51 protein-coding genes (1 of these 51 cut by a window edge) are annotated in these 57,045 nt (G+C 55.7%); 20 read left to right on the top strand and 31 right to left on the bottom strand.

Annotation, left to right across the window (positions count from 1 at the left end; all coding sequences use genetic code 11):
- Positions 1-220 precede the first annotated feature (220 nt).
- On the bottom strand, positions 221-1,462 hold the full coding sequence (locus tag ACMGGP_RS00495; RefSeq protein ID WP_010252060.1) for an MFS transporter: 1,242 nt from the start codon (positions 1,460-1,462) through the stop codon (positions 221-223).
- A 400-nt stretch (positions 1,463-1,862) separates the two neighbouring features.
- On the opposite strand from ACMGGP_RS00495, the gene ACMGGP_RS00490 reads away from it, so the two are divergent.
- Positions 1,863-2,462 (top strand): hypothetical protein, encoded by a 600-nt coding sequence (locus ACMGGP_RS00490; RefSeq protein WP_029519503.1) that lies wholly within the window; start codon positions 1,863-1,865, stop codon positions 2,460-2,462.
- Positions 2,463-2,737: 275 nt separating this feature from the next.
- A complete protein-coding gene (locus ACMGGP_RS00485; protein ID WP_010252065.1) occupies positions 2,738-5,128 on the top strand; it encodes a glucose/quinate/shikimate family membrane-bound PQQ-dependent dehydrogenase in 2,391 nt (796 codons plus the stop codon).
- 55 nt (positions 5,129-5,183) lie between these two features.
- On the opposite strand, the gene ACMGGP_RS00480 is transcribed toward ACMGGP_RS00485, so the two are convergent.
- The 5 genes from ACMGGP_RS00480 to ACMGGP_RS00460 form a co-directional block, all read right to left on the bottom strand.
- Positions 5,184-6,389, bottom strand: coding sequence for an MFS transporter (locus ACMGGP_RS00480; protein ID WP_498798034.1), 1,206 nt, complete (start codon positions 6,387-6,389; stop codon positions 5,184-5,186).
- Positions 6,390-6,499: 110 nt separating this feature from the next.
- Positions 6,500-7,396 (bottom strand): LysR family transcriptional regulator, encoded by an 897-nt coding sequence (locus ACMGGP_RS00475; RefSeq protein ID WP_122889195.1) that lies wholly within the window; start codon positions 7,394-7,396, stop codon positions 6,500-6,502.
- A 170-nt stretch (positions 7,397-7,566) separates the two neighbouring features.
- Positions 7,567-7,935 carry a helix-turn-helix domain-containing protein gene (locus ACMGGP_RS00470; protein WP_009092546.1) on the bottom strand — a complete coding sequence of 123 codons (369 nt, stop codon included), beginning with the start codon at positions 7,933-7,935 and terminating at the stop codon, positions 7,567-7,569.
- A gap of 434 nt (positions 7,936-8,369) precedes the next feature.
- Positions 8,370-8,588, bottom strand: coding sequence for a hypothetical protein (locus ACMGGP_RS00465; protein ID WP_144340872.1), 219 nt, complete (start codon positions 8,586-8,588; stop codon positions 8,370-8,372).
- Positions 8,589-8,624: 36 nt separating this feature from the next.
- A complete protein-coding gene (locus ACMGGP_RS00460) occupies positions 8,625-8,966 on the bottom strand; it encodes a hypothetical protein (protein WP_156311584.1) in 342 nt (113 codons plus the stop codon).
- Between the two features lie 715 nt (positions 8,967-9,681).
- Here ACMGGP_RS00460 and ACMGGP_RS00455 point away from each other — a divergent pair.
- From ACMGGP_RS00455 to ACMGGP_RS00445, 3 genes are all read left to right on the top strand, one after another.
- The gene (locus ACMGGP_RS00455) at positions 9,682-10,341 is read left to right on the top strand and encodes a response regulator (RefSeq protein ID WP_498798033.1); all 660 of its coding nucleotides are present in this window, start codon (positions 9,682-9,684) and stop codon (positions 10,339-10,341) included.
- A complete protein-coding gene (locus tag ACMGGP_RS00450) occupies positions 10,338-11,693 on the top strand; it encodes a sensor histidine kinase (RefSeq protein ID WP_010252088.1) in 1,356 nt (451 codons plus the stop codon). Before ACMGGP_RS00455 ends, ACMGGP_RS00450 begins: the two co-directional genes overlap by 4 nt.
- A gap of 279 nt (positions 11,694-11,972) precedes the next feature.
- Positions 11,973-12,839: a nucleoside-specific channel-forming protein Tsx gene (locus tag ACMGGP_RS00445; protein WP_052271192.1), complete on the top strand. Its 867-nt coding sequence runs from the start codon at positions 11,973-11,975 to the stop codon at positions 12,837-12,839.
- Between the two features lie 96 nt (positions 12,840-12,935).
- On the opposite strand, the gene yjdN is transcribed toward ACMGGP_RS00445, so the two are convergent.
- Both yjdN and ACMGGP_RS00435 read right to left on the bottom strand, forming a co-directional pair.
- Entirely contained in the window at positions 12,936-13,373 is a 438-nt protein-coding gene (gene yjdN / locus ACMGGP_RS00440; protein WP_498798032.1) for a VOC family metalloprotein YjdN, read from the bottom strand.
- Positions 13,374-13,448: 75 nt separating this feature from the next.
- On the bottom strand, positions 13,449-14,345 hold the full coding sequence (locus tag ACMGGP_RS00435) for a LysR family transcriptional regulator (protein WP_031594163.1): 897 nt from the start codon (positions 14,343-14,345) through the stop codon (positions 13,449-13,451).
- A 114-nt stretch (positions 14,346-14,459) separates the two neighbouring features.
- Here ACMGGP_RS00435 and ACMGGP_RS00430 point away from each other — a divergent pair, with 114 nt between their 5' ends.
- The 4 genes from ACMGGP_RS00430 to ACMGGP_RS00415 all read left to right on the top strand — a co-directional run bounded on the left by ACMGGP_RS00430 (position 14,460) and on the right by ACMGGP_RS00415 (position 20,483).
- Complete coding sequence (locus ACMGGP_RS00430; RefSeq protein WP_498798031.1) at positions 14,460-15,773, top strand: M20 family metallo-hydrolase; 1,314 nt, start codon at positions 14,460-14,462, stop codon at positions 15,771-15,773.
- Positions 15,770-17,212 (top strand): M20 family metallopeptidase, encoded by a 1,443-nt coding sequence (locus tag ACMGGP_RS00425; protein ID WP_498798030.1) that lies wholly within the window; start codon positions 15,770-15,772, stop codon positions 17,210-17,212. Before ACMGGP_RS00430 ends, ACMGGP_RS00425 begins: the two co-directional genes overlap by 4 nt.
- A 161-nt stretch (positions 17,213-17,373) precedes the next feature.
- A complete protein-coding gene (abgT, locus tag ACMGGP_RS00420; protein ID WP_010252101.1) occupies positions 17,374-18,891 on the top strand; it encodes a p-aminobenzoyl-glutamate transporter in 1,518 nt (505 codons plus the stop codon).
- A 182-nt stretch (positions 18,892-19,073) separates the two neighbouring features.
- Positions 19,074-20,483 carry an MFS transporter gene (locus ACMGGP_RS00415; RefSeq protein ID WP_045140861.1) on the top strand — a complete coding sequence of 470 codons (1,410 nt, stop codon included), beginning with the start codon at positions 19,074-19,076 and terminating at the stop codon, positions 20,481-20,483.
- 46 nt (positions 20,484-20,529) lie between these two features.
- Here the strand turns inward: ACMGGP_RS00415 and ACMGGP_RS00410 are convergent, their stop codons facing one another.
- The 3 genes from ACMGGP_RS00410 to ACMGGP_RS00400 are packed head-to-tail and all read right to left on the bottom strand — an operon-like array spanning position 20,530 to position 24,333.
- Positions 20,530-21,840, bottom strand: a complete 1,311-nt coding sequence (locus tag ACMGGP_RS00410; protein ID WP_050679843.1) for a c-type cytochrome — start codon at positions 21,838-21,840, stop codon at positions 20,530-20,532.
- A gap of 10 nt (positions 21,841-21,850) precedes the next feature.
- A complete protein-coding gene (locus ACMGGP_RS00405) occupies positions 21,851-23,635 on the bottom strand; it encodes a GMC family oxidoreductase (RefSeq protein WP_010252112.1) in 1,785 nt (594 codons plus the stop codon).
- 2 nt (positions 23,636-23,637) lie between these two features.
- Positions 23,638-24,333 carry a gluconate 2-dehydrogenase subunit 3 family protein gene (locus ACMGGP_RS00400; RefSeq protein WP_498798029.1) on the bottom strand — a complete coding sequence of 232 codons (696 nt, stop codon included), beginning with the start codon at positions 24,331-24,333 and terminating at the stop codon, positions 23,638-23,640.
- A gap of 315 nt (positions 24,334-24,648) precedes the next feature.
- Here ACMGGP_RS00400 and sbmA point away from each other — a divergent pair, with 315 nt between their 5' ends.
- The 3 genes from sbmA (at position 24,649) to ACMGGP_RS00385 (ending at position 26,777) form a co-directional block, all read left to right on the top strand.
- Positions 24,649-25,890 carry a peptide antibiotic transporter SbmA gene (sbmA, locus tag ACMGGP_RS00395; RefSeq protein ID WP_010672044.1) on the top strand — a complete coding sequence of 414 codons (1,242 nt, stop codon included), beginning with the start codon at positions 24,649-24,651 and terminating at the stop codon, positions 25,888-25,890.
- Positions 25,891-26,124: 234 nt separating this feature from the next.
- A complete protein-coding gene (locus tag ACMGGP_RS00390) occupies positions 26,125-26,478 on the top strand; it encodes a type II toxin-antitoxin system RelE/ParE family toxin (protein ID WP_010672045.1) in 354 nt (117 codons plus the stop codon).
- Entirely contained in the window at positions 26,478-26,777 is a 300-nt protein-coding gene (locus tag ACMGGP_RS00385; protein WP_010252120.1) for a helix-turn-helix domain-containing protein, read from the top strand. The genes ACMGGP_RS00390 and ACMGGP_RS00385 overlap by 1 nt, the downstream gene beginning before the upstream one ends.
- 122 nt (positions 26,778-26,899) lie before the next feature.
- Here ACMGGP_RS00385 and yncE read toward each other — a convergent pair whose 3' ends face one another.
- From yncE to ACMGGP_RS00370, 3 genes are all read right to left on the bottom strand, one after another.
- Positions 26,900-27,952, bottom strand: coding sequence for a 7-bladed beta-propeller protein YncE (gene yncE, locus ACMGGP_RS00380; RefSeq protein ID WP_498798028.1), 1,053 nt, complete (start codon positions 27,950-27,952; stop codon positions 26,900-26,902).
- Between the two features lie 202 nt (positions 27,953-28,154).
- Entirely contained in the window at positions 28,155-28,364 is a 210-nt protein-coding gene (locus ACMGGP_RS00375; RefSeq protein WP_009092571.1) for a YdgH/BhsA/McbA family protein, read from the bottom strand.
- Between the two features lie 212 nt (positions 28,365-28,576).
- Positions 28,577-29,764: an MFS transporter gene (locus ACMGGP_RS00370; protein ID WP_187500261.1), complete on the bottom strand. Its 1,188-nt coding sequence runs from the start codon at positions 29,762-29,764 to the stop codon at positions 28,577-28,579.
- Between the two features lie 105 nt (positions 29,765-29,869).
- Between ACMGGP_RS00370 and ACMGGP_RS00365 the strand changes: the two genes are divergently transcribed.
- A complete protein-coding gene (locus tag ACMGGP_RS00365) occupies positions 29,870-30,835 on the top strand; it encodes an AraC family transcriptional regulator (protein ID WP_033770846.1) in 966 nt (321 codons plus the stop codon).
- A gap of 22 nt (positions 30,836-30,857) precedes the next feature.
- Here ACMGGP_RS00365 and ACMGGP_RS00360 read toward each other — a convergent pair whose 3' ends face one another.
- The 6 genes from ACMGGP_RS00360 to gltP form a co-directional block, all read right to left on the bottom strand.
- Positions 30,858-32,402, bottom strand: coding sequence for a methyl-accepting chemotaxis protein (locus ACMGGP_RS00360; protein ID WP_010252127.1), 1,545 nt, complete (start codon positions 32,400-32,402; stop codon positions 30,858-30,860).
- Positions 32,403-32,630: 228 nt separating this feature from the next.
- Positions 32,631-34,085: a PTS N-acetylmuramic acid transporter subunit IIBC gene (murP, locus tag ACMGGP_RS00355; RefSeq protein ID WP_045140864.1), complete on the bottom strand. Its 1,455-nt coding sequence runs from the start codon at positions 34,083-34,085 to the stop codon at positions 32,631-32,633.
- Complete coding sequence (gene murQ / locus ACMGGP_RS00350) at positions 34,085-34,996, bottom strand: N-acetylmuramic acid 6-phosphate etherase (protein ID WP_010252133.1); 912 nt, start codon at positions 34,994-34,996, stop codon at positions 34,085-34,087. The genes murP and murQ overlap by 1 nt, the downstream gene beginning before the upstream one ends.
- Before the next feature lie 802 nt (positions 34,997-35,798).
- Positions 35,799-36,173 (bottom strand): helix-turn-helix domain-containing protein, encoded by a 375-nt coding sequence (locus ACMGGP_RS00345; RefSeq protein WP_022625226.1) that lies wholly within the window; start codon positions 36,171-36,173, stop codon positions 35,799-35,801.
- 148 nt (positions 36,174-36,321) lie between these two features.
- Complete coding sequence (locus ACMGGP_RS00340) at positions 36,322-36,597, bottom strand: type II toxin-antitoxin system RelE family toxin (protein ID WP_010252139.1); 276 nt, start codon at positions 36,595-36,597, stop codon at positions 36,322-36,324.
- Between the two features lie 217 nt (positions 36,598-36,814).
- Positions 36,815-38,116, bottom strand: coding sequence for a glutamate/aspartate:proton symporter GltP (gene gltP / locus ACMGGP_RS00335; RefSeq protein WP_010252141.1), 1,302 nt, complete (start codon positions 38,114-38,116; stop codon positions 36,815-36,817).
- A gap of 583 nt (positions 38,117-38,699) precedes the next feature.
- Between gltP and acs the strand changes: the two genes are divergently transcribed.
- The 3 genes from acs to ACMGGP_RS00320 all read left to right on the top strand — a co-directional run bounded on the left by acs (position 38,700) and on the right by ACMGGP_RS00320 (position 42,777).
- Positions 38,700-40,655, top strand: coding sequence for an acetate--CoA ligase (gene acs / locus ACMGGP_RS00330; RefSeq protein ID WP_010252142.1), 1,956 nt, complete (start codon positions 38,700-38,702; stop codon positions 40,653-40,655).
- Between the two features lie 140 nt (positions 40,656-40,795).
- Positions 40,796-41,125, top strand: coding sequence for a DUF485 domain-containing protein (locus ACMGGP_RS00325; protein WP_089414663.1), 330 nt, complete (start codon positions 40,796-40,798; stop codon positions 41,123-41,125).
- Positions 41,122-42,777 (top strand): cation acetate symporter, encoded by a 1,656-nt coding sequence (locus ACMGGP_RS00320; protein WP_033769450.1) that lies wholly within the window; start codon positions 41,122-41,124, stop codon positions 42,775-42,777. Before ACMGGP_RS00325 ends, ACMGGP_RS00320 begins: the two co-directional genes overlap by 4 nt.
- A gap of 82 nt (positions 42,778-42,859) precedes the next feature.
- Here ACMGGP_RS00320 and ACMGGP_RS00315 read toward each other — a convergent pair whose 3' ends face one another.
- The 3 genes from ACMGGP_RS00315 to ACMGGP_RS00305 form a co-directional block, all read right to left on the bottom strand.
- Positions 42,860-43,405: a YfaZ family outer membrane protein gene (locus ACMGGP_RS00315; RefSeq protein WP_010252147.1), complete on the bottom strand. Its 546-nt coding sequence runs from the start codon at positions 43,403-43,405 to the stop codon at positions 42,860-42,862.
- A 136-nt stretch (positions 43,406-43,541) separates the two neighbouring features.
- On the bottom strand, positions 43,542-44,237 hold the full coding sequence (locus tag ACMGGP_RS00310; protein ID WP_010252149.1) for an LrgB family protein: 696 nt from the start codon (positions 44,235-44,237) through the stop codon (positions 43,542-43,544).
- Complete coding sequence (locus ACMGGP_RS00305) at positions 44,230-44,655, bottom strand: CidA/LrgA family protein (protein ID WP_061901852.1); 426 nt, start codon at positions 44,653-44,655, stop codon at positions 44,230-44,232. Before ACMGGP_RS00305 ends, ACMGGP_RS00310 begins: the two co-directional genes overlap by 8 nt.
- Positions 44,656-44,758: 103 nt before the next feature.
- Between ACMGGP_RS00305 and ACMGGP_RS00300 the strand changes: the two genes are divergently transcribed.
- On the top strand, positions 44,759-45,661 hold the full coding sequence (locus ACMGGP_RS00300; RefSeq protein WP_010252153.1) for a LysR family transcriptional regulator: 903 nt from the start codon (positions 44,759-44,761) through the stop codon (positions 45,659-45,661).
- A gap of 44 nt (positions 45,662-45,705) precedes the next feature.
- Here the strand turns inward: ACMGGP_RS00300 and ACMGGP_RS00295 are convergent, their stop codons facing one another.
- The 4 genes from ACMGGP_RS00295 to soxR form a co-directional block, all read right to left on the bottom strand.
- Positions 45,706-47,355, bottom strand: a complete 1,650-nt coding sequence (locus tag ACMGGP_RS00295) for a Na+/H+ antiporter (RefSeq protein WP_010252155.1) — start codon at positions 47,353-47,355, stop codon at positions 45,706-45,708.
- A 145-nt stretch (positions 47,356-47,500) separates the two neighbouring features.
- On the bottom strand, positions 47,501-48,850 hold the full coding sequence (locus ACMGGP_RS00290; protein ID WP_022625223.1) for an NCS2 family permease: 1,350 nt from the start codon (positions 48,848-48,850) through the stop codon (positions 47,501-47,503).
- A 358-nt stretch (positions 48,851-49,208) separates the two neighbouring features.
- Positions 49,209-49,877: a glutathione S-transferase family protein gene (locus ACMGGP_RS00285; protein WP_498798027.1), complete on the bottom strand. Its 669-nt coding sequence runs from the start codon at positions 49,875-49,877 to the stop codon at positions 49,209-49,211.
- 36 nt (positions 49,878-49,913) lie between these two features.
- Positions 49,914-50,399 carry a redox-sensitive transcriptional activator SoxR gene (soxR, locus tag ACMGGP_RS00280; protein ID WP_010252161.1) on the bottom strand — a complete coding sequence of 162 codons (486 nt, stop codon included), beginning with the start codon at positions 50,397-50,399 and terminating at the stop codon, positions 49,914-49,916.
- 100 nt (positions 50,400-50,499) lie between these two features.
- Here soxR and soxS point away from each other — a divergent pair, with 100 nt between their 5' ends.
- Positions 50,500-50,925, top strand: coding sequence for a superoxide response transcriptional regulator SoxS (soxS, locus tag ACMGGP_RS00275; RefSeq protein WP_010252163.1), 426 nt, complete (start codon positions 50,500-50,502; stop codon positions 50,923-50,925).
- A 254-nt stretch (positions 50,926-51,179) separates the two neighbouring features.
- Positions 51,180-51,461 (top strand): YjcB family protein, encoded by a 282-nt coding sequence (locus ACMGGP_RS00270; RefSeq protein ID WP_010252166.1) that lies wholly within the window; start codon positions 51,180-51,182, stop codon positions 51,459-51,461.
- Positions 51,462-51,515: 54 nt separating this feature from the next.
- On the opposite strand, the gene ACMGGP_RS00265 is transcribed toward ACMGGP_RS00270, so the two are convergent.
- The gene (locus tag ACMGGP_RS00265; protein ID WP_010252168.1) at positions 51,516-52,466 is read right to left on the bottom strand and encodes an ATP-grasp fold amidoligase family protein; all 951 of its coding nucleotides are present in this window, start codon (positions 52,464-52,466) and stop codon (positions 51,516-51,518) included.
- An 8-nt stretch (positions 52,467-52,474) separates the two neighbouring features.
- Entirely contained in the window at positions 52,475-53,731 is a 1,257-nt protein-coding gene (locus tag ACMGGP_RS00260) for an oligosaccharide flippase family protein (protein ID WP_010252170.1), read from the bottom strand.
- A gap of 525 nt (positions 53,732-54,256) precedes the next feature.
- On the opposite strand from ACMGGP_RS00260, the gene ACMGGP_RS00255 reads away from it, so the two are divergent.
- Positions 54,257-54,652, top strand: coding sequence for a transposase (locus tag ACMGGP_RS00255; RefSeq protein WP_003855733.1), 396 nt, complete (start codon positions 54,257-54,259; stop codon positions 54,650-54,652).
- A gap of 924 nt (positions 54,653-55,576) precedes the next feature.
- Here the strand turns inward: ACMGGP_RS00255 and ACMGGP_RS00250 are convergent.
- Complete coding sequence (locus ACMGGP_RS00250; protein ID WP_033770841.1) at positions 55,577-56,536, bottom strand: DMT family transporter; 960 nt, start codon at positions 56,534-56,536, stop codon at positions 55,577-55,579.
- A gap of 77 nt (positions 56,537-56,613) precedes the next feature.
- Positions 56,614-57,045 carry the 3' portion of an AraC family transcriptional regulator gene (locus ACMGGP_RS00245; RefSeq protein WP_010252176.1) on the bottom strand. The gene runs 396 nt beyond the window's last position, so only the last 432 of its 828 coding nucleotides appear in the window; the start codon falls outside the window, past its right edge; it ends in the stop codon at positions 56,614-56,616.

The following is a 57,045-nucleotide window of genomic DNA, read 5'->3' as shown; positions in this document are numbered from 1 at the left end:
GATGAGAGATAAGTTATAGCAAGGAACGTGTTTTCGTGTAAATCAGGAACGTTTTGAAAGGCGTCCCGGAGCTTTGCGTTCGTCCGGTTTGCGTCTCAGTCAGAGGCAACTTACATACTCACAGCGAATGGATGGCGCTTTTGCGTTTTTGCGCAAGGCTCATGCTCCCTGAACCTGCACACAATTCTACAACCGCATCTGCCTTACCAGCATCGGTTGTTCAAACCGGATCCACCTCATTCTCCAGCTTCTGACGCCGTCGCAGATGCGGAAACAACTTCATCCACAGCGCCACCACCACCAGCGTACCAATGCCGCCAATCGCCGCCGCCGGTGCCGCACCCATCCAGGCCGCCAGCAACCCCGACTCAAACTCGCCCAGCTGATTCGACGTATTAATGAAAATCGCGTTAACCGCATTCACCCGACCGCGCATGGTATCCGGCGTATCCAGCTGCACCAGCGCACCCCGGATCACCATACTCACCATATCAAAGCCACCCAATGCACAGAGCGCCACCAGCGACAGCCATAACTGCGTGGAAAGCGCGAACACCAGCGTCGCAACGCCAAAGCCCGCCACCGAGCCAAACATAATCATCCCGACATGCTTCTCCAGCTTGTGACGGCTCAGCCAGATGCCCACCAGCAATGCTCCCACCGACGGTGCGCCGCGCAACATCCCCAACCCCCAGGGCCCGGTATGCAGAATATCTTTGGCAAAAATCGGCAGCAGCGCCGTTGCACCGCCCAAAAGCACCGCAAACAGATCGAGCGAAATTACCCCAAGCACATCTTTGCGCTCACGGATAAAGTGAATCCCGGCAAACAGATTCTTCATATTCATCGGCAGACGAGCCTGCACCGGGCGTTCATAACGCAGCAGACTCACCAGCGTCAGCGAAACCAGATAAAATAGCCCGGAAACGCCATACACCACATGCGGCCCGGCGACATAAAGCAGCCCGCCAATCGTCGGCCCGACGATAACCGCTGCCTGACCGCCCACGGAGTTCATCGCCATCGCACGCGCCAGAATCGAAGGCGGCACCAGCGACGGCAGCATCGAAGACATCGCAGGCCACTCCAGCGCTTTCGCCACTGCAATCATAAACACCAGCCCCCACAACGCGGTCTTATCGGGGGTATGGAATAAGGTAAGCACCACTAATGCCAGCAGTGCGGCAAATTCCACCAGCTGACCCAACAGCACGATCCGCCGCCGGTCATATTGATCCGCCAGATGGCCCGCTGGCAGCGCCAGCAACACCGACGGCAGAAACTGCATTAAGCCAATCATCCCTAACGCCATCGCGCTGTTGGTCAGCGCATAGATCTGCCAGCTGATTGCGACCGAGAACATCTGAAAACCAAATGATGAGCAGGTACGCGCCACCCAGAAGGCGACAAATGTCCGATGTCGCCACAGCGACTCTTCCGCTGCCGATGCCATAAATCCCATGTCTTATCCCAAATCAGGTGAGGAAACCCGCGTCGTTGCGCGGTGTTATTGGTGTGGTGATTGTCGGCTTCACGATAGCAGACCGGATGCGAGCAGAAGGCCTGCGGCTCCAGCGCAGCCTCCCTGCGCGATAAGCAGCGTCCCTGTCCGGCCGAGGCGCGTCAGACCCCTCATGATTATTACCAGCCTATTGGTCCCGACTATTGAATATATTCCAGCACATCATCAGACGCCAAAGGAATTATCGTTTCTTTGCTAACAGGTTTATTTACTTTCTCCGGCAACAAAAGGATGATTTGGATTAAGCATGTGATCTATATTTATTCACGCGTTTAGAAAAATGCGACTTTTTATATGCTTAATTAACAACAAATCCTTTCTATTGAATTTCATAGAGATAATGAAAAACAGTTTATATAACCCCTATGTTACTGAACCAATCCATCACGTTAAGCGTAATGTCACTGGCATTTGCTATAGCGTGCCTTATCTTCAGCAAAACCAGGATAGCGGAAATATACTTAATACAAACAACATTATTTCATTACACAATCAAATTGCTACTGAAGCAGCATTAATGGTTGTGCCGGTGGAAGATATTCGATTACGGGGAATGATCGCGGTTCCGGATGCCTATACGCATTTACAAAATGCGCGTGTCCGGATTGGAATTAATTATTCCAGTCTGGCAGCACACAGTACGTCACTGCTTGAATTAACAAAGAAATTTGATTTCTGGCTTTATGATTTTGCGCCGCCGGGTGCAGACTGGCGACTGCTGGAATCTTTTCCTTTTTCAGGAATTGTTTTAACCGAATCTTTCTTTAATGATAATTATGAGAAGTTTACCTTTCCCTTTTTTATGGCGACGTTTCGTGAAAAAGGGGCAGAGGTAATCGTACGAAGTCATACGCCGCCCTTAACCGCTGAGCAGTTTGCTGAGATAAATATCAGCGGCTGGCAACAGCAACGCTCGGACGGCGATCTTATTAGCTGCTGATTCTCAAATCCTGCCTTCCGGCGTTAAGGGCACACGGCGGTGCGCTTAACGTCCTTTAATCCCCCATAAAATGTCGTTTTATTCCAGTTGTTAAGCGGTTTAAGCCAAAAAAATCAAACCTCGATCTGATTTTGCTATAACATTTAACACAAAGGGATCGTCTGTCTTAACGGAAGAGATACTTCAGAACACCCTAATCATTTGTACTTGATAACTGGAAACAGCCTATCTGGTTGTTTTCGTGTGTTTTATGGCAACGAAACGAGGTCGATATTATGGGGAAAAACTCCTCATCTTTTGGCGTAATTCGTTTCCTGACGGTGCTGTTCGCAGTGCTGACGGGCGCGTTTATGCTGATTGGCGGTGGCTGGTTAGCCGCCATTGGTGGTTCCTGGTATTACGTTTTTGGCGGTGTGGTGATGCTTATCACCGCTTATCTGCTTTCCCGTCGTAAAAGCACTGCGCTGGTTCTCTATGCGTTGCTGCTGATCGGCACCCTGATCTGGGGTGTATGGGAAGTGGGCACCGACTTCTGGGCACTGGCACCACGCACCGATGTGCTGGTGATCTTCGGTGTCTGGCTGATCCTGCCGTTTGTCTATCGCAGCTTCAATGCGGGCAGCAAAGCCGCGCTGGGTACCATGGCTGTGGCGCTGATTGCCAGTGCCATTGTGCTGGCCTATGCGGTATTCAACGATCCGCAGGTCATCAACGGGTCAGTACCAGAAACCGCTGACAACGCCCCGCAGGCTGCGCCGCTGAGCAACATCCCGGACGCTGACTGGCCCGCTTATGCGCGTGATCAGCAGGGAACCCGTTTCTCTCCGCTGAAGCAGATTAATCATCAGAACGTGAAAGAGTTGCAGGTTGCCTGGCAGTTCCAGACTGGCGACATGAAAACCCCTAACGATCCGGGTGAAATTACCGACGAAGTCACGCCGATTAAAATCCGCGACACGCTTTATCTCTGTTCGCCACACCAGATCCTGTTTGCACTGGATGCGGCCACCGGTAAGCAGAAGTGGAAGTTTGATCCGGGCATGAAGGTCAACCCGACCTTCCAGCACGTGACCTGTCGCGGTGTTTCTTACCACGAAGTGCCGGCAGCCGCCGATGCAGCGAACACTCAGCCTGCGCTGTGTTCACGTCGTATCTATCTGCCGGTCAACGATGGTCGTCTGTTTGCACTGGACGCAGAGACCGGCGAACGCTGCCCGGCATTTGGCGTCAACGGCGAGCTGGATCTGCAACACAAACAGCCTGTCACCACTGCGGGTCAGTATGAGCCGACCTCACCGCCGGTGATTACTAACACCACCATCGTGATGGCGGGTGCGGTTACCGATAACTACTCAACCCGCGAGCCGTCAGGCGTGATTCGTGGCTTTGATGTGAATACCGGCAAACTGCTGTGGGTGTTTGATCCAGGCGCAAAAGATCCTAATGCCATACCGGCTGATGAACACACCTTCACCATGAACTCTCCGAACTCATGGGCACCGGCAGTTTACGATCCGAAACTGGATACCGTTTACCTGCCGATGGGCGTGAGCACACCGGATATCTGGGGCGGTAACCGCACACCAGAGCAGGAGCGTTATGCGAGCAGCGTGCTGGCCCTGAACGCCACCACCGGTAAGCTGGTCTGGTCTTATCAGACTGTGCATCACGATCTGTGGGATATGGACCTGCCGTCGCAGCCGACGCTGGCTGACATCACCGACAAAGATGGCAACACCGTACCGGTTGTCTACGCGCCAGCGAAAACCGGCAACATCTTTGTACTGGATCGCCGTACCGGCAAGCCAGTCGTGCCTGCGCCGGAAACGCCAGTGCCACAGGGTGCTGCTAAAGGCGATCACGTTGCCGCCACTCAGCCCTACTCTGAGCTGACCTTCCGTCCGAAACAGAATCTCACGGACAAGGATATGTGGGGCGCGACGATGTTTGACCAGCTGGTGTGCCGCGTGATCTTCAAGCGCCTGCGCTATGAAGGTCCGTTCACTCCGCCATCTGAGCAGGGTACGCTGGTGTTCCCGGGTAACCTCGGTATGTTCGAATGGGGCGGCATCGCAGTCGATCCTCATCGTCAGATCGCGATTGCTAACCCAATGGCGCTGCCGTTTGTCTCTAAGCTGATTCCACGTGGCCCAGGCAACCCGATTGAGCCGCCGAAAGGCGCTGAAGGTGGTTCAGGTACCGAAACCGGTATTCAGCCTCAGTATGGCGTGCCGTATGGCGTCGAGCTGAACCCGTTCCTGTCACCGTTTGGTCTGCCATGCAAACAGCCTGCCTGGGGTTACATCTCCGCGGTGGATCTGAAGACCAACAACGTGGTGTGGAAACAGCGTATCGGTACCGTTCGCGATAGCGCACCGGTTCCGCTGCCGTTCAAAATGGGTATGCCGATGCTGGGTGGTCCTATCACCACCGCAGGTAAGGTGTTCTTCATTGGTGCGACTGCAGATAACTACCTGCGTGCTTTCAGCACTGATACCGGCGAACTGTTATGGCAGGCACGTCTGCCAGCAGGCGGCCAGGCGACACCAATGACCTATGAAGTGGATGGCAAGCAGTACGTTGTCATCGCGGCAGGGGGTCACGGCTCGTTTGGTACCAGGCTGGGCGATTATGTGATTGCCTACGCGCTGCCAGACCAGAAGTAATTCACGCAGCTGTGAATAAACTAAGGCGGACTCCGGTCCGCCTTTTTTGATCGCACTACTTTTTCATGCCACGCCAGTTAAGCCAGGCGCAAAACAGCATCACCACGCAGGTTGCCAGAAACACCGGCCGCATCCCGAATGCACCGCCCACCAGCCCACCGAACAGCGGCCCGCTGACCTGGCCGATATATTGTGCCGATGTCGAATATCCCAGCATCCGCCCAACCTGTGAGCCCGGCACGTTATGACGAATAATCGCCGTGATGCACGGCATCAACCCGCCCAGCGCCATCCCCATCAGAAAACGCAGCAGCACCAGTTGCCAGGCCGCCGTGATAAATGCCTGGGGTATCAGCAGCAGCCCGCTAACGACTAAACCGCCGGTCAGCACCCGCCAGTGCCCTAACCGATCGGCCAGCCGACCCAGTCGTGGTGCCGCCAGGACCGTGCCCAGCGCCGCCGCGGACATCACCAGTCCGGCTATCAGGATGATCTGGTGGTCGCCCTGCACAAACTCGCCCACGTAAAGCGTAATAATCGGCTCAATCGACATGCTGGCGAAGATCAGCAACATGCCAGAGAGCCACATCAGCCGTATCAGGCTGTGATTAACCGGCCCGGCTTCAGGATGCGGTTGCTGGCTGGCGCGCGATGTAGCGGGAGCACGTGGCTGCTCTTTGAGTAAAAAGGTAGTGGCGAGGAAGGCGAGAAAAATCACGGCGCCGGTCAGCCAGAAAGTCTGACGAATCCCGATCAGTGGCGGTAGCACACCGCCCAGCAGCGGTCCGACCACGTTGCCGGCCATAATGCCGGAAGACAACACCCCCAGCGCCCAGCCGGTCTGTGCTTTCGGCGTTTGCGCCGCCACCAGAATGGTCGATCCCGACGCGTAGCCGCCCAGCAGCCCCGCCAGCAGGCGCAGCGCCACCAGTTGCCACGGCGCGGTCGCCATGCCAATCAGCGACATCGCAATCGCCATCCCGAGACTGGCCCGAATCAGCATCAGCTTACGACCATAGCGGTCAGCCAGCCTGCCCCACAACGGCGCCGTCAGTGCGGCGCTGAAAAAGGTCGCGCCGTAGGCAAGGCCGGACCAGCGGGCGATAGCGGCAGGCTGCTCAACGCCGAGTTGCTGCACATAGAGCGGCAGGAACGGCAGCAGCAGCGTCATCGCCACGATAGTGGTAAAAGAGCCGACGACGCAGACCCCTAAGTTACGTCGCCAGTGCTGAAACTCTGCAGTTTCGGGTGACTGTTGCATGATGATATCCGGTGAGTAATCAGGGATACAGGCTAACCGGCGTAGCGGAGTAACAACAGTCGCGGCGGGATAGTTACTCTGTGACGATGATTGTTGTCAGCAGGCAACAATCAGCCTGTATTCAGCGCCGCAACCAGGGCATCGCACAGCAGCGTCACGGGCGAGGCCGGTTCAGGCGTGTCGTGCAGCAGCAGATAACTTTGCAGACGATCCATCTGCCACTCCGGCAGCAGTTGCTGAATATCCCCGCGCGCCATCGCCTCCTGGGCCATGTAGGAGGGCAGATAGGCGATGCCGCTCCCTGCCAGTGCCGCATTGAGCAGCGCCATGCTGTTATTGGCGCGAAAACGGCTACGTACATCCAGTGCCAGCCGCTGTTTATCACGGCGGAACGGCAGTGCGGCGGTGTGCGCCGGACCATGAAACATCAGCAGGTCGTGGCGTGGCAGCATCTCAGGATGCGTGATGGCGGGTCGCTGCGCCAGGTAGGCGGGCGCGGCATAGAGCCCCCACTCGATTTCGCTCAGTACCCGAAAATTGCCCTGCTGTGGCGATCGGGATCGGATCACAATCGCCAGATCCGCCTGATCATCCAGCCGATCGTGACTGCGATCGGTCAGATCAAGATCGACATTGATATGCAGATGCCGACGCAGAAAGCGGTTAAGGACAGGGACTACGCACTGGCAGCCAAACGTAACGGGTGCCTGCAGCCTGACATGGCCGGCGGGCTGCTGATGCACCTGCTGCACAAAGGCTTCGGCGCGCTGCACTTCGGCCAGCATCCGCACACAGTAGGGATAGTACGCCTGGCCCAGCTCGGTCAGCGCCAGCCGCCGGGTGGTGCGTTGCAGCAGCCGGATACCGAGCCGCAGCTCCAGACGGGCGATCTCCCGGCTGACATGGGATTTGGACAAGCCGAGTGCGCGTGCCGCCTCACTGAAACTCTGTAATTCCACAACCCGTGCAAATACCAACATGGCGGTTAAATTCGCGCCGTTTTCCATGTTTCCCGACTCCGACAGTAAAGGGATGCTGGCAACAAACTAACACGTCCGGGCGGGGTCACTGTGGCTGATGGGCAAAAAAAGGCGAGGCGAAGAACAAGTGGAGAGAAGCGCAAAGCGCGGGCCGACCTTCCCGTCCGCAGGCTGTGACGGGAAGGTCTTATCAGGCATCAGCTGGCCATCGCCAGAGGGAATAGCAGCCGATCCGGCTCGACGCGACGCTGACGGCGCAACTGGCCAGGCGTCACCATAAAGTAGTTTTTAAACGTGCGGGTATAGGCCTGCTGGGTATCAAAGCCATAGTTCATCGCCACCTGCAGTATCGCTTCGTTGCTGCTCAGCAACGTGAGCGCAGACTCGGTTAAACGGCGCTGACGGATATATTCTGCCAGTGAAAAGCCGGTATGCTGGCGAAACAGCCGTTGCAGATGCCAGCGCGAATAGCCCGAGCGGCGCGCCACCTCATCCAGATGCAGATCGTGTCCTAAGTTGTTCTCAATCCAGTCCAGCAAACTCCGAATAAACTCGCGCTGATTCATGGTTCCTCCTGTTGATGCTGATGTGCAGTGGAGCCACTCTACCTGCTAAAATTTATCCCTTAATTAGCAGAAAATTAGCGCAGAATTAGCAACGGCGGAAACGGAGGCGGAATCGCGCGGCCAGCGGGGCTTTGGAGGGAAATTCTAAAGTGAGATTGCTGTTGAAAAGAAGTGGGATTTTTAAAAAACTTAGTCAGCCGGGAGCATCTTTTGTGTGGGAAGTGATGTGGTGATTAGTTCCTGGTCGCATCTAAACGTTTACGTTATCAATAAATCTTTGCCCCACACACAAATCCTCCATTTCTGAGCAAACCCTGTCAAAGCATCGCTGTTTAACCATTTATAGTTCCAGGTGACATGTATTAGCCTCCTGTTTTACTGATTTTATTAAATAAAAATAGGGGCCGAAGCCCCTGCAGATTTAATATCCACGCTTAACTTTTTTTACCGCTGCCAGATGCACTGAAAAACCGTGAACACAAAGAAATAGCAGCTTTAACAAACGTAGCCAATGTAGCGATTGTAACCACCATTTTTGATGCGTTTTCTGGCATAGCATACCAGCCTACATAGGAGACGCCTGCGCCACTCAAAAACATTGCGCCTACTAATATGCTGATTAATATAGATAGATAGCAGACTATTTTTTGCATAAGACCCTCAGCTGTCATTAGTCATGGAGACTAACTTCACCAGGTACATTGACCACCAAAATTATTCCCAGCATTGCTGTTTCCAGAATTATTAAAACATGAACCAATACCACCACCAATGGCACTTGCCACAGCTGAGCCCGGACCACCTGCTGAACCACCAATCATCCCGCCGAGAATACCATTGAGGCAGCCCGCAATTTCAGGATGAGCTGCCACGACCTGTACTACGCCATTACTCGGCCCAAATAGATTACTGGAACCACCCGACTTATTACCATGCTGGCTAGCATGAGAAGACGCTCCGGCATAAGCAGGATCATATGCACCGCTTGCACCAGTGACTAAAAGCAATTGATTATGTTCTAAGATCTTCATTTAACAAACTCCTTCTGTTCTTTATCTATTGATAGCAACCTCTGTTGCCAGCACGTTTATATCAATTGAATTTTCCATGAGCAAATAGTTATCATCCCTGTTGTGATTTAGAAAAAAACAATTCATATCAAATAGATTAATGGAAACAACAGGCTGTTATGCGATATTTTTTGTCTGGTCACATTGAAATAATCTTAATATTTACGTAATTTTGTGACATCAAACACAATTTATTCTTAGAGTTAATTTTCATTGCATAGTTTTAACATTTATCTACAAATGGTTGAATAACCGAAACTGAAACGTGTATCGAATAACAATTATTTTTAACGTGGATTATTAATATAAGGGTGAAATGGCATCCTTCACGTTTGTTCAGGATTGTGTTTATTTAATCATGAAAGCGTCAAAATTTTACACTGAGGCCAGTAGTTTTACTCTCGTTTAATATGAAAAATGCGGATAGAGTTCTGATAGAGGACTGTTGATACAGCCAACGCCGTCACAGCGCGAAGTATGACGGCAGTAGTCCGCCAAAATAATCCGTGCTGTGGCAAGGCGGCAAATGCGCGAGTCCCCGGGAGCTGACATAAGTCAGTGACTGGGGTGAGCAAAAGCAGCCAACGCCGCCACAGTGCGAAGTATGACGGCGGATAATTCTGGCCTAACAATTGGTGAGTAAACTCTCTCCCTATCTTTATGAAGGAGATCAGCCATGCGCGTGTTACTGGTTGAAGATGATGAAATGATCGGCGCGAACCTGCAGCAGGCACTGGAGGGCGCGGGCTGGTCGGTGGACTGGGTGCGTGATGGCATCTATGCCCAGAATGCCTGGAGCGAAGGCGGCTACAGCTGCGTGCTGCTCGATCTCGGCTTACCGCGCGATGATGGCCTGCAGGTACTGCGCCGGGCGCGCGGGCGCGGCGACGCCACGCCGGTGCTGATTCTTACCGCACGCGACTCGGTGGCGCAGCGGATTCAGGGACTTGACAGCGGCGCTGACGACTACCTGCTTAAACCGTTCGATTTACAGGAAGTTATGGCCCGGATGCGCGCGATTACCCGACGTAGTCACGGCGCAGCAGACTCGGTGCTGGGCAGCGGCGATGTGCAGCTGGATATGATGACCCGCGAAGTGCTCTACAAAGGACAGCGCGAGCAGCTTACGGCGCGCGAATATGCCCTGCTCTACGCCCTGCTGGAGCGGCCAGGCGCTATTCTGTCGCGCGAGCAGCTGGAAAATCGCATCTATGGCTGGGGCGATGAAGTCAGCAGCAACGCGGTGGATGTCCTGATCCACGGGATGCGCCGCAAGCTGGATAACGACGTGATCCGCAATGTGCGCGGGCTGGGCTGGCGGGTACCGGCAATATGAAACCCTTCACCTTTATGCGTTCATTACGCAACAAATTACTCTCTACGCTGCTGATTATTCATCTGCTGATGATCGGTGGCGTCACCTGGTATTTCTTCAGCTGCTATGGCGATATGGTTGGCACCATGAAGGACGATCAGCTGGCAAAAATCGCTGATGCCTGGTCCACTAATAAACAGATGCCCGCCCTGATGCCGATGCTTATTGCGCCTGACAAGGCGAAGAGCGCCTTTGTGGTGCAACTGTGGGACGATCGGGGCCAGTTACGGGCCAGCTCATGGCCGGAGCTGCAGGCTCCGCTGCAAAATCAACGCGGCTATCGCGACGTGCATGTGGGTCAGTGCGACGACTGCGAATGGCGCATCTATACCCGGCCCGGCTTACCTGGCAGCGAGATCAAAACCATCCAGGTGATGCACAACCTCAGCTACATGAAGGCATTGATGGTCAAACGGGCGCTGTCAGCGATCATTCCATTGATCCTGATGATGCCGCTGTCACTGCTGGTGATCTGGCTGGTGGTGCGCAAGATCACCCGGGATCTGCAGGTCGCTTCGCGTCAGATTGCCGCGCAGGAGACGCACCATCCGCACAATGTCTCACCCGAAGGCTTGCCGGATGAGATCCTGCCGCTGGTGGCCGCCTATAACTCGCTGCTGAGTAAGCTGCGTGAGGCCTGGTCGTCGCAGCGTCAGTTCCTGGAAGATGCGGCGCATGAGCTACGCACGCCGGTAACAGCGGTGACCTTGCAGCTGGAAAACCTGCGTCAGCATATCCAGCCAGGCGAAGCGAGCCGGCAGTTCAGCCAGCTGGAAGCGGGCGTCACACGCACCCGTCATCTGGTCACGCAGTTACTTAATGTCTCGCGTCAGGATGACCAGAGCGTGGTCGCCAGCGTCGAGCATATCGAACTGGACGATCTGCTGAAAGAGAGCATTGAGCAGCTGATGGTGGTGGCAGATAAACGCGGCATCGATATCGGCTTTAATGGCTCCACGCAGTATCGTCTGCAGGCCAGCCGTTCCGAGCTGCGCAGCCTGTTCGATAACCTGATTGGTAACGCCATGTTGCACACGCCGGAGGGCAGCCTGGTCGATGTGCTGCTGCATCGGGTCGCAGGTAAAACAGTGGTCGATATTGTCGATAACGGGCCAGGCATGCCGGAATCCTTTATCGAACGCGCGTTTGACCGTTTTACCCGTTCGCCTGACGTTAAAGCCCAGGGCAGCGGACTGGGATTATCCATTGTGCGCAACGTCGCACAGAAGCATCAGATTCACGTCGCCCTTTCCAATTGCCTGACGCCACAGGGTGCCATTTGTGGTTTGCAGGTTCGCGTCACCCTTCCCTGATCCCGCCCGTTTGATCACGAACCAGACAACGTAAACGGTTGCCTGGTTCCGTTCGATCCTGGTCATTATTGTGAAGCGCATCACATTTTAGCTGAATTGTAATGCAACACTTTTTGACAAACGTGAGCAAAATCTATTTTCTATCGATCTGTTACAGGCACGCTACGCGGGCTGAAGAACTGGCTGTTATTTGCTGTGAAACCCTCATTCCCATCAAGGGACCGATTTCTCTCTGACTGCGTCTGCTGTGCGGCGGTCAAAAGCATGTGGCTGATAATAATGAAATTTAAAACGTTGATAGCAGGTGCCGTGCTGGCATGTTCATTGAGTGGCGCTGCGCAGGCCGCTGAAAGCGATCCGCAGTATGTCTCCGACTGGTGGCATCAGAGCGTTAACGTGGTAGGCAGCTACCACACCCGTTTCGGACCGCAGTTTAACAACGACGTTTATCTGGAATATGAAGCGTTTGCGAAGAAGGACTGGTTCGATTTTTATGGCTACCTCGACCTGACCAACTTCTTCGGCGCAGGCAACAGCAACGCCAACGGCATTTTTGATCACGGTTCACCGATGTTTATGGAGATTGAGCCGCGCTTCTCTATCGACAAACTGACCGGCACCAGCCTGGCCTTTGGTCCGTTCAAAGAGTGGTATTTCGCTAACAACTACATCTACGACATGGGCCGCAACAGCGATAGCCGCCAGAACACCTGGTATATGGGTCTGGGCACCGATATCGATACGCACAGCGATGTCGGCCTGTCGCTGAACGTCTACGCCAAATATCAGTGGGAAAACTACGGTGCGGCGAATGAAAACAGCTGGGATGGCTATCGCTTCAAGGTGAAATACTTCGTGCCAATCACCACGCTGTGGGGCGGCAATCTGGGCTATGTGGGCTTCACCAACTTCGACTGGGGTTCCGATCTCCGCGATAAAGGCGGTTCATCACGCACCAGCAACTCCATCGCCTCCAGCCACATTCTGTCACTGGGTTACGATCACTGGCACTTCTCTGCGGTGGCGCGTTACTTCCACAACGGCGGACAGTGGGCGGATGGACAGGAACAGAATTTCGGCAACGGGCCGTTTGAAGTGAAATCGACTGGCTGGGGTTACTACCTGGTGGCGGGTTATAACTTCTGATTACGTGCGGCGGCCTGAATAGCGCCGCCGCGCTTTAATCCGGGCAGTTGCCATTAATTAATACGGCGCCGCAAATTGCGACGCCGACTGGCCCGATTATTCCTGCGGCTTCTCGACATTGATGCGCCACGGAATGTTGAACTTATCAATGAACATCGCGAATCCGTTCGACCAGAACGTCTCCTGCCACTCAGTTGTCACCTTGCCGCCTGCCGACAGTTTCTCAAACCAGACTTTACCCTTTTCGACATCGGTAGTTGAGAGACTGACCGCGTAACCGGCATGCTCAGACGCTGGCGGCTGATCGGTGTTGCCATCGCTCAGCATCAGCTCACCGTCACCAATACGCAGCTGGGCATGCATGATCTTTTCTGGCGGCTGCGGCGCGGCAGACTGATCGCCGACCTGCTCACCCTGATCCGGCATATCACCGAATTTCATTTTAGAGAGCAACTCTCCCCCGGTCGCCTGCAGGTAAAAGTCGATAGCCTCTTCGCAACGGCCATAGAGAAACAGATAAGGACTGACTTGCATCGTAACCTCTATATTTGTCGGGTGGATTTTTTTCAGTACCTTAACAGTGTAGACGATCGACTTTACTCGCTGATTTTACTGGCAATAACGGCGAAAGAGTTGTGCCATATAACTGCTCATTGGGGTCAGCGTCGTGTCTTTGCGCTGGATCAGATAGAAAATCGCTTTCGGCAGGGGTTCGTCGAGCATCAGCGCCACCAGCGACCGACCCAGAATCGGGTCGTCAATGACGTCGACCGACAGAATACTGATGAAATCGCTTTGCGCCACCAGGCTGGTGCAGGCCATAAAGGTTTCACAGGTCACCACGATTTTCGGGGCCATGCCGCGCTCGCCAAACAGATCGTGCAACAAGCGGTAGTAACTGCCTTTAGGCGTTGGCATCGTCCAGTCCGCCTGCTGTAACTCCGCCAGAGAACGCGCCTTTTCCAGCGGATGGCCTTTGCGCACCACCACCTTGTACTCGCGCTCCATCATCCGCTCATACATCAGCTCCTGATCGAGATGGCTCTGATCGTAGGTATTAATGGTGAAATCGAGCGCGCCCTGGCGCAGTTCATGCACCATCGACACCAGCTGGCCTTCGACGATGCGCACCTTTACCAGCGGGTATTCGCGATGAAACTGGTTAATCACCTGCGGCATAATGGTGCGCGCCACGCTGCCACCGACGCCGATATTCACCTGACCGCCACCCAGTCCCAGCCGCTGCTGGATATCCTCTTCGGCGACCCGCAGCTCTGCCAGCACCAGGCTGGCATGCCGAAAAAAGTTATCACCGATATCGGTTAACACTACGCCCTGCTGACGGCGGATAAACAGCTTTGCCCCCAGCTCGCGCTCCAGTTCCTGAATCGCTTTGGTTAACGCCGGTTGTGACAGCCCGGAAAGACGGCTTGCCGCCCGGATACTGCCCTGTCGCGCCACGTCAACGAAGGCGCGCAGCTGATGGAGCTTGAGATTGGCAGACATAATTTTGCGATAACCGTTGTTTATCAGTCACAAGATATTCGCATCTTATGCCGGTCAATACCATTGTGTAGATTCGGAACAGTGCATAAAAAATCAACACCGAGGAGAGAGCCGATGAACCCCCTTTCAGACCACGTCAGCGCCCGGCTGCCACAGCTGCAACAGTGGCGTCGCGACTTCCATCACTATGCCGAATCGGGCTGGCTGGAGTTCCGCACCGCCACCTTAGTCGCTGAAGAGCTGCATAAGCTCGGTTATCAACTGAAGCTGGGCCGTGAGGTCATCGACGCCGAAGCGCGGATGGGCTTGCCCGACGAGGCGGTGCTGAAGCAGCAGGAAGCGCGCGCGCTGCAACAGGGCGCGCTGCCGCAGTGGATCAGCCACTTCTCCGGCGGATTCTGCGGCATCGTGGCAACGCTTGAGACCGGCCGTCCTGGCCCGGTGATGGGCTTCCGCGTCGATATGGATGCCCTGGATCTCAACGAGAGCCAGGCTGACGATCATCTGCCGCAGCGTGAAGGGTTCGCCTCCTGCAACGCAGGCATGATGCACGCCTGCGGACATGACGGCCACACCACCATCGGGCTGGGTCTCGCCTCGGTGCTGATGGCGATGAAAGATCAGCTCAGCGGCACGATTAAACTGATCTTCCAGCCCGCCGAAGAGGGTGTGCGCGGCGCAAAAGCGATGGTGGCGGCGGGCGTGGTCGATGACGTTGATCGCTTCACCGCCATTCATATCGGCACCGGCGTGCCGGCAGGCGAAGTGGTGTGCGGCAGCGACAGCTTCCTCGCCACTACCAAGCTGGATGTTCACTTTACCGGCGTCGGTGCCCATGCGGGCGGTCGTCCTGAAGAGGGGCGCAATGCCCTGCTGGCCGCCGCACAGGCAACGCTGGCGCTGCATGGTTTAACCCAGCACAGCGGCGGCGTGGCACGGGTCAACGTGGGCGTGCTGCAGGCGGGAACCGGCCGCAACGTGGTAGCCGACTGCGCCCTGCTGAAAGTCGAAACCCGTGGCGTGACCAATCAGGTTAATGACGATATTTATCAGCAGGCGCTGCGGGTGATTGCCGGTGCGGCGGCGATGTATGGCGTTGAGCAGCGGGTCTCGCTGATGGGGGCCGCGCGCAGCTGTACCCCGACGCAGCCATGGGTTGATTTCATCCATCAGCAGGCGGACGCGCTCGGTATCTTCAACTCCGTGGTCGATCGTAAAGCGCAGGCGGCGGGTTCAGAAGATGCGACCTACATGATGGAACGGGTAAAGCAGCGCGGCGGTCAGGCCTCTTACGTCATTTTTGGCTGTGAGCTGGCGGCAGGTCACCACAATGCGAAATTCGACTTTGATGAGCGGGTGATGCCGGACGCCATCACGCTGCTGGCGACGCTGGCGCTGAACCAGGCGCAGTATGGGGGCTCTCGATGATGGAAGACTTTATTGCCGACTATATCGCTCGTCATCAGCTTCGTTTCAGCACGCTCAGTGACGCCATCTGGGACACACCGGAGACCCGCTTTGCCGAAACCCGCTCGTCAGCCCTGCTTTCTGATGCGCTGGCAGAAGAGGGATTCAGAGTGGAACGCGGCGTGGGTGGCATCGATACGGCGTTTATCGCCAGTGCGGGCAGCGGCAAGCCGGTGATTGCCATCCTTGGCGAATTCGATGCGCTGGCGGGCCTGAGTCAGCAGGCGGGCTGCGCCCGGCCACAACCGCTGGAAGCCAACGGCAACGGACACGGCTGCGGTCACAACCTGCTCGGCACGGCAGGTGTTGCGGCGGCCTGCGCCGTGAAAGCCTGGATGGAACAGCATCACACGGGTGGCACGGTTCGCTTTTACGGCTGCCCTGGCGAAGAAGGCGGTTCGGGCAAGACTTTTATGGTGCGCGAAGGGCTGTTTGACGACGTTGATGCCGCCGTGACCTGGCATCCGGAGGGGTTCAGCGGCATGTTCAATCTGCGCACCCTCGCCAATATTCAGGCGGCGTTCAGCTTCAAAGGCGTTGCGGCGCACGCGGCCAATTCTCCCCATCTGGGTCGAAGCGCCCTGGATGCCGTCACGCTGATGAATACCGGGGCCAACTTTCTGCGCGAGCATATCGTCCAGGAGGCGCGTCTGCACTACGCCATCACCAACAGCGGCGGTGTATCGCCGAACGTGGTGCAGGCCGATGCGGAGGTGCTCTACCTGATCCGCGCCCCGGAACTGCCACAGGCGCAGGCGATTTATGAACGGGTGATCAATATCGCCAGGGGGGCAGCGCTGATGACCGACACCACGCTGACCGTACGTTTTGACAAAGCCTGCTCGGATTATGTGCCGAATCGCGCGCTGGAAGCGGTCATGGAGCGTTATTTGCATCAGTTTGGTTTGCCCGACTACAGCGACGAAGAACGCGCGTTTGCGGCTGAACTGCGTACCACGCTCACTGATGACGATCTGCGCAATGCCCGGCTCAATGCCGCCCGAACCGGTGGTGAAGCCGGTCACGCCTGGGTTGAACAACTGGGTGACAAGCTGTTTATGGATGAGGTCGCGCCCTATGCGGTCACACGTGATCTGCTTTATGGCTCCACCGACGTCGGCGATGTCAGCTGGGTGACGCCGACAGCACAGTGTTTTGCGCCCTGCTTTACCTTCGGCACGCCGTTGCACACCTGGCAACTGGTGGCGCAGGGCCGCACCAGTATCGGGCATAAGGGGATGTTTCTGGCGGGCAAAGTGATGGCGGCCACGGTGTTAACGCTGTTAACGGATCGGCAGGCGCTGGCTGGCTGCCGGGCCGAGTTTGATCGGGTACGCGCCGCGCAGCCCTATCACTGCCCGATCCCGGCGGGGATCACACCAACAAAACTGGCCGAATGAGCCAACGGCCGTGTCTCTGACGCGGACCACTATAAAAAAATATTGCAAACACTTCCCCGATTCAGCGGTGCCGGAACTGAACTCACCGCCTGTCGCACAACGCGACCGGCGTCAGGCCTTGCTACCGCCGATAAAAGGGACACAAGACGAGAACCAATACCATGGAAGCAACATCAGAGAACCGCAGTCCTGGCCGGCTCTTCAGCTGGATCGAGCGCGTGGGGAATAAAGTCCCCAACCCGTTTTTACTGTTTGTCTATCTGATCGTGGTGCTGATGGTGGCGACCGCCATTATCAGCGCGCTGGATCTGGCGGTGAAGAATCCGAGCAACGGCGAAATCGTGCGGGTGAATAACCTGCTGAGCGTCGCAGGCATTCAGTGGATCCTGCCAAATATCATCAAAAATTTCAGCAGCTTTACCCCGCTGGGATCGATTCTGGCGCTGGTGATTGGTGCCGGACTGGCGGAAAAGGTCGGCCTGCTCCAGTCGCTGATGGTGAAGATGGCGTCACGCGTCAGCCGCCGTTATGCCAGCTACATGGTGCTGTTTATCGCCTTTTTCAGCCATATCTCCTCGGATGCCGCGCTGGTAGTGATGCCGCCGCTGGGCGCACTAATCTTTCTGGCGGTGGGCCGTCATCCGGTGGCGGGCCTGCTGGCCGCCATTGCCGGTGTGGCCTCCGGCTTTACCGCCAACCTGCTGATTGTCACCACCGATGTGCTGCTCTCGGGCATCAGCACTGAAGCGGCTAAAGCGGTCAGCGACACGGTGCATGTCAGCGTCATCGATAACTGGTTCTTTATGGCCACGTCGGTGATTGTGCTGACAATTGTGGGCGCGCTGCTGACCGATAAATTTGTCGAGCCGCGACTGCCAAAGTGGCAGGGCAACGGCGAGAAGCTGGCGGCGCTGACGCCGCTTGAGAACCGCGGTCTGCGGGCTGCCGGGATCGCCGCGCTGCTGTTTATCGCCCTGATGGCGCTGCTGGTGGTGCCGGAAAATGCACCGCTGCGCAATCCCGCCACCGGCGCCATTATTCCCTCGCCTTTTATTCAGGGCATTGTGCCGATCATCATTCTGTTCTTCTTTGTGGTGGCGATTGCTTATGGCGTGGTCACCCGACAGATCCGCCGTCCGGATGATATCCCGCAGTTGCTGGTCGATCCGATGAAGGGCATGGCGGGTTTTATCGTGATGGTGTTTCCGCTGTCGCAGTTCGTGGCGTTCTTCAACTGGAGCAACATGGGCAAATTCATGGCGATCGGGCTGACTGATGTGCTGGAGAGCGCAGGCGTCAGCGGCGCGCCCGCTTTTCTTGGCCTGATGTTCCTGTCGGCGTTTCTCTGCATGTTTATCGCCAGCGGCTCAGCCATCTGGTCGATTCTGGCGCCGGTCTTTGTGCCGATGTTTATGCTGCTCGGCTTCCATCCCGCCTTTGCCCAGATGATTTTCCGCATCGCCGACTCCGCCGTGCTGCCGCTGGCACCGATGTCGCCGTTTCTGCCGCTGTTTCTCGCCTTTTTGCAGCGTTACCAGAAAGATGCGCAGCTCGGCACCTATTACGTGCTGATCTTCCCCTATCCGCTGGTGTTCTTTATCAGCTGGATAGCGCTGCTGCTGGTGTGGTATCTGCTGGGTCTGCCGATCGGGCCAGGCGTCTGGCCGAAACTGCCGTAAAGCTGAGTGCCACGGATGGCAAAACCTGCAACGTACGTTGCTAAATAGTCAGCAACGACCCTCTCGGCAACGGCGGATGAATTGACTATTCTGCTATTTCTTCGCTTGCTAACGGTTAACTATTTTAATAAGCCTCCGACCGGCTGCGAGTCGTCTCCACACTGCCAGAGGTTCACGCTGACATGACCACCTCCTCCACCAGCCTGCCACCGATGCACGCTTCATCGGCGGCCCGTAACAGCTTAGCCGCTCGTGTTGATGCGCTGCCCTCCTCCGCCGGATTGTGGCGCTTTATTACGCTGCTGGCGCTAGGCGGCTTTTTTGAGCTTTATGACCTGTTTGAAACCGGCTATATCAGTACCGGCCTGCTGTCGGCGGGCGTATTTCACACGGGTGCGGCAGGCGTGCTGGGCTTCTCCGATCAGGCGGCCTTCGCCTCAGCCACTTTTCTCGGTCTGTTTTTTGGTGCCAGCCTGCTGGCACCCTACGCTGACCGCTTTGGTCGCCGTCTCACCTTTATGTGTGCGCTGCTGTGGTACGGGCTGTTTTCGCTGCTGATGGCGTTCCAGCAGAGCGCAGAGATGATTATTCTGTTCCGCTTTCTGGTAGGGATCGGGCTGGGCGTCGAGCTGGTGACCATCGACACCTATCTGTCGGAATGGGTGCCGACCCATCTGCGCAGCCGCGCCTTTGCCTTCTCCTTTTTCGTGCAGTTTTTATCGGTGCCGGCCGTGGCGCTGATGTCGTGGTGGCTGATTCCGCAAACGCTGTTCAGCCTTGAAGGCTGGCGCTGGGTGGTCATTGCGGGCGCGGTCTGTTCGCTGGTGATCTGGCTGGTGCGCAGGAACCTGCCGGAGTCGGCGCGCTGGCTGGCGCAGCAGGGTCGTCATCACGAGGCGCATCAGGTGCTGTCCACGATGGAGCAACGCTGCGGCATCCCGGCAGGACCCGCTTTTTCAGCCGATGACGCCGCGGTGCAGCTGCCAAAACGGGGGCGCTTCAGCGAGATCTGGTCACCCGCTTACCGCAAGCGCACCCTGATGCTGGTGGTGATGAATTTTTTCCAGGCGATCGGCTTTTTCGGCTTTGGTAACTGGCTGCCTGCGCTGCTGTCAGGCCGCGGTGCCACGGTGACGCACAGTTTGCTTTATGCCTTCTTCATCACGCTGGCCTATCCGCTGGGATCGCTGATCTGTAGCCGCTACGCCGATAAGCTGGAGAATAAGTGGCAGATTGTCCTGTCGTCGCTGATGACGGTGGTGTTCGGCACGCTGTTCGCCTTCCAGACGCAGCCGGTATTGCTGATTCTCTGCGGCTTCCTGATCACCTGGTCCAACGCCTGGCTGACCTTCAGCTTCCACGCCTATCAGACCGAGATTTTCCCGACCCATATTCGGGCGCGGGCGGTCGGCTTCTGCTACTCCTTCAGCCGTCTCTCTACGGTATTCAGCAGTATTTTGATTGGGGTGATCCTGCAGTATGCCGGTACGCCAGGCGTGATTACCTTTATCGTGCTGAGCATGGTGATGGTGATGCTGTCGGTAGGGATTTATGGGCCGAAAACGCGCGGTATCGATCTGGAGAATATCTAAAAGAAAAGGCCGTCATCCTGATGATGACGGCCTTTTTTACTGCCGATTATTTGCCTTCCAGTACCCGGATATCTGCACTGCCCAGCCGATCTTTCTCATCTTTACGCAGCTCAGCGACCTGTTTCGCGCTGACTGGCTCCGACGCCTTGTTGCCCCAGCTGTTACGCACGAAGTTTACCACGTCCGCCACCTGCTGATCGTCAAGACGCCAGCCAAATGCTGGCATAGTAATGGTCGACGGCGCGCCATTTACGCCAGGCAACTGTCCGCCCACCAGCACGATATGGATCAGTGAGGTCGGATCGTCCGCCAGCACCACCGGATTACCGCGCAGCGCCGGATAGAAACGTTTATAGCCGCTGCCATCGGTTTTATGGCACGCCGCACAGCTGTCGACGTAGGTGGCTGCACCCCTCGCACTGTCGTCACCTTTCCACAACGCTTTGGCGGTAGCGTCATCGACGCTGAAGGCTGCCTGATGCGAATCTTTCGCGCCCAGCGACTTCAGATAGCGCGCAATCGCCGTGATATCGGACTCGCTCAGGTGCTGCAGGCTGTGTTCCACCACGTCGGTCATGCCACCAAAAGCAGCGGTCTGATCGTTGCGGCCATAACGCAGGAACTGACGCAGGTCCTCTTCGCTCCAGCGACCCAGTCCATCGCGGTTGTCACCACGCAGATTGCTGGCGGTCCAGCCATCAATCGGTGCGCTGCTACCCGCCAGATAGTCGCTGCCCTCATTGTTGGTCAGCGCCTTCTCCTGCATCGTGATGCTGCGCGGCGTGTGACAGGCCCCGCAGTGACCCAGTCCTTCTACCAGATAGCGACCACGTGCCAGCACCGGATCTTCCTGGGCTGCAGGCTGGAACGCTTTCACGTCGGGCGCAAAAATCCCGCGCCAGATCGCCAGCGGCCAGCGCATCGACAGCGGCCAGGGAATGTCGCTCTCCCGGTTTGGCTGCCCGACCGGCGCGACGCCATGCATGAAGTAGGCGTAAAGCGCCTTCATGTCTTCATCGCTGACCACTGCATAAGAGGGATATGGCATCGCCGGATAGAGCGTATCGCCATTTTTCGCCACGCCCTGACGCACCGCTTTCTGGAAGTCGTCGTAGCTGTATTCGCCAATGCCAGTCGCGGGATCGGGCGTAATGTTGGTGGAGTAGATGGTGCCAATCGGTGTTGCCATCGGCAGCCCACCGGCAAAGGCCGCGCCGCCTTTGCTGGTGTGGCAGGCCACACAGTCACCGGCTCGCGCCAGATACTCACCCCGTTTAACCAGATCGTCCTGGCTGCTCTCCGCCAGGGCGGCGAACGTCAGGGAGCCAAGAATCAGAGCCAGAATGCCATTTTTCATCGCCATGTCCTTATGCCTGCACCAGTGGGCCTGGGTTTTTCAGGTAGTGTTCGCGAATCGCTTTAGCTGACCAGTAGGTCAGCGCCGCCACCATGCCGGTCGGGTTGTAGCCCAGTCCCTGCGGGAAAGCCGATGCGCCCGGTACAAACACATTCGGCACATCCCAGCTTTGCAGATAACGGTTAACCGCACTGGTTTTTGGATCGTCGCCCATGATCGCCCCGCCACTGATGTGGGTAGTCTGATAAACCGTGGAGTCGAAATGGGTGCCAGGCTTTTTCGCGCCGCCGATGATCATCTTCGGATTCATCGCTTCCGCGATATTGCGCATCTTGCCGACCATGAACTGCGCCATTTTGATGTCGTTCTCCTGCCAGTCAAAGGTCATGCGCAGCAGCGGCTGTCCATAGGCATCTTTGTAGTTGGGATCGAGATCAAGGTAGTTGGCGCGATAAGACTGGTGGGCGCCGTGCGCATCCATCGACAGATGATGGGTGTAGGTATCCGCCACCGCCGCTTTCCATTTGCTGCCCCAGTTGGGCGTACCCGCCGGCACCGGCAGGCCGGAGATCGGTTTGGTGCCCGCCTGGTTAACCCAGAATGGTGAACCACCAACAAAGCCCAGCGGCCCGTGGTCGAAGTTATCCGCGTTGAAATCATCAACCGCAACGCCTGCGCCACCCGCACCGATAAACGGATTAGTGGTGGTGTTCTTATCAAACAGCGCCTTCAGCGTAGAGAGGTTCTGATAGGCGAAGTTGCGACCTACGGTCCCTTCGTTGGTAATCGGGTTGTAGGGTTTGCCGATGCCCGACAGCAGCATCAGGTGAACATTGTGGAACTGGAAGGCGGAGAGGATCACCAGGTCAGCGGGCTGAATCTGCTCGCGGCCCTGCCCATCCACATAGGTCACGCCGGTCGCACGCGTTTTGTCATCGCTGAGATTGACCCGCAGCACATAAGAGTTATTGCGCAGCTCAAACTTCGGCTCCTGACGCAGCGCAGGCAGGATATTGACGTTAGGCGACGCCTTGGAATACATGTAGCAGGCGTAGCCGCTGCAGTAACCGCAGAAGTTGCACGGCCCCATCTGTGCGCCGTAGGTGTTGGTATACGGACCCGAGGTATTGGCGGACGGCAGATCGTAAGGGTGATAGCCGACCGACTCTGCCGCCTGAGCAAACAGCTGCGCCGAGTAAGTGCGCTTCTGCGCGGGCAGCGGGAAGTTATCTGAGCGATCGGGTGCAAACGGGTTGCCGCCTGTATCTTTGCCGACCACTTTGCCTTTGATACTCCAGGCGCTGCCTGAGGTGCCAAAAACCTTTTCCGCTTTGTCGAAGAACGGCTCCAGCTCATCGTAGCTGACGCCAAAATCCTGAATCGTCATGCCTTCCGGAATGAAGTTCTTGCCGTAGCGCTCTTCGTAATGGCTGCGCATCCGCAACTCAACCGGATCGACACGGAAATGGACGCCGGACCAGTGAAGACCCGCGCCACCGGTGCCGGTGCCGGGCAGAAACGCCGCCAGCTGACGATAGGGCACTGCGGTCTGCGACGCATCATGACGAATGGTCACGGTGCTTTTGGAGAGATCCTGGAAAAGCTTTTTGCGGACGTTATAAGTCAGCTCATCAATGGACTGCGGATAGGAGCCATCGGGATAGGTATCACGATGCGGTCCGCGCTCCAGCGCCAGCACGTTCAGGCCCGCTTCGGTCAGCTCTTTCGCCATAATGGCACCCGCCCAGCCGAAGCCGACAATCACCGCATCCACTTTTTTCATTTCGTTTGCCATGCTTAGCTTCTCTCCCCGCGAATCGACACTGACGGGAACGGATAACGTTCGCCGCGCTCTACCCAGTCCATAAAGTCGGCGCGTGCGCCAGGGAAGTTAATCAGCTTCCAGCCGACCATGCCCTGATTCCCGCCGTGTATAGGATCGCTGAAGAAGCCTTCACGGGTATTCTGCAACAGGAAACTAAAGAAGACTTTTGCCGGCAGCTGGCTGAATTCAGCACTGCCATTTTCCATCGCCTGCAGTAAGGCATCCTGCTGCTCGCCACTGAGCTGGGCGAACACCTTGCCGTGCTGCTTTTTGCTGTAATTATCGGCATCGGCCAGACCGAGGCGGTAGATCTGCTGTGGCACCAGCGGCAGCTGATAGCCCAGCTCTTTCGGCAGGTCTGGGTTAAACGGCCCCTGCATATACCAGTTCGACCCCGTGGCATACGGCGTATTCATCTGACGATCGATAAACTCAGGCACGCCCGCTTCCAGCGCACCAGGCCCGCGTTCATCGCTGGGGATAAGCCGTGCCACGGCGGCGGTAATAAAAGCAAACTCTTCGGCGGTGAACCAGTTCGGCTGGTAGTCGCGCGCCTGCTGTGGCGTGGCCGGGGTTTCAGCCGCCTGTGTGGCCAGCGGCAGGGAGAGTGCACCCATCGCTGTGGAACCTACCGCCATTGCAGGCGCCAGGGTGATTGTCTTCAGCAAAAAATCCCTGCGTGAATGACCCTTTTTTTGTTCTGACATGACATTGCCTCATTCCCGCGCTGACCGGCGGTATGAAAAAAATAGGTGGTTGCGTTGTAATGGTTTTTATCAGCAGATACAGGCCAGGAGCCTGTTTGTTACCGGTAACAAACAACCTATTGTAACACTGCCATTCACAAAGATTTAGTTCCAGGAAACAAAACCGCACAATTTCATTAACATCTATCCCCCTCCTGTCATTAGCAGAAACAACAGACTACAGACAGCGACCCGTCAAAAACGTTATAACAGGCAACACACAACAGCGGAGTGCCTATGTTTAAGTCTTTTTTTCCGCGGCCAGCGCTGTTTTTCAGCTCTGCGGCTGTCTGGAGCTTAGTAGCGATTTTTGCCTGGTTCGGCTTTGCCGCGCATCTGCCCGGCATCTGGCCCACCTTTGAAACAGCAATGAAACAGCCCCTGCCGACGACGGCAGCGCGTTTTATCGCCGTGAGTCAGCTCTGGTTCTACCTCTATTACTGGATCATGGTAGCCATTTTTGCCGGGGCCTGGCGGTTGATTGATGCGCATCCATGGCAACGCTGGTCAGTCTGGGGCTCCGCGCTGATCATCTTTGTTACCTGGTTTGGCGTGCAGGTCGGAGTGGCCATTAACGCCTGGTATGGACCGTTTTATGATCTGATTCAGAAAGCGTTAACCAAAGCGGGATCGGTGCAGATTGCGGAGTTTTACCATGAGGTTTTCTCTTTTCTCGGCATCGCATTAATCGCAGTGGTGATTGGCGTACTCAACTCCTTCTTTATCAGCCACTGGGTTTTCCGCTGGCGTAGCGCCATGAATAACTACTACATGCACAACTGGCAGCGTCTGCGTCATGTCGAAGGTGCTGCACAGCGTGTGCAGGAAGACACCATGCGGTTTGCGACCACGCTGGAAAACTGGGGTGTCAGTTTTATTCAGGCGATTATGACGCTGGTGGCGTTTTTACCGGTGCTGGTCGCGCTCTCCCATCACGTGAAAGATATTCCCATCCTCGGCAATATTCCTTACGCACTGGTGATTGCCGCTGTGCTCTGGTCAGTGTTTGGTACTGGCTTGCTGGCGCTGGTAGGGATTAAGCTGCCGGGGCTGGAGTTCCGCAATCAGCGGGTTGAAGCCGCCTACCGTAAAGAACTGGTCTACGGCGAAGACAATGCCGATCGTGCCACACCGCAGACGGTTCAGGAGTTGTTCAGTCGGGTGCGGGTTAACTACTTCCGTCTCTACTTTCACTATCTCTACTTCAACATCACCCGCATTCTCTATCTGCAGGTTGATAACGTGTTTGGTCTGTTCCTGCTGTTTCCATCCATTGTGGCGGGCACCATCACGCTGGGCTTACTCAACCAGATCACCAACGTGTTTGATCAGGTGCGCGGCTCGTTCCAGTATCTGATCGCCTCCTGGTCGACGCTGATCGAACTGATGTCGATCTATAAGCGTCTGCGCAGCTTTGAGCAGATTCTGGATGATGTTCCGCACGATGAGATGATGCGCGAAGCGTCGGAAGAGGTGTAACTACTTAAGGATGGCGGCACGGGTCGATTTCCACCCCACTCTCCTCAGCCACGGATCATCCCGCAAAGAACCTGCAGGACTCCTGTAACAGCAGAGATGTGCTGCTCCTGGCCCGCGAAAGCGGGCTTTTTTAATGCTTAAATCAGCCGTCATGCGTGTTCTCTGGCTTGAATTTATAAGCTGTAGCTTATAATCTGTACCCTGTATGACGGAATATATACAAGGAAGTATGTCATGTGGACCGTACTCCTGAGCCCGCGCTTTGAAAGCTGGCTAAGTGAGCAGGAAGAAGCCCTGCAGGAAAAAATGTTAGCGGATCTGGGAAAGTTAAAAGTATACGGCCCTGATTTGCCTCGCCCTTATGCTGATACTCTCAAGGGCTCGCAGTACAGGAATATGAAAGAACTCCGCGTACAGTTTTCAGGAAAGCCAATCCGGGCATTTTATGCATTTGACCCTGTCCGCCAGGCTATTGTGTTATGTGCCGGAGATAAGAGTCATGACAAACGTTTTTATATCCGAATGATACGCATCGCTGACGATGAATTTTCAGCCTGGCTGGCTGAACAGGAGAAGGGAAATAATTAATGAGAACCCTGGATGATGTTATCGCCGACTTCTCCCCTGAGAGTCAGGCGCGAATCAAAAAAATGTCTGATGAAATGATTCTGGAAGTCGGGCTTCAGATGATTCGCGAAGAGCTTCAGTTATCACAAAAGACGCTCGCCGAGGCCATGGGCGTGCGTCAGCCTGCCGTTGCTCAGATTGAGCAACGCGGAAATGAGATTAAGGTTGCCACGCTGAAACGCTATGTCGAAGCAATGGGCGGAAAACTCAGTCTTGATGTGGAACTTCCGACCGGAAAAAGAGTGGCCTTTCGCATCTGAACCCTCAAAACGGCGAAAGCGATTCTGTTTAAATAAAAAAGCCACTCGTCAGAGTGGCTTTCTCGTTTACAAAGACCGGATGTAAAACAGCTTCAACACAGCAGTGCCCGGGACGTCACGCCTTACAGTGCAATACGCATCACGCTGTCAGGATTTTTTGGCGGCGCCTTACGCGAGCCAGGCTGTTTCACGCTGACATAAAGCACCTTGCCGTCTGCCGAGAGCGCCAGACTGTTAGGCAGCGCCGGGGTTTTTACCGTGCGCTTCACCTTATAGCTGCTGGCGTCGATGATGCTGACTTCACCCGCTTTGCGATGGGTGACATAAAGCTCATCGCGATCACCATTAAACAGCACCGCCAGCGATTCCGGCACATCAATCCGCTGAATCACCTGCTGATTACGCAGATCAACCACCAGCACCTGCGCCTGCTTTGAATCTGTCAGGAAGGCGCGCTGACCGCGCGTATCCAGCGCGATGTTCAGGAAGAAGTGCTCTTTATCTCCGTCAATATTCTGCTTTTTCTCAATGGCATTGGTGCGCGCATTGATCGTCACCAGTTCGCCATCACCGTTGGTGACGTAGACCTTCTGCGCGTCTGAATCTACCGCCAGGCCGGTGCCCATTTTACCGGTATTCGGGATGGTACTGACAAGCTTCAGCGTGCTGCCATCCACCACCCAGACCACGCTTTGCGGTCCCAGCCCGGTGATATAAACCCGGTTAGTTTTAGCATCAACCGCCACCTGACGCGGCTGCAATGGGCGCACTGTCTCACTGCGCTTACGGCTATCCAGCACCAGCGTGTTGAGCACTTTGCCGCTGCTGGCGTCAATGGCCGTAACCGAGCCGTTTACGGTGTTGCCGATGTAGAGCACGTTGGTTTGCGGGTTGATCGCCGCGCCGAAAGATTTCAGATCCGTGTTGATCGACTGCTGTACCGCCAGCTTAGCCGGGTCGAGACGGAAAACTGTGCCGCCGTCACCGCTGCTGTTCTGCGCTGTCGCCACGAACAGCGCGTTATCTTTCGGGCTGACTGCCAGTTCATAGACGCCTTTACCCACGGCCTGATTAAGATCTTCAGCCTGCACCGCCAGCCATCCTGAGGCAGAGAATAGGGCCGTAGCCAGTAACAGCGGACGCAGGGTCCGGCACGTATTGGTAATCGCTTTCATAACTTCTCCATAGTTAATCCACTGCAAACGCAGTGAAAAGAAAGCCCGACATTGCAACCAGAAACAGCTGACCAGCAGTCAGATGCAGAATTGTTTTTGAGAATAATAATTATTTCGGGGGGAAAGGGACAGGATTATTAGCGGATAAACGCCGCCAGGACGCCCAAAGGCGTCCTGTCAGCACAAGAGGGTAAAACTTAATTTATTTCAGCAGCTCAGCGGTCATGTGAACGCCGTTGTTGGTGTAAGCTTCAGTGATTTTATATGAAGCACCAGCTTCCTGAGCCTGCGCAGCGATTTTCGCTTCAGCACCATCCAGCGTAGAGTCGATGGCGGTCACAGATTGGGCGAAGCTAGCGAATGGCAGAACAGAAAGCGCGATAACAGCTGCAAAAGTTTTGATAGATTTCATGGTCAATTCCTCGGTTAATTTTTATCAGGTAAGGCGTTCTGCCTTGTTGATAGATATATTAGTCCGGAAGTTGATCAGTAAAAAGCGGAGGGTTTTGCTTAACTCGTTCAGTAAAATTGATGATAAAAAGCACATTTCGCACAGTTATCACTCAAAAGGTTAATAATCTACTCCCATTAAAAAAGGCAGCATATATTGCTGCCCTTGAGAATTTAACCGTGATGTCGTACCCGGGTGAAGATGGTCAGCGCGGCCAGCAGCATCAGCACTCCGCTGGCAACGAACACACCGCCTGCGCCGCGCAGGTCAAACATCCAGCCACCCGCAGCTGCACCGACAGTAATCGCCAGCTGGATGGTGGCAACCAGTAAACCGCCGCCCGACTCCGCATCATCCGGCACCGCGCGCGAAATCCAGGTTGACCAGCCGGTTGGCATCGAACCAAACGCCATACCCCAGATCGCCACGCCTGCGCCTACCATCCAGCTGACATCGCCAAAGCTTACCAGCAGCAGCGCGATGACACTCATCAACAGCGCCATGCCACTCAGGGTCAGTGATACGCTGCGGGTGACCAGGAAACCGGCCAGCGAGGTGCCAAAGAAGTTCGCCACACCAAAGGCCAGCAGCACCAGCGACAGCTGATTGAGGTTGAGCTGCGCAACGCTTTCCAGAAATGGACGCAGATAGGTAAAGAAGGCAAAGTGACCGGTAAACATCATGATTACCGCCAGCATTCCCCAGCGCATCACACCAATACGCAGCAGCGCCAGCACCCCGCCGTTGCGGGCTTTGTTCTCTGCCGGCATGGCGGGCAGGGTAAAGAACTGCCACAGCAGCGCCACCGCACCCAGTCCGGCAGTCAGCATAAAGATGTTGCGCCAGCCCACCAGTCCGCCGAGATAGCTGCCCAGTGGCGTAGCGATAATCGTCGCCAGCGAGATACCGCTGAAGACGATAGAGAGCGCACGCGGCACCTGATCGGTGGGAACCAGCCGCATGGTGATGGCGGTTGAGAGTGTCCAGAAGCCGCCAATGGCCATACCCAGCAGCACCCGCGCCAGCAGGATCACCGTCAGGTCAGCCGCAAACGCCACCATCAGTGCCGACGCGATCAGCAACAACGAAAACACCAGCATGACGATGCGGCGGTCGATGCGCCGCGTGACGCTGCCGGTGACCAGACTGGTAAACAGCGCCACCAGCGCGGTGATGGTGACGGTCTGTCCCGCCTGGCCTTCGGATACGCCGAGGCTGTGGGCCATCGGCGTCAGCAGACTCACGGGTAAAAATTCGGCGGTGATGAGGCTGAACACCCCAAATGCCATAGCAAATACCGCGCCCCACGCGGGACGGGTCGGCGAGGAAACCTCATCAGCCACTTCGGTTGTCAGACTCATGCTGCTTCTCCGGAAGATAAAAAAAGTGAGTGTGAGCATAGAGCGACGCGTCAGGACGATCTATGATGCTTACACCTTCATTTTTGATAATTCGTCTGGAATCACATGAGCCACTATGGAGATCTGACCAGTGAGCTGCTGATGGGGATGCGCCTCTATGGCGTGAACTATCAGCGTATCGCAGTGAGCGCGCCGTTTGGGCTGCGTTATGATCACGCGCCGGGCCGGGCGCAGTTCCACTTTGTCGGACGCGGCTCACTGATGGTGCGCAGTGCCTCCGGCGAGGTGTTTCAGCTCAACAGCGGCGATGCGCTGCTGGTGCCGCACGGCAAACCCCACAGCCTGATCTCCAGTGAGGAGGCGAGCTGCCAGTGTATTAAGAACATGGCGAGCAAGCCGCTCTGCGACAGCGTCTGCGCCATTGCAGCCCCGGAAGATGCCTGTGATGACGAGCACAGCGTGCTGTTATTCAGCGCCTGCATGGCGTTTGAGCTCGGCGGCATGCAGCCGCTGATCAATACCATGCCCGATGTGATGCTGGTGAGTACTCTGCTGTCGCAATACCCGGAGATTCAGCCGATTCTGGCGGCGATGGAGCGGGAGTCGCTCACCCGCCAGGCGGGATTCGCCGGTATTCTGTCGCGTCTGGCAGACGTGGTTGCCGCGCTGATTGTGCGCGGCTGGGTAGAGAACGGCTGCGGCGAGCGCAGTGGGCTGGTGCAGGCGATGCGCGATCCACGTCTGAGTCAGGCGATTGCTGCGATGCATCGGGAGCCAGGAGAAAACTGGACGGTGGCGCGGCTGGCCAGCGTGGCAGGCTGTTCGCGCTCAGTGTTTGCCGGACGGTTTCTCAATGCCACCGGCATGACACCGCTGCGCTATCTGACGGAGTTGCGGATGCGGCTGGCGGTGCAGCGGATTGTGAACAACGGTGAAGCGGTGGAAGCCGTGGCTTATCATCTCGGCTACGGCTCGATTGCGGCATTCAGTCGCGCCTTTAAACGGATTGTCGGTCAGTCACCAGGCGCACTGCGTGCCGGACGCGACGGCACGCAGGCGCTGGCCTCTTAACCGGGCCGCTGAATCTCTTCTCTTAACGAAAGACGCTGATCGCTTCGACCAGACGGTTAGCCTGATGGGTCATGCGACCTGAAGCCTCGGCGCTTTCTGTCACGCGGGCGGCGTTCTGGTGGGTGATATCATCAAGATCTTCCACCGCTGAACTGACTTCGCTGAGCGCGGTCGCCTGTTCGGCCGTGGCGGCGCTGATCTGGGCGATCAGTGCGGTGACATTCTGCACCTGCGACACGATATCCTGCATCGTGCGGCCTGCCGCGCTGGCGTGCTCATTGCCCGAGTTGACCCGGCTGGCGCTGGTTTCAACCAGCATTTTGATTTCGCTCGCGGCTTTGGCGCTGCGCTGCGCCAGGCTGCGCACTTCTCCGGCGACCACCGCAAAGCCTTTGCCCTGCTCACCGGCCCGCGCCGCTTCCACGGCGGCGTTCAGTGCCAGGATATTGGTCTGGAACGCAATCCCGTCGATAACGCTGGTAATATTGGCAATCCGCTTTGAACTGTCAGCAATTTCGCCCATCATGCCCATCATTTCGGTCATCACCTCGCCGCCTTTGCTGGCAGCGTGGCTGGTGCCGGCTGAGAGGGTATTCGCCTCATGCGCAGTTTCAGTGTTGCTCTTCACCGTGGCGGTCATTTCGTTCATGGTGGCCGCAGTCTGCTGCACGTTGGCAGCCGCCTGTTCGGTACGGCGGCTGAGTTCGTTGTTGCTGCGGGCGATGGCGTCGCTGGCGCTCAGCACGTTGATCGCCTGGCCGCTGACGTCATCCACCAGCCAGCGGAACATCAATCCGAGCTGACCGATGGCGCGCAGCGTCACACCCACCTCATCAACGCGGTCCATCTGCTCCACTTTATGGCTGGCACCGGTTGCCACGCTCAGCGCCTGTTTGCACATCCGCTCAATAGGGCGTGAAATCTGCTGCTCCAGCCACAGGCTGCAGAGCAGAAGCAGCGCAGCCATTCCCGCGGTAAAGCCTGCCAGTGCCGCGGGCGTCATGCCCAGCGCCCAGACGCCCGCCACCGAGAGGGGCAGTAACGTCAGCAGCGTTGTGCGGATCCGCCAGCGAAGGGGCAGCGTCTTCAGGATTGAGGCGGGACGACGCCAGCCGCTGCGAACCAGCAGGCCTTTGTGAAAACGTCGCCCTCTGGCGCGCCCTTCACGAAAATCCTGATAGAGCACCTCAGTCTGACGCACTTCCTCTGCCGTGGGTTTGGTGCGCACCGACATGTAGCCCTGCACTTTACCGTCGCGTACTACCGGAATGGCGTTGGCCCGCACCCAGTAGTGATCGCCATTTTTACGGCGGTTCTTGACCAGTGCCGTCCAGGGCTCACCCTGTTTCAGCGTCGCCCACATGTCGGCAAACGCTTCTGATGGCATATCGGGATGACGCACCATGTTATGCGGCTGGCCGTTGATCTCGTCGGCGGTGAAGCCGCTCGCCTCAATAAACGCGTCGTTAGCGTAGGTGATGTGGCTGTTAAGATCGGTGGTCGACATCAGTGTCGCATTATCGTCGAACAGATATTCACGCTGAGAGACAGGCTGGTTGTTACGCATCAAAAGTCCTTGGAGACCCGACGTCCTGCACGCGACGGTCTGAGTGTCGGCATGAAAACTGTGGGCTGAGAGATAACGATTACCTTTTTTTATGTTTTCGGCATGCTTCTGCCTACTCTTTAGCGTTTAAGTTAAATTAGTGGCAATAATAAAGCCGCTTTGTAGCGGCTTTCACATTTTTGGTTGATTATCCATCCGTTAGCCGGACTGGAGAATTCCGGCAGCGGGTCAGCTGAGGTCGACATTACGGGTGCCAAACCACCAGGTGAGCAGGAATCCGCCGATCCAGGCCACCATCAGCCCGGCCAGATAGACCGCCATGCCAGCGAAGATCCCCTGGCTGGAGGTCATCAGTGGCAGCGTGACCAGGCCTGAGGGTCCGAATACCGTGTTCATCCCGACCGGCAAACCCAGCCACGCCACCAGCCCGATAAAGAACCCGCCCAGCGCACCACCGCCGCAGGCGGTGATAAAGGGCTTGAGGCGCGGCAAAGTGACGCCGTAGATCAGCGGTTCACCGACGCCAAGCAGCCCCGGCACGATAGCGCCTTTGATCTGCGCCCGCAGCAGCGCCCCTTTTTCTGCTTTGCACCACAACGCCAGTGATGCGCCGACCTGGCCTGCTCCCGCCATCGCCAGAATCGGGAAGAGCGAGTTAAAACCCTGGGTTTCCATCAGCGCAAAGTAAACCGGAATAAAGCCCTGATGGATGCCGAACATCACCGCGATCAGGAACAGCCCGGCCAGCAGCGCACAGCCAAAGGGATTGTTATTGAGATGGATAAACAGCCACGACATCCCTTTAAACAGTTCGCCGCCCAGCGGCATGATCAACAGATAGGTGATGGCGCCGGTGATCAACAGCGTAAACAGCGAGGTGAGGATCATATCGAGATTGTCGGGAATGATTTTGCGCAGCTGTTTTTCAATCCACGCCCCGATAATCGCCGCCATCAGCACACCAATAATGTTGCCGCGCGGGTCGATCGTCAGGCCAAAGAAGTTTTCCATGCCGCTGTAGTAGCCGGTGGTGGCCGTGGCCACATAGCCGAGCACAAACAGCGAGGCGATAATTGCGCCATTGACGCCGCTGCCGCCAAACGCTTTTTGCGCGTTGTAGCCAATCAGGATGCTGAGAAAGGTGAACAGCCCTTTACCGAAGACTTTCATGTACGCCACGGTATGCAGCAGCCAGGGCGAGTGGTCACCGGGTGCGTTGAGGTGGAGACTCTGTTCAATCAGCGTGGCAAATCCCAGCAGCAGCCCCGCGCCGATAAAGCCCGGAATCAGCGGAGTGAAGATGGTGGCGAAGCGCGACAGGAACTGATGCACCCCGCTGGTCTGTTTCGCCTTTAGCTGCTGCTTCTGCTGCTGTGCCAGCAGGCTTAGTTCCGCTGTTTCGCCCTGCGGTGCCAGCGCGGTATCACCCTGAGCCAGCAGGTTCTGCATCCCCTCGGCGGCGGTTTGCGCCTTGCCAGGCCCCAGCACAATCTGCAACTGTGCCTCGCTGTCGATAACGCCTAAGACACCCGGCAGGCTTTTTAACCGTGCCAGATCACTCTCTCCCGGCTGATTGAGCGTCAGGCGGAGCCGCGTCATGCAGTGACCACAGGCCGCGATATTTTGCGCGCCACCGACCGCCTGCAGGATGTCGCGCAACAGTGCCTCGGTGATTCTGGCCATTAGCGTGCTCCCGCTGCCTGTAAAGCCTGACGGATAAAGCCCTGATGCTGACTGAGCAGCGCTTTCGCCTCATCGGCAGCCAGGTCAGCCAGCACCATCAGAATGGCGGTTTTGCAGTGTCCGCCACAGGCGGTGAGCGCGGCGCTGGCCGTCGCCTCATCACAGTCAGTGGCCTGCATGACGATGTTAACCTGACGCTGTACCAGTTTCTGATTGGTGGCTTCCACATCGACCATCAGGTTGCCGTACACTTTTCCGCTGCGGATCATCGACCCGGTAGTGAGCATGTTGAGTACCAGTTTTTGCGCCGTGCCCGCTTTCATACGGGAAGACCCGGTGACCACTTCGGGGCCGACCACCGGCGTGAGCGCAATCGCGGCAACCTGCGACATGGCGCTGCCTGGATTACAGGTGAGCGATACAGTGGTTGCGCCAAGTTCGTTCGCGTATGCCAGCGCGCCCAGTACGTAGGGTGTGCGACCGCTGGCGGCGATGCCAACCAGCACATCGTGGCGGCTGAAGTGGATATCTTTCAGATCCTGCGCGCCCTGCTCCCGGTTGTCTTCCGCGTTTTCTACCGCCTGGAGTATGGCGGTATGGCCTCCTGCAATCAGGCCGATCACCTGCTCGCGGGGTGTGCCAAAGGTAGGTGGGCACTCGCTGGCATCCAGTATGCCAAGTCGACCGGAGGTGCCTGCGCCGCAATAGATCAGTCGTCCACCGGCCTGGAATGCGGCGCAGATGGCGTCAACGGCGGCGGCAATCTGCGGCACGATGGCCTCTACCGCCAGCGCCACCTTTTTATCTTCATCATTGATGACGCGAAGCATCGCTTCGGTGGAAAGTTCGTCAATATTCTGGCTGGCCGGGTTGCGGCCTTCGGTGATCATCTGGCTGAGGTCGAGTTTCATGGCGGGCTCCGCAAAGGAATAAATTATTCAAATTACTAACTATCATAACGAATGATTAATTCATTGGGTGAGATCTTTTTTCGATGGATGTGGGGTGAGTCATCTTGCGGGGGATCAGATTGGTTGAGTGATGAGTATAAGCATTACGACCTGGGTGCGGTGCATGTGAGTGGAATCGCTGGGAGACCGGTACAGGTCAGAAAAGGTTCACCTGATCGTAAAGACGCATTCGTCATCCATGACGCTCGGCCCACGCGATTACGCACCTCATCCATGAGGTGCGCCCGTTGCCGGGCCAACGCTCTGCGTTGTTCAAAAACGCTCCCGGCGTTTTTGTCCCTGGCGTGGGACGCTTTACTCTTCAGGTGAACCTTTTCTTCCCTCAGGCTTTTTTATTGCTGTTTGAAAAGAGGCTTGAGTCGGACATAAACGTTGAAAAAGGCCTGCTGGAGTAAGATGTCCTTTCCTGGTTTTTGTCCTTCTGACAATCTGTACCCGAGGTGGATGAGAAGGCGGATACCAGCATTGACGGAGTTAAGCGTCCGCCGCATTGTTCAAAAACGTCGGGAGCGTTTTTGAACAATGCAAAGCGTTGGCCCGCTTGCGGGCGAGCCTCATGGATGAGGTGAGTGAACCGGCGGCCGAGGCCCCAGGGATGGGTTTTCGACGACTTTACGCAGTCACTGCTGGTATCCGACTGAACGGAGCACTGTTTTCCCTGCAAAGACCTCGCCTCCCATCCTATGTCACTCATCCAAAAGACAATTAAAACCCACCAATCGCAGGTTAAAAGCGCATCCATTTAATCAATATAAAGTTGTGACGTTCTGCAGCCATATAAAGCAGCCAGCTTCTCAAGCGTTTGTTTTTGAGGTTTCTTTCTCGACTCTAACTTCGACACGCCAGCCTGCGTGATGCCCAGTTTATTCGCCACCTCTTCCTGTGACATGTGACGATGCAAACGCCAGGCAACATGCAAAGGAACGGATTGCCGTCGGCTGATTTTCATTACATCGTGAGGAATCGTTTCATCATCGTCTGGACCCACTTCATACGGGACAGACTCAAACACATCATCTAAATGACGTTCAGCCATGAGCTTATTAAACAGCTCTATAGGGATGACAGCACCAGTGCGGTTCCCGCGCTCGTCCGTCAGAAACTGTATAGCATTCATGGGTAATCACTCCTTAGTGGTACGGCAGGCAACACTGTCTGATCGTCTGCCTGTGCTGCGGAACTGTCTGATCGTCTGCCTGTGCTGCGGAACGCTAAATCCGGCTGCACAGAACTTATTGATGACGCACATTGCTCCTGCCACACTGCTAGCGCTTTTTGTACGTGGTCGATGTTCTTCTTACGACTTCAAGTATATCTATCACTACTGGCTGACCTTTCTCTATCTTCCAGAGTACGCGGTAGTGACCTACTACCAGCTTCATTCGCTTCTGTTTATCATCAGTCAGCTTTTCGACTTTCAGATGGGGAATATCCGGCCATTTAGCCAGCGCCTCTACAGCATCTTCAATAGCGTTGCCCTCTTTCTGAGGCAGCCCATAAAGCTGTTTCAATGCCTTTTTCGTCCAGTTAATTTCTGGCATCCGTCAACACTCCATGTTGTCAAAGAACACAGTCAACTCACCGCAACGGAATATAACTATAATCAATCATAATCACAATATCCCTGTCGTATAAACATGGTTTTTAGTTATAAAATTATAACCTTTTAATTTTCAGTCAACCTGTATATCTGCCATGAAAAATCTCATAAAAAAAGGCCCAACTTTCGTTGAGCCCATTCTTACGTTAATGCCGTGTTCAGCTTGCGGTCTGTGTCCGCAGCTCCAACTCATACTCTTTCGCCTTTTCGACGTCGAACTGGTTTTCCCAGCGGGCAATCACCAGCACCGCCAGCGCATTACCAACCACGTTCAGCGCGGTACGCGCCATATCCATGATGCGGTCAACACCGGCGATAAACGCCAGACCTTCCAGAGGAATGCCGACGCTGCCCAGCGTGGCCAGCAGCACCACGAAGGAGACGCCTGGCACGCCAGCGATACCTTTCGAGGTCACCATCAGCGTTATTACCAGCACAATCTCGTCGGTCAGCGACAGGTCAATGCCATACAGCTGCGCAATAAAGATCGCCGCGATACTCTGATAAAGCGTTGAACCATCCAGATTAAACGAATAACCGGTCGGCACCACGAAGCTGGTGATCGCTTTCGGCGCGCCGTAGGCTTCCATCTTCTCCATGATACGCGGCAGCACCGTTTCCGAGCTGGAAGTAGAGTAAGAGAGAATCAGCTCATCCTTCAGGATACGCATCAGCGTGGTAATCCGCAGCTTACAGAAGCGCGCCACTCCGCCCAGCACCACAAAGGCGAAGAACAGAATCGCCGCATAAACCAGCAGCACCAGCTTAGCCAGTGGCCAGAGCGAGGCAAAGCCGAAGTTAGCAATCGTCACCGCAATCAGCGCAAACACACCCACCGGGGCATAGCGCATGATCATGTGCGTCACTTTAAACATCGCTTCAGAAATGCCACGGAACAGGTTCACCAGCGGATCGCGCTGTTCTGACGGCAGTGACGACAGGCCTAAGCCAAACAGCACCGAGAAAAAGATAATCGGCAGCATGTCGCCCTTCGCCATTGAGGCGAAAATATTCTGCGGGATCAGCGACAGAATGGTGGTGACCAGGCTGTGCGGACCGCCCTGTACCTCTGCCGTTGTCGCTTCATATTTAGAGATGTCCACCGTTGCCAGCGTTGACATATCAATGCCGGTGCCGGGTTGAAATACGTTGGCCAGCGTAATACCGACCACAATGGCAATGGTGGTGATCACTTCAAAGTAGAGAATCGTTTTGACGCCGATGCGTCCCAGCTTCTTTGCATCACCCACGCCAGCGATGCCGACAATCAGGGATGAAATCACAATCGGTACCACAATCATCTTGATAAGATGAATAAAGATATCGCCTGCCGGGCTGAGAATGTTGGTGACTAACCATTCACGATTGTCTGGCTGATTATGCAACACAGCACCCACAACGATGCCAAGCACCAGGGCTGTCAGAATCTGCCAGGCCAGGCTGATTTTAAAACCTTTCATAACGTGTAATTTCCTCAGTCAAAACCCGTTTCTCTCTACTGCGAAGGTGCAGAAGACAATACACACAGGGAGTGAGCAAAAAGCCCGGTAAATTAGAGGGTGTCTTGAAACAGCGCCTCGTATGAAAATCTGATGATTCCCATACCCATTTTCAGACGCGGTCTGAGTTGATACCTGCAGAACAGGGGCGAGATAAGTACCATTTTCACTGTGGTAAATGCAACCCCTGGCGGATCCGATTAAAAGTTCACCATCTAAGCAGCATAAAGTGCTGCTGGAGCTGAAAAACCCTAACCTGCTGTTATGAAAAGTATTACTTCGATGAATTTACGCATAGCTATGCAGAAACGATTAAAAACTGATCCGGCGCGTTTGCTCGCTTTTTATTCAGGATGAAAGCGTAAAAGCGATGCCTGACTTCTCCAGCGCCGCCAGAGCGTTAACCTGATAGATCAGAATGGCTTAACGCTTCTTGGGGGATGTGTATCACGTGATCTGTGGCGCAAAAAAGAAACAAAGCTTTGGCGCAGGCTTTAATTAACCATTGATTGACATATCATTAACATCTTCAAGGAGATCCGCCATGAGCCAAATACACAAACATCCCGTTCCAGAGAATATTGCAGCAAACACCCTGATTACTGCAGAACAGTATCAGGCGATGTATCAGCAATCTGTCGACGATCCAGACAGTTTCTGGGGCGAACAGGGCAAAATCCTTGACTGGATCAAGCCTTACAGCAAAGTGAAAAACTGCTCGTTTGCACCAGGTAACATTAACATTCGCTGGTACGAAGATGGCACGCTCAACCTGGCGGCAAACTGCCTTGACCGTCATTTAGCCACGCGCGGCGATCACCCGGCGATTATCTGGGAGGGCGACGACGCCAGCGAAAGCAAAACCCTGACTTTCCGCCAGCTGCATGCCGAAGTCTGTCGCTTCGCCAACGTGCTGGAACTGCTGGAAGTGAAAAAAGGCGACGTGGTGGCGATCTATATGCCGATGGTGCCGGAAGCCGCAGTAGCGATGCTGGCCTGTGCGCGTATCGGTGCCGTTCACTCGGTGATCTTTGGCGGTTTCTCACCAGAGGCGGTCGCGGGCCGCATCGTCGATTCCAGCGCCTCGCTGGTAATCACGGCCGATGAAGGGATCCGCGCCGGTCGCAGCATTCCGCTGAAGAAAAATGTCGATGACGCGTTAAAAAATCCTAATGTCACCAGCGTGAAAAACGTGGTGGTGTTCCAGCGCACCGGTAAAGATGTGGGCTGGGTTGAAGGCCGCGATCAGTGGTGGCACGACCTGATGCTGAACGCGAGCACCAACCACGCTGCCGCAGAAGTCGGCGCAGAAGATCCGCTGTTTATCCTTTATACCTCCGGTTCAACCGGCAAACCCAAAGGCGTGTTGCACTCCACCGGCGGGTATCTGGTCTATGCCGCGACCACCTTTAAGTTCGTCTTTGATTATCATCAGGATGATATCTACTGGTGCACCGCCGATGTTGGCTGGGTGACGGGCCACAGCTATCTGGTTTATGGCCCGCTGGCCTGTGGCGCCACCACACTGATGTTTGAAGGGGTGCCGAACTGGCCAACGCCGAGCCGTATGGCGGAAGTGGTCGATAAACATAAAGTCACGCTGCTCTACACCGCGCCCACTGCCATCCGTGCGCTGATGGCGGAAGGTGATAAGGCGATTGCCGGCACCGACCGCAGCAGCCTGCGCATTATGGGATCGGTCGGTGAGCCAATTAACCCGGAAGCCTGGGAGTGGTACTACAAGAAAATCGGCAACAGCCGCTGCCCGATTGTTGATACCTGGTGGCAGACCGAAACCGGCGGCTTCATGATCACGCCGCTGCCGGGTGCGACCGAGCTGAAAGCGGGTTCCGCCACCCGACCGTTCTTTGGCGTGCAGCCCGCGCTGGTGGATAACGAAGGTCAGCCACAGGAAGGCGCCTGTGAAGGCAATCTGGTGATCACCGAGTCGTGGCCGGGTCAGGCACGTACCCTCTATGGCGATCACGACCGTTTCGAGCAGACCTACTTCTCTACCTTTAAAAATGTCTACTTCAGTGGTGATGGTGCCCGTCGTGATGAAGATGGCTACTACTGGATCACCGGACGCGTCGATGACGTACTCAATGTTTCCGGTCACCGACTCGGCACCGCCGAAATTGAATCGGCGCTGGTCTCGCACCCTAAAATTGCCGAAGCGGCGGTAGTGGGGATTCCGCACAGCATCAAAGGCCAGGCGATTTATGCCTATATCACGCTGAATCATGGCGAAGAGCCGTCGCCGGAGTTGTACACCGAAGTGCGCCAGTGGGTCCGTAAAGAGATTGGCCCGATAGCCACACCGGATGTACTGCACTGGACCGACTCACTGCCGAAAACCCGCTCCGGCAAAATCATGCGGCGTATTCTGCGCAAAATTGCCACCGGGGATACCAGTAATCTTGGTGATACTTCTACGCTCGCCGATCCTGGCGTAGTAGAAAAACTGCTTGAGGAGAAACAGTCGATCAAGATGCCTTAAGCGCACGCTGTCCGGCGGGAAGATCGCTTCCCGCCACACCCGCCCTACGCAGTCTGTTTCGGTAGTCACAAATATTATAACCAGCTGAATCCGCGCCCTGTCGCGAGGTTCTCGCCTGCAAGCCCTCTGGAGAAAATGTGATGAATGACGCCCTTTCGAATCAGGATGCCATCAATCAACAGATTGAGCGTAATCCCCTTTTTCATGAATTAGTCCGTAAGCGCCAGGCGTTCGCGATGCTGCTGTCGCTGATCATGCTGGTGCTCTATGTCGGCTTTATCCTGCTGATCGCGTTTGCCCCCGGCTGGCTCGGTACGCCGCTGCATGCCGGCACCAACGTCACGCGCGGTATCCCGATTGGGGTCGGGCTGATTGTGATGTCGTTTGTGCTGACCGGCGTCTATGTCTGGCGTGCCAACGGTGAGTTTGACCGTTTAACGAAAGCGATCCTCAGCGAGGTGAAATCATGACTCGTCTCACCTTATGGCTGCTGGCCTTAATGCTGCCGTTTTCAGCGCTGGCTGCCGATGCGATAACCGGTGCCGTGCAGCGCCAGGCGACCAACTACCAGGCGATTATCATGTTTACGATTTTCGTCGGGGCCACGCTGGGAATTACTTACTGGGCCTCAAAGCGCACCCGATCACGTAATGACTACTACACCGCGGGCGGCAATATCACTGGCTTCCAGAATGGCCTGGCGATGGCGGGTGACTTCATGTCGGCCGCCTCGTTCCTGGGCATTTCGGCGCTGGTTTACACCTCCGGTTATGACGGGCTGATCTACTCGCTCGGCTTCCTGGTCGGCTGGCCGATGATTCTGTTTTTAATCGCTGAGCGACTGCGTAACCTGGGTCGCTACACGTTTGCCGATGTCGCCTCATATCGTCTGAAGCAGATGCCGATCCGCACCCTGTCAGCCTGCGGCTCGCTGGTGGTCGTGGCGCTCTACCTGATCGCGCAGATGGTCGGGGCCGGTAAACTGATCCAGCTGCTGTTTGGCCTTAACTACCATGTTGCGGTAGTCCTGGTCGGCATTCTGATGGTGATGTATGTGCTGTTTGGCGGCATGCTGGCCACCACCTGGGTGCAGATCATCAAAGCCGTGCTGCTGCTGTTTGGTGCCACCTTCATGGCGGTCATGGTAATGAAGGCGACCGGTTTCAGTTTTAATACGCTGTTCACCGAAGCGATGGCGGTCCATCCAAAAGGCATCGCGATTATGCAGCCTGGCGGACTGGTCAAAGATCCTATCTCCGCGCTGTCGCTGGGGCTGGGGCTGATGTTTGGTACGGCCGGATTGCCGCATATCCTGATGCGCTTCTTTACCGTAGCGGATGCTAAAGAGGCACGTAAAAGCGTCTTCTGGGCCACCGGCTTTATGGGTTACTTCTACTTCCTGACCTTTATTATCGGCTTCGGTGCCATCCTGCTGGTGGGCGCTAATCCGGCCTTTAAAGATGCCAGCGGCGCGCTGATTGGCGGCACCAATATGGCGGCAGTGCATCTGGCGAACGCCGTGGGCGGCAGCACCTTCCTGGGCTTTATCTCTGCGGTTGCCTTCGCCACGATTTTGGCCGTTGTCGCAGGCTTAACCCTGGCAGGTGCGTCGGCGGTGTCTCACGACCTCTACGCCAGCGTGTATCGTAAAGGTCAGGCGAGCGAGAGAGATGAGCTGCGGGTTTCAAAAATTACCGTGCTGGCGCTGGGCGTGGTGGCGATTGCGCTGGGTATTCTGTTTGAGAAACAGAACATCGCCTTTATGGTCGGGCTGGCCTTCTCGATTGCGGCCAGCTGTAACTTCCCGATCATCCTGCTGTCGATGTACTGGTCAAAACTCACGACGCGCGGCGCGATGGTGGGCGGCTGGCTCGGTCTGCTGACCGCCGTTATCCTGATGATCCTCGGCCCGACGGTGTGGGTACAGGTGCTGGGCAACGCGAAGGCGATTTTCCCCTATGAGTATCCGGCGCTGTTCTCCATGGCGGTGGCTTTTGTGGGCATCTGGCTCTTCTCGATTACCGACCATTCGCAGCAGGGCGCAGAAGAACGTTCACGCTTCCGTGCACAGTTTATCCGCTCGCAGACCGGCACCGGCATCGAACAGGGCAAAGCGCACTGATCGTGGCTTTTCGTTCATAACGAGCAGGCAATAAAAAAGGGCGGCTACCGAAGTAGTCGCCCTCTTCTTTTGCGCAGCAGAATCAGAAGCGCAGCGATGCACCCACGTACGGGCCATCGACCAGCACGTTATCTTTGCGTCCATCTTTGTTGTTCAGTTCGATGTACTGATAACCTACACGCAGGTTAAGCAGTGAAACCGGCGTGAAGCTCAGGCCGCCACCGGCTTCCTGATAGCTGTCGAGCTGATCGGTGAAAGACTCTGGCGCGTAATAATATTCGCCATACAGGCCCCACATGCTGTTGAAGCTGTAGTGTGCTGCACCACCCAGCGCCACCGCAAATCCATCTTTTCCATCTTCAGGATGGGTGAAGATCGCTTTTGCGGTCGGCGCCAGACGCAGCGGCCCGAAATCAACGTTGTAACCCAGACCGGCACCGTAGGTGCTGCCGTCATGGTCGCTACGCAGCCAGTTACCTTTCAGAAACAGACCGGGTGTTGTGGTGCCCAGACCCACATTCAGGTTGGTGTTGTGTTCGCTGACATCAACACTGCCTTCAATCGCCTGAGCAGCACCGCTCATTAAAACCAGCCCGAGGGCGCTCCCGGCAACAAGTTGCTTAAACATGATTCCACTCCGTGAAAGGACAATTAATTCGGCCGCAAGGTTAACAGCCTGAAATGGGGAGACAACAAAATCTGGAAAACTTTACGTAAAAATACGTGTCTCAGCGCAGACCAGCGTCTGTGCGACGGAGTGTAGCCTATATTGTCCACATCAGGTGCCCAATCAGCGGGGCCAGCACCACGGTCACCACGCCAGAGAGCATCATCACCAGGCTGGCGACCACGCCCTCCTGCTCGCCAATCTGATAGGCGCGTGCCGTGCCGGCACCGTGTGACGCCGCACCGAATCCCGCGCCTTTCGCCACGCCCTGCTTAATGGCGAGCCGCAGAAACAGCACGTCGCCGATTGCCATGCCAAACACGCCTGTAATCACCACAAACAGCGCTACCAGATCGGGCTGCCCGCCAATCGGACCCGCCGCAGCCAGCGCAAACGGCGTGGTGATAGAGCGCACGGCCAGGCTGCGCTGAATCGACTCCGGCAGGGTTAACAGCCGCGCCAGCCAGACGGAACTGCAGACGGCGACCAGCGTCGCGGTCACTACGCCCGCGCTCAGCGACAGCCAGTGGCGCTTAATAATCTCCACATTCTCATAGACCGGCACCGCAAACGCCAGCGTCGCTGGCCCCAGCAGCCAGAGCAGCCAGTGGTTTTCGGCGATGTAATCCTGCCAGCTGATATGCGTCAGCAGCAGCAATGCCACCAGCACCAGCGGCGTCATCACCAGTGGCATCAGCAGCAGCGTCCGCCAGCGGCGATAAAGCCGTTTATTCAGCGCATAAACCAGCAGCGTAACGGCTACACACAGCAGGCTGAGCAGAAAATCACGCATGCGGATCCTGCTTACGCGCGGCACGCGCGACTTCATACTGATAAAGCCGGTCCACCACCCAGGCAGTCGAGGCCAGCACCAGCAGCGTACTGACACCGATCACCACACAGATGCGCCAGCCATCAACCCGCAGCAGATCGCCATAGTTCACCACCGCCACCACCGCCGGAATAAAGAACAGCAGCATCTCGGCCAGCAGCCAGCGTGATCCGGCTTTCACCCAGTTCAGCGGCACAATCCGCGTCACGATTAACGCCAGCAGCAGCAGCATCCCGACGATATTGGCGGGCAGCGGCAGATGCAGCCAGCTCACCAGCCGGTCGCAGGCGATAAACAGGACGATATAGAAACCCAGCTGGAGCGGCAGGCTGAGCCATTGCACTGCGCGGTTGCTGCGTAAAGTGAGCGCTAACGCCATCACCTTGTCTCCCCGATTAAATTGATGTCACCAGTATAAATCGTCAACAGAAGGTGAAAAAAATGAATTAAAATTATCGAAATCATGCCTGAAAGGAATAATTATGGATGTCCGCGCCCTGCGTTACTTTACTGAAGTGGTACGCCAGCAGAGCTTTACCCGTGCGGCGCAGAAGCTGTTTGTGACGCAACCGACCATCAGCAAAATGCTGCGCCAGCTGGAGGAGGAGCTGGGCTGCACGCTGATCCTGCGCGATGGTCGTCGTCTGCACCTCACCGACAGCGGCCAGGCGGTCTATCAGCGCGGCCTGGCGATCCTGCAGGAGTTTCATCAGCTGGAAGCGGAGATTGGTGACATTAACCAGCTCAAAACCGGTGAGCTGCGACTGGGTATTCCGCCGATGGTCGGTATGCAGATCGCCGGTTCGATTTCCGCGTTTCGCCGCCGCTATCCCGGTGTGAAGCTGAAAATCTCTGAGTTCGGCGGTCTGACCGTCCAACAGGCGGTGCTGGCGGGCAGTCTGGATATCGCCCTGACCGCGCTACCGGTCGATGCCGAGCTGCCGCTGAACACCCTGCCCCTGATGCATCATCCGCTCTGCGTACTGCTGCCGCGTCGCCCGGAGTGGCTCAGCCGCCAGCAGATTGGACTGGCAGAACTGGCAGAGCATCCACTGCTGATTTTTAATGAGGAGTTCTCGCTGAATCGTCAGCTGATGCAGGCGTTTCAGCGGCTCAACCTGACGCCAACGGTGGCGGTTCGCAGCGGACAGTGGGATTTTCTGGCGGCGATGGTGCAGGCGGAGATGGGGCTGGCGATTCTGCCGGAGCCGATCTGTCAGCGGCTGGATAAGCAGTCGCTGCTGTGGCTGCCGCTGGAATCGGAGCTGAAGTGGAGTCTGGGATTGATCTGGCGGGAAGGGAGTTATCTGTCGCGCAGTGCGCAGGCGTGGATAGCCTGTTGTCGCGAGCATTGGCCGGATGAGCCGCCGCGCCTGTCGGTGTGAAAGGCTGGCACGCCGCATTAACGCGCAGGCGTGCCAGTCAGGACTTACTCCTCTTTTTCGATCAGCAGCGCTTCCAGCAGATCCAGGTCGTGCAGTAACTTCTGCATCGTCTCATTGGAGATTTGCTGGGTGGCGCGCAGATGATAGACCTCAGCACGTTCGGCACGCAGTCCGGTCAGGCGGAAGCGACGCTCCAGGTTCTCGGCGAACAGCGCGTGTTCAAGGTCATTCTTCCCTTCAGCGCGACGACGTAAGTTGCCAATCACCCGCAGACTCACCTCTTTAAGCAGCTCCGGATCGATGTTCTCTTCCGACTCATTCTCCAGCCGCTCTTCCATCTTGTGCAGGCTCTCAATGGCTGCGCCTGCCATTACCGCACGCGCATTCTGCAACTCGCGACGGTGTGCGCCTTTATCAATAGTATCAATGCCGCGCAGCAGAATCGGCAGAATCACTACCCCTACCAACAGCGAGAAGAGAATCACGCCGGTGGCGATAAAGACCAGTTCATAACGCGCCGGGAAAGGCTCGCCGTTGGTCAGGAACAGCGGAATCGACAGGACACCGGCCAGGGTAATCGCGCCGCGCACACCCGCAAAGGAGGCGATCAGCAGTTCACGCAACGAGTAGTTGGAGAACTCCAGCGGCTTCTTTTTCAGCAGGCGTTTGCTGAAGCGCTGCATAATCCACAGCCAGCCAAAACGCACGATCATCAGCGCGGCATAGACCAGCCCGATATCGGCAAACAGCATCCAGAGCTCGACGTTCGGATCGGCCTGCGCCTGATCGACAGAGGTCTGCAGAATATCCGGCAACTGCAGGCCCAGCATCAGGAAGACCATGCCGTTAAAGACGAACTCCAGCATCTGCCAGACGCTGTTGGCACGCAGGCGCATCGCCAGCGGTGCCTGACGAATAATACCGGAACGGGTGATGGTCATACCGGCCGCCACGGCCGCCAGGATGCCTGAGACACCCAGATGTTCAGCAATCAGGTAAGAAGCGAACGGCAGCAGCAGCAGCAGCACGGTCTGGGTAGCCGGATCGTCACCGCTCCAGCGGCTGAGCAGGCGCAGTGACTTACCGTAGAGCCAGCAGATCGCGACACCCGCAATCAGACCACCCACCGCCACTTTCAGGAACTCAACGCTGGCACCGCCCCAGGTAAACACCATGGTGCCCATGGCGACTGCCACGGCAAATTTCAGCGATACCAGGCCCGATGCGTCATTCATCAGGGCTTCGCCCTGCACGATCGACATAATCTTCTTGGGAATACGGCCTTCACCGACAATGCCTGAGAGCGCCACGGCATCGGTCGGTGACAGCACCGCCGCCAGCGCAAAGGCAGGGATCAGCGGGATACCAGGTACCAGCCAGTAGATCAGATAGCCGATGCCGATCACGGTAATCAGGACCAGCGCCAGTGCTAAGCCAATTATCTCGCGACCATGATGCAGGAACTCACTGATCGGCGTCTTCCAGCCATCCGCGAACAGCAGCGGCGGAATAAAGAGCACCAGAAACAGCTCCGGGTCAAAGTCGACATGCAGACCAAAAGTTGGCCAGGCCAGCATCGCACCCACGGCGATCTGAACCAGCGGCAACGGGATCTGAAAAGGGAGGATACGAGCCGCGACGCCAGAGAGCGACACGACCAGCGTCATGATGAGAATTGTAAAAAAGATTTCCATGCTTTCCTTAGGCGTCGTTTCTTTCAATCATTGGTTAAGCGCTAAAGTGTAAAACAAACTGCGGTGAAGATTGTCAGCTACGCGTGCGCCGGGCGGGAAAATAGTGAAGAATTCCGGACGTGCAGCCGCACGCCCGGTTGTACAGTCAGATCGCCCAGCCACCGGCGTAAAACGCCACCAGCGCGATAGCAATAATGACGGTGCCGACGTTGAGCTTGCGCCATTCCCCCGCGAAGAGACGCCCCACGACCAGGCTGGCGAAGCCGATCATAATACCGGTTACGATGTTACAGGTGAGCACGATAATCACCGCCGTTAACAGGCCCGACATCGCATCGACAAAATCATTGAAGTCGACTTTCGCCACGTTGCTCAGCATCAGCAGACCCACATACATCAGCGCGGGGGCGGTGGCGTAAGCCGGCACCAGATACGCCAGCGGTGACATAAACAGAATGGCAAGGAACAGCAGGCCGACCACAATCGCGGTAAGACCGGTTTTACCCCCCGCCGCCGTTCCTGCCGCCGATTCGATATAAACCGCAGCCGGTGACGCGCCCACCAGACCCGCGAACAGGCTGCTGACGGAGTCGCTAGTCAGCGCACGACCACCATTGATAATCTGGCCCTGTTTATCCAGCAGATTTGCCTGACCCGCGACCGCGCGAATGGTGCCGGTCGCGTCAAAGACCGCCGTCATCACCAGTGCCAGCACGCTTGGCAGCACGACCGGCTGCATCGCGCCCATAATGTCGAGGCTGAACAGCAGCGACTCACCGCTGGCATCACGCAGGCTCGGCAGCGCAAACAATCCTTTGTAGCTCACCGCCGGATCGAAGATCAGCCCCAGCAGCGAAATGGCGATAATTGTCATGAGTATACCGCCGGGCATCCTGCGCTTCTCCAGTCCAATAATTGCTGCCAGTCCCAACAGCGTCATCATTACCGGAAAAGTGGTGAAGTGGCCCAGCGCCACCGGCAGGCCCGGTGCCGGGTTTTTCACTACCAGGCCTACACCGTCAGCCGCAATCAGCAGCAAAAACAGGCCAATTCCGACGCCGGTGCCGTGCGCCACGCCCATCGGCAGGTTACGCAGGATCCAGGCTCGAATGCCGGTCACTGAGATCAGGGTAAACAGCAGGCCCATCAGGAACACCGCGCCCAGCGCAACCGGCACGCTGATGTGCTGGCCCAGCACGAGGCTGAAAGCGGTAAAGGCGGTTAAGGAGATTGCACAGCCAATCGCCATCGGCAGATTGGCCCACAGTCCCATAATGATGGAACCAAAGCTGGCAACCAGGCAGGTGGCGACAAACACGGCAGTAGGGGGAAAACCGGCCTTGCCCAGCATTCCTGGCACCACGATAACGGAGTAGACCATCGCCAGGAAGGTGGTAAGTCCGGCCAGAATTTCCTGGCGCACGCTGCTGCCGCGCGCCGAGATCGAGAACCAGGCGTCCAGTTTTCCACTGGCCGGGCGTGATTCAGTTGACATAGTTGAGCCTCAAAAATTTTTGTTGTGTGGATCGCTCTGCGACCATCGCTGTCCCTGGAATAAGCGGGTAGACGGCGTCACTGTCGGGTTTTACCCGGCAGGCAAACGTTTACCTTGCCGCAGATAGTTGGCCGCCAGAAGCGGCCAGATAAAAAGGCATGCGATTATCCGGCGTTTAGCGGCACATTTTCAACTGTCAGAGGGAGATTCTTCAGCATAAAGATCAGGCTTAAGTCGCCAGCAGCCACGTGGCCCAGGCCGACGTCAAACGCTGACGCCCTGAAGTTAACGCGATTTTTAGGGGGATGCGCACCGGCGCAGCCGTGATGAGACACGACCCGCCAGTGGAAGAGGGGAATTAACCTGGCAGCGAAAGCTCGCCGCCCTGATCGATCGCGCGCTGCCAGGCGGCACGCTGTTGCACAGTCTGCAGCCATTTCTGGCTGGCGGGCATCTGCTCCAGTCCGGCACGTCGCGCAAGCGCCAGCAGCGGAAAGCTCATCTGGATATCAGCGATACTGAAGCGCTGACCGGCGAACCAGGGATTTGCAGCCAGATGCTGTTCGATCATCTGCATGTGTGGCTTAAGCTGTTTATCCAGAAACGCCTTCTGCACGCCTTTACCGAATGCCGCCCCGACCGGGCGCAGCAGCCACGGCACCGGTGCTTTACCCATCTGACCGAAGATCAGCTTCATCACCAGCAGCGGCATCAGCGAGCCTTCGGCATAGTGCAGCCAGTAGCGGCACTGCAGCCGCGACGCCTCATCACTCACTTTGAGCCGGAACTCGTGATCATATTTCTCTTCAAGGTATTCGAGAATGGCACCTGACTCTGCCACTACCTGGTTCCCGTCGGTAATCACCGGTGATTTTCCCAGTGGATGCACTTTTTTCAGCGCCTCCGGGGCCAGCATGGTCGGTTCGCGTTGATAGCGTTTAATCTGGTACGGCACTTCCAGCTCTTCCAGCAGCCACAGCACCCGATGCGAGCGCGATTTCTCAAGATGGTGAACGGTGATCATCATGATTCCCTGTGTTTTGACCTTCACCAAGTATAGACGTCACTCCACATCCGGATGTTTATCATCCTGTTCCGGGTCAAGCAGCACCGCACCCGAGCCCTGCTGACCCAGCCGGTCGCCGGGATTGCGCAGCGGGCAGTCGCGCATCGACAAACAGCCGCAGCCGATACAGCCATCCAGGTCATTACGCAGGCGGGTCAGGGTTTCAATGCGCTTATCCAGCTCTTCGCGCCAGTGCTGCGTCAGCGCATCCCACTCCGGTGTCGACATGCGCTTGTCAGGCGGAATGTGATCCAGGCTGTCACTGACCGTTGCCAGCGGAATGCCGATACGCTGCGCAATCTTGATAATCGCGACGCGTCGCAGCACGTCACGGCTATATCGCCGCTGATTGCCGCTGTTGCGGGTGCTGAAAATAAGTCCTTTTGTCTCATAAAAGTGCAGCGCCGAAACCGCCACACCGCTGCGGCGCGCCACTTCACCCGGTGTTAAGACCGGTTTCGGATAGTTGCGTTCTTTTTTCATCAGGCTCTTTACCTCAAGTTAACTTGAGGAATTATACTCGCTCTCCATCAAAACCACTAAACTCCCATTACCGCTTATTAAGCACCAGAAGGATGAGACCATGATGCAAGAAGAGATCATTCATTCCCTGACGCACTGGATTGACCAGAACCTGGATAAGAGCCTGTCGATCGATGAGGTTGCCGCAAAATCGGGCTATTCGAAATGGCATCTGCAGCGTATGTTCCGTTCGGTAACGAAACAGACGCTGGGTGGCTATATTCGCGAGCGCCGTCTGACGCTGGCAGCGGAAGCGCTGTCACAGACACAGCGGCCGGTTTTTGATATTGCGATGCAGTATGGCTATGACTCGCAGCAGACCTTCTCCCGCGTGTTTCGTCGTCAGTTTTCACAGACGCCTACCGCTTACCGCCATACCATGCGCCGCCAGGCGATTCAGCGCCCTCGCCTGCTGAGTTTTGGCTGCAATGACGGTATCAGTAGCTTCACCCAGCGCACGACCGGCGAGTGCTGTCCGGTTCGTTGACCCCTCAGATGCGCCCGCCCGGGCGCATCTGACTGATTTCCCCGCCATTCTTCTTCTACTGCTCACTATTCCCTCACGCCGCTACCATACCAGAGTCAAATTTTGTTCAAAATTTAAAATCGGGTGATATAATGTGACCCAAGTCACACTTTGAACCTGGGTTGACGGCGAAAAAGCACCCCCTGACACACTTTTCCGCCGCCGGTGATGTCCGCAGATTGTCAGGAATACTTACTGATATTGAGGTCCGGCCGATGGCTACGTTAACCGCCAGTTTACTTGTTATGCGTTGGGAATTGCTGAGCGCAATCATGATGTTTTTTGCCAGCACCCTGAAAACCAAACTTCGTCAGGATAGCCGTCACGTGATGGCATTTATGTGTGGCGGGATTGGTTTAGGCATGACCTGCTGGTTTGTTACCGGTCTGATGGGCATTACCCTAAGCATGGATAACGTGCATAACTTTCTGGAAATCTCAAAGCATGCCTTTATCGATGTGATGAGCCAGGCGCCTGCTGACTGGCCGATGCCCTGATTTTTGCGCATAAAAAACCCCGCTTAGCGGGGTTTTTTATATTGCTGTGTGTGCTTAAATTTTCTTCAACATGGCAGGGATATTAACATCCTGCACTGTAACGCCCGGGCTCTGCGTTCCGCGGCGGTCCTGAATCCACATATCTCCCATCATCTGATTTAAACCACGATCTAATCCGGTGACCAGTCCTGCACCTGGGGTGAAGGTCAGTTCGCCAAAGTAGATGCGCTCGTCATGGATATACCAGTCCACACGCACGTAGTCGAAATCACTGGCCAGCTTCTTGCTCAGTTCGAGCGCATGTTCCAGTGACGGCATAATCGGTGAGACATCCAGACCGGTATCGCGAATCTTGTGATAGGCCTCATTGAGGTTATTCACGTAGAAATTCATCGACAGCAGCGGCTGGCAGCGGTTGTAGATCACCTGCAGCACATATTCGAACTTGCCATCACGCTTGTTGAACATATGAAACTTGTAATCAATCGGCGCGCTTTTGCCATCACCAATGTACTTCTCAACCAGGATACGTGGCTTGATGTAGCGATAGTGAATCTCACGCGCTTCGTTGGCGAAGTCGGTCTTCAGCCAGCGATAGCAGTCATGAATGATCTGCTGCTTGCGCAGTGCGTCCGGCTCCTCCAGCAGAATCTCTACCATGTTGGAGGCGTGGTTCGGCTTGATCACCGTCCCCTTCCAGCAGGGTAAGCTGTTCAGCGTGGTCGGGTCAGTCGTTTCGTGTACCAGCGGGATCAGGTATTCATTACCGATTTTTTCAGCAATGAATTCGCGCACCGAGTACTTATCTGACAGACGACCATAGCTCTGGTAATCGCCGAAGATAAACTTACGGTACAACACCTTCTCGTTGAACACTTTTGGCTGACGCAGATTGGGCAGCTTTCTGAACTTATGGAAGTAGTAGATGCGGTCCTGATAAGCCCAGGGCATCTTCTTAATAAAATACTGCACACTTCTTCTGAGTTCTTCTTTCAACTTGAGCATATCTGACCTCATTTGTATGTTTTGTAGTTGAGTGAGGAAACCTGAATCTTTTGAATGACGCCGTTTTTAAAGAAGTAATTCATTACGGTCAGGGACAAAAGTTCTGAAAGGAAAACGCTCCACGCGGCCCCCATGATGCCGTGACCCTGGATCAACCACCAGGAGAGCGGCAAACTGATGACCATCAGGCAGATGATTTTCCTCAGCAAGTAGTTAAATCCTCCCTCTTTGACCATGTAGCGATACGCTACGGTCCCCATTGCCGAAAAGCTGGTCGCTATCGACAGCAACGTAATGAGACTTCCTGACTGTGTGAATTCCGGGCCGTACAACGCAATGATGATCCGCTCGCCATAAAGCGAAATGATCAGCAGCATCAGCAATGAAACCGCCATAACATAGCCATTGAGCCGCGCAGCCAGCTTAATGGCGACCTCGCCGCGCTCCCTGAAGATTTCAGTGAAGCAGGAGGTGATGAGCGCCACCGGGATAAAAATCCATGAGGCGGAAATGGTATTCGCCGCCGCAAACAGCCCGAGGTCACGCGCGGGTGCCGTGCCTGCCAGGAACATCTGCGCCGCTTTTACCTGCACAGAGATAAAGATGCTGGAGATCGCCAGCGGCAGACCGGCATACATCAGATAACGCAGATAGGCCGTGCGCTTTTCGCGCGGTGGCATCTGATCCTGATGGTCCTGATAGAAGTTGTGACGCTTAATCAGGTAAGGCACCAGTGTCACTGCGACAATCGACAGCGTCAGCCAGAGCGGATTAAGACGCAGCCAGGCGACGGTGAAGCTGATGCCGAAACTCAGCAGCATGCCCACGGCGTTGGCGATGGTGTTAAGACGCGAGGCAAGACGCGCGTTGTTATAAACGCTGAAGGTGTCCTGGGTGACAAAAACCGAGGCAACAAATGAGGCCAGTGCAAACGCCAGGAAATTTTCCTGCATGTTGTACCAGACCCAGATTAAGACTGGCACCGAAGTGACCAGCAACAGCACCATTCTCATCGTGCGGGCGATGGTCATCAGGCGCAGGCCTTTTGACGCATTTTTGCTGACGCGTTTAAACAGAATGGTTTCGGTGCCAAAGATTGCAACGGTTTGCACCATCGCAAATAGTGAAGTAGAAAACGCCATCTGGCCAAACACCGTTGGGCCAAAGGATTTCGCCACGTAAGACGTCACAAAAATGACGCCAAAAACGGAGATGATCTTCTCAGACATCATCCAGGCGGCATTAGACATTACGCTCAATTTCATCGACTCTTCCTTAGTATTACTCAACTACAACCGCTTCGGTACAACATCCCTGTAACGAATTAATAAGCGCTCAGTGGGCCTGGCGAAAATGTAAGACTTCAGACCAAGCTGGTCCGAAAATTGAGATGTAAATCATGATCCGGAGTGTTAATTCAGGATAATTCTTATTATAAATGGCGCGAATCACTTCAGATGGAAACGATTTCAGGCTGAAAATAAAACAACCTTTAAGAGCCCTTCTCGCCATATTAATCAAGTCGGTCAGGCTAAATATCCAATGTACGTAGAATTTTTTCGTATTTTGGATGCGATGAATTTATAACAAAAATCCCCCTCCAGGAAGGCACGCCCACCGGATAAGAATAAAATAAGATTTATCCCATGATGATATTTATTCTAAATATCTTAATTTAGGCTTCGCAATTCAATTCGCGCACTTTAATACTGCCTTAATAGAATCTTACAGTGCCAGAAATTATTAAAGTCATTCTCATCCATTAATCGATAAGAAAGGTAAGAGCATTTATGAGAAAGTCACGATACAGCGAAGATCAAATCACAAATGCCATTAAAGCTTCTGAATCGGGCGTGAAAGTCAGAGAGATTTGTGAAGAGTTAGGCATCTCTGAAGCCACGTTCTACAGCTGGAAGAAGAAGTTTTCTGGGTTGTCTTCGGAAGAAGGCAGAAAAATCAAAGAGCTGGAAGAAAAACTGCAGAACATCACGCGTGAACTGCAGACGCTCAACTCGGACAAAGAGATGCTGCAGAGTGTTCTGAAGCACTTCTTTACCACTAATGAAAAACGTCAGGCTGTGGATTTCCTGCAGGCCACCTTTGACATTGGCACCCGTCGCAGCTGCCGCTTATTAGATATCAGTCGCAGCGTATACCATTATCCGTCAGGCACGGAGAACCGCTAAGCCCCAATGCTACCGCGCTTTTTAGACTTAACGCTGAGATTTGTTCTTACCAGAAGAGATGAAGATCATTTAACAGGACAATTGCGGCACCCTTTTCCGCTCCATTTATAACTAATGAATGGCTTCACGGCTAAGCTTCTTTTTTTGCGGTAAAATTGATTCACAACAGCAAACGTCTCGCATTCTACGGCTACTCTTCCCTTCCCAATCTCGTTTACGCGGGATTGGGCCCTCCCTTTCTTACGTAAGCCCAGCTAATCGTCGGAACTAAATCGTCTCAATATCATTAAGCCAATTTAAACATCGCGCAAAAAATAATCACCGTACATTTGAGTTAATGCTGGACCTGACTCAAATTTTTGCGGCTGCGTTTAATTCCGGGGAATGGGTTAATGGCATATACTTTCTCCAGGATTAATCCAGGATAAATAGTTTATTGCTCCTTATCACTAACGTTATGTGTCTATCTTTTCGCTCTCTTCATTGCGCATCATTGATGCCAGAGATTAATCTTTAATTATTAACGCAGCGGCGGAGTTTTCTTACTCATTCATCACTGAGTGAAGTTAATAGTGGTTTTCTGCCTCCCTTTCTCAGGACCATACCGCAATAAAAAGCCGCTGATAAAAGCATAACGTCCATAATGCTGCGCTATTTTTCCTGATTAACGACCGATATCTGAACAGTTACCCGCAGCCAGCGCTGAACATGGCTATGTTCAGGAGACCATCAGTCCCGTTTTTTCACTGACAAACAGGGGATGAGAGAGGCTTTCGGGGGTAAAGGCACGATTACGCAGAGGCATGAAATCGATTTCGCGGCACAAATCTGTCGCAGAGCGGGCAAATCGGGGTAGGGTTTAATCTTAAAAAGCCGCGCGGCGTGTTATCCGCGCGGCAGAGGTCTTTTGGCGATCTTCGCGGTTTACTCTTTAATCGCGACGACGAGAGGCTGCGGTTTGATGCGCATTGCCCACAGGACACCAGCCATCAGACAAATAATCCCCGTCACGGTGAGCAGGGGTGGCCAGCTTTGATACCAGAGAAAAGTCCACAACAGGCCGAAAAGGATCTCAAAAACAATCAGTGGCCCCATCAGTACGGTGGGAAGACGCTGGCTGGCAGCGTTCCAGCATAAGGTCCCGAGCCAGGAACAGAGCAGACCAATCGCCAGCATCAGGGAGATAAACACCGCAGGACGCGGCCCAAACGGCAGCGAAAAAGCCGGCTGTTGCCAGGCGAGCTGCGCGCTGACCAGCGCGTACATGATTAGCGCCATCGGCAGCGTCACGACTCCCTGCGCTGTTGCCCAGGTCGAGGGCCGCAGTTCGGGATGTGTACGCAGCCAGCGGGCATTGCGCAGCGGATACCAGGTCCAGCAGACCACAGCCAGCAGCGCCAGCGCGATACCGGTCAGATAACGGCTGAGATCAAGGGTGTGGCCCTGACTCTGTAGCTCCGCCGCATTCACGCAGAGTAATCCGGCCGCCATCATGACCAGTGCCGGAAACAGCCGCCGCCACGGCAGGCGTCCTTCAAGATGGCCGTAACAGAGATTGGCCGTCACAGCGATCACCACCGGCAGCGTGCCGATAATCATGGTGGAGACCGGTCCGCCAGTGCGCTGAATGGCGTTCGCCAGAAACGCATAGTAGAAGAGGTTTCCCACCAGCGAGAGCTTTACCGCCTCACGCCAGTCAGCCCGGGCCAGCTTGCGCAGGCGATGACGACCGTGCCAGGCCAGCGGCAGCGCAATCAGCCCAAACGCCACATAACGTCCCGCCGATTGCAGCGCGCCAGGATAGTCAGGCACCAGCAGCGGCCCGACAAAGATCAGCCCCCACAGCAGTCCGGCGGTGACGGCAAACATGACACCAGCAAACATAATTTCTTCCTTATATAGCTTTTTCGTTCAGTGTGGCGGGTTCGGGCGGGGAATGCTTGTAGCAGATTGCGGTGGTATCAGGGCTGGCGCACCTGCTTTTGATAGCGGCCCGGCGTGATGCCATAACGGTTTGCAAAGGCGCGGGTCAGATGGGCCTGATCGGTTAATCCCACCGCCGCCGCAACGCTGGCAGCCGCTTCACCCTGTGCCAGCCTTTGCTTGGCGTCGTAAAGCCGGAAAGCCATCAGCATCTGATGCGGCGTAACGTGATAGTGCTGACGAAAGGCGCGTAAGAAGTGCCACGGCGAAAGCGAGGCCAGCGCCGCCAGCTCATCCAGCCGCACCGGTTCTGCGAGGTTTGCGCGCAGAAAATCTCTTACCTGATCAAAACGATGCCGTGCATCCGGTCTGCCCTGTGAGGACATGCGTGCCAGCGGACGAATCTGCAACAGCAGTTCAGCCAGCAGGCTCTGGCGCGCCAGAGGTGATTCCGCCTGCCAGAGTGTCGC

The organism is Curtobacterium sp. BNK-1 (genome assembly GCF_048685235.1).
Taxonomy (GTDB): Bacteria; Pseudomonadota; Gammaproteobacteria; order Enterobacterales; family Enterobacteriaceae; genus Pantoea; species Pantoea agglomerans.
The sequence above is the reverse complement of the archived record's forward strand: the minus strand, read 5'-3'. Positions and strand labels throughout refer to the sequence as shown.

Bases quoted from the DNA above. Each gene is read 5' to 3' on its own strand.
- ACMGGP_RS00495 (WP_010252060.1), bottom strand. From the start codon at position 1,462: ATGGGATTTATGGCATCGGCAGCGGAAGAGTCGCTGTGGCGACATCGG.
- ACMGGP_RS00490 (WP_029519503.1), top strand. From the start codon at position 1,863: ATGAAAAACAGTTTATATAACCCCTATGTTACTGAACCAATCCATCAC.
- ACMGGP_RS00485 (WP_010252065.1), top strand. From the start codon at position 2,738: ATGGGGAAAAACTCCTCATCTTTTGGCGTAATTCGTTTCCTGACGGTG.
- ACMGGP_RS00480 (WP_498798034.1), bottom strand. From the start codon at position 6,389: ATGCAACAGTCACCCGAAACTGCAGAGTTTCAGCACTGGCGACGTAAC.
- ACMGGP_RS00475 (WP_122889195.1), bottom strand. From the start codon at position 7,396: ATGGAAAACGGCGCGAATTTAACCGCCATGTTGGTATTTGCACGGGTT.
- ACMGGP_RS00470 (WP_009092546.1), bottom strand. From the start codon at position 7,935: ATGAATCAGCGCGAGTTTATTCGGAGTTTGCTGGACTGGATTGAGAAC.
- ACMGGP_RS00465 (WP_144340872.1), bottom strand. From the start codon at position 8,588: ATGCAAAAAATAGTCTGCTATCTATCTATATTAATCAGCATATTAGTA.
- ACMGGP_RS00460 (WP_156311584.1), bottom strand. From the start codon at position 8,966: ATGAAGATCTTAGAACATAATCAATTGCTTTTAGTCACTGGTGCAAGC.
- ACMGGP_RS00455 (WP_498798033.1), top strand. From the start codon at position 9,682: ATGCGCGTGTTACTGGTTGAAGATGATGAAATGATCGGCGCGAACCTG.
- ACMGGP_RS00450 (WP_010252088.1), top strand. From the start codon at position 10,338: ATGAAACCCTTCACCTTTATGCGTTCATTACGCAACAAATTACTCTCT.
- ACMGGP_RS00445 (WP_052271192.1), top strand. From the start codon at position 11,973: ATGAAATTTAAAACGTTGATAGCAGGTGCCGTGCTGGCATGTTCATTG.
- yjdN (WP_498798032.1), bottom strand. From the start codon at position 13,373: ATGCAAGTCAGTCCTTATCTGTTTCTCTATGGCCGTTGCGAAGAGGCT.
- ACMGGP_RS00435 (WP_031594163.1), bottom strand. From the start codon at position 14,345: ATGTCTGCCAATCTCAAGCTCCATCAGCTGCGCGCCTTCGTTGACGTG.
- ACMGGP_RS00430 (WP_498798031.1), top strand. From the start codon at position 14,460: ATGAACCCCCTTTCAGACCACGTCAGCGCCCGGCTGCCACAGCTGCAA.
- ACMGGP_RS00425 (WP_498798030.1), top strand. From the start codon at position 15,770: ATGATGGAAGACTTTATTGCCGACTATATCGCTCGTCATCAGCTTCGT.
- abgT (WP_010252101.1), top strand. From the start codon at position 17,374: ATGGAAGCAACATCAGAGAACCGCAGTCCTGGCCGGCTCTTCAGCTGG.
- ACMGGP_RS00415 (WP_045140861.1), top strand. From the start codon at position 19,074: ATGACCACCTCCTCCACCAGCCTGCCACCGATGCACGCTTCATCGGCG.
- ACMGGP_RS00410 (WP_050679843.1), bottom strand. From the start codon at position 21,840: ATGAAAAATGGCATTCTGGCTCTGATTCTTGGCTCCCTGACGTTCGCC.
- ACMGGP_RS00405 (WP_010252112.1), bottom strand. From the start codon at position 23,635: ATGGCAAACGAAATGAAAAAAGTGGATGCGGTGATTGTCGGCTTCGGC.
- sbmA (WP_010672044.1), top strand. From the start codon at position 24,649: ATGTTTAAGTCTTTTTTTCCGCGGCCAGCGCTGTTTTTCAGCTCTGCG.
- ACMGGP_RS00390 (WP_010672045.1), top strand. From the start codon at position 26,125: ATGTGGACCGTACTCCTGAGCCCGCGCTTTGAAAGCTGGCTAAGTGAG.
- ACMGGP_RS00385 (WP_010252120.1), top strand. From the start codon at position 26,478: ATGAGAACCCTGGATGATGTTATCGCCGACTTCTCCCCTGAGAGTCAG.
- yncE (WP_498798028.1), bottom strand. From the start codon at position 27,952: ATGAAAGCGATTACCAATACGTGCCGGACCCTGCGTCCGCTGTTACTG.
- ACMGGP_RS00375 (WP_009092571.1), bottom strand. From the start codon at position 28,364: ATGAAATCTATCAAAACTTTTGCAGCTGTTATCGCGCTTTCTGTTCTG.
- ACMGGP_RS00370 (WP_187500261.1), bottom strand. From the start codon at position 29,764: ATGAGTCTGACAACCGAAGTGGCTGATGAGGTTTCCTCGCCGACCCGT.
- ACMGGP_RS00365 (WP_033770846.1), top strand. From the start codon at position 29,870: ATGAGCCACTATGGAGATCTGACCAGTGAGCTGCTGATGGGGATGCGC.
- ACMGGP_RS00360 (WP_010252127.1), bottom strand. From the start codon at position 32,402: ATGCGTAACAACCAGCCTGTCTCTCAGCGTGAATATCTGTTCGACGAT.
- murP (WP_045140864.1), bottom strand. From the start codon at position 34,085: ATGGCCAGAATCACCGAGGCACTGTTGCGCGACATCCTGCAGGCGGTC.
- murQ (WP_010252133.1), bottom strand. From the start codon at position 34,996: ATGAAACTCGACCTCAGCCAGATGATCACCGAAGGCCGCAACCCGGCC.
- ACMGGP_RS00345 (WP_022625226.1), bottom strand. From the start codon at position 36,173: ATGAATGCTATACAGTTTCTGACGGACGAGCGCGGGAACCGCACTGGT.
- ACMGGP_RS00340 (WP_010252139.1), bottom strand. From the start codon at position 36,597: ATGCCAGAAATTAACTGGACGAAAAAGGCATTGAAACAGCTTTATGGG.
- gltP (WP_010252141.1), bottom strand. From the start codon at position 38,116: ATGAAAGGTTTTAAAATCAGCCTGGCCTGGCAGATTCTGACAGCCCTG.
- acs (WP_010252142.1), top strand. From the start codon at position 38,700: ATGAGCCAAATACACAAACATCCCGTTCCAGAGAATATTGCAGCAAAC.
- ACMGGP_RS00325 (WP_089414663.1), top strand. From the start codon at position 40,796: ATGAATGACGCCCTTTCGAATCAGGATGCCATCAATCAACAGATTGAG.
- ACMGGP_RS00320 (WP_033769450.1), top strand. From the start codon at position 41,122: ATGACTCGTCTCACCTTATGGCTGCTGGCCTTAATGCTGCCGTTTTCA.
- ACMGGP_RS00315 (WP_010252147.1), bottom strand. From the start codon at position 43,405: ATGTTTAAGCAACTTGTTGCCGGGAGCGCCCTCGGGCTGGTTTTAATG.
- ACMGGP_RS00310 (WP_010252149.1), bottom strand. From the start codon at position 44,237: ATGCGTGATTTTCTGCTCAGCCTGCTGTGTGTAGCCGTTACGCTGCTG.
- ACMGGP_RS00305 (WP_061901852.1), bottom strand. From the start codon at position 44,655: ATGGCGTTAGCGCTCACTTTACGCAGCAACCGCGCAGTGCAATGGCTC.
- ACMGGP_RS00300 (WP_010252153.1), top strand. From the start codon at position 44,759: ATGGATGTCCGCGCCCTGCGTTACTTTACTGAAGTGGTACGCCAGCAG.
- ACMGGP_RS00295 (WP_010252155.1), bottom strand. From the start codon at position 47,355: ATGGAAATCTTTTTTACAATTCTCATCATGACGCTGGTCGTGTCGCTC.
- ACMGGP_RS00290 (WP_022625223.1), bottom strand. From the start codon at position 48,850: ATGTCAACTGAATCACGCCCGGCCAGTGGAAAACTGGACGCCTGGTTC.
- ACMGGP_RS00285 (WP_498798027.1), bottom strand. From the start codon at position 49,877: ATGATGATCACCGTTCACCATCTTGAGAAATCGCGCTCGCATCGGGTG.
- soxR (WP_010252161.1), bottom strand. From the start codon at position 50,399: ATGAAAAAAGAACGCAACTATCCGAAACCGGTCTTAACACCGGGTGAA.
- soxS (WP_010252163.1), top strand. From the start codon at position 50,500: ATGATGCAAGAAGAGATCATTCATTCCCTGACGCACTGGATTGACCAG.
- ACMGGP_RS00270 (WP_010252166.1), top strand. From the start codon at position 51,180: ATGGCTACGTTAACCGCCAGTTTACTTGTTATGCGTTGGGAATTGCTG.
- ACMGGP_RS00265 (WP_010252168.1), bottom strand. From the start codon at position 52,466: ATGCTCAAGTTGAAAGAAGAACTCAGAAGAAGTGTGCAGTATTTTATT.
- ACMGGP_RS00260 (WP_010252170.1), bottom strand. From the start codon at position 53,731: ATGAAATTGAGCGTAATGTCTAATGCCGCCTGGATGATGTCTGAGAAG.
- ACMGGP_RS00255 (WP_003855733.1), top strand. From the start codon at position 54,257: ATGAGAAAGTCACGATACAGCGAAGATCAAATCACAAATGCCATTAAA.
- ACMGGP_RS00250 (WP_033770841.1), bottom strand. From the start codon at position 56,536: ATGTTTGCTGGTGTCATGTTTGCCGTCACCGCCGGACTGCTGTGGGGG.